The sequence below is a fragment of the Joostella atrarenae genome (assembly GCF_021764745.1).
GTDB classification, from domain to species: Bacteria; Bacteroidota; Bacteroidia; order Flavobacteriales; family Flavobacteriaceae; genus Galbibacter; species Galbibacter atrarenae.
Window position 1 is genome coordinate 1 of record NZ_JAETXX010000016.1, and the last position, 42,529, is coordinate 42,529.

Sequence of the window (42,529 nt, forward strand, 5' to 3'; positions counted from 1 at the left end):
TAAGTTAGAAAATAAGAAGTTATTGACGTTTAATAATGTACTTAATGATACATATAAGAGACATTATATAGAATTTCCAGAAAGTGAGCTACCGTTTTTAAAAGGACTAGAGAAACTTTTAGAGGATTATTTAAATTCTATTGATTTAAAAAATCCTAAAAAGATTCTTTTACAAGAACTAGTAGATCGAATTAAAGAAATAATAACCCGTTTTAAAGGGCAAATTGCACAAAGAACTCACCCCATATAGTTAAACTATTCCTCCATATTGAATTTAATGACACATAAAAAGGGGGTAGAAAGTGTATAGTATAATAGTGTCGTTTTTAGCTAAAAATAATTTTTACAACCCTGAATTAATGACCAAATATATGGATTTTTTTACCAGGAAATCTCTTCCAGACGGGATTTATGATTCTATTTATTATGTTGAAAAAGACGTAATCATTACTATAGTTAGAATTAATAATCTTAAATATTAAATTACACTTCCAAAGGTTGGTAGTTGAACTATTTATATCACCACCAAACTTGCTCATCATTCTCAATTGTAAATATCCTTTCTTCTCTTCCTTCTGTATAATTTTTTAACCAAAATAACGCTCCTTCAGGAACCTCATTGTAATCTATTGTGTAGTTATTAACATCCTTTACGCCTAAGGAAACCCATTGTTTGTCCCAATAAAACAATTCATATATACATCCTGGCCAAACATCATTTTTATCAGTTCTAGGACAAAACACAATAGAATTAATGACCTTCTTCGTACCGAAATTAAGACCAACCCATTGTCCATCTATATTATAACCAGAATATACAAAGCTTAAAACATCCTTATCGAAAGCATTTTTCATAGATGGCGTTTTTAAATTCTTTTGATCAGTCATTATTATCCCATTTAATTCCTTATCATCAGCATCCAAAAATTCGATTTCAGAAACATTCCCTGGACTCCCGTCAGGAAATAAATAACGTACATACTGATATTTAGAAGGATTATTAATGATCACTTTATGATTAATTAATCTTAAAGTATCATCTATTTCCCATAAATCGACTGCATTTTCAAAACCTTTATCATTCGATGCTTGAAAGATTCCACCTATAGTCTTTCCCAAAAAATCTTCCTTTGGATGATATTTTCTGAAAAGTTGTACGGAATGCTTCTTATTTTGAAATTTAATATATTCCTGAGTGCCATCGTCATGTAAAATAAAAGGGTTCGATATTGGTATAAATTCATCAAGATGATTCTTAATCATTCCAATATAAACAACTCCTGTTCCACTAATATCCTTAAAGGTTAATGAATTATCTTCCATAACCGTCCAGTCGATAGGCTCCCAACCATTTTTATAATCAGGGTTAAAAATGCATAAATACGCAACTTCATTCAAATTTGGTTCGATAGTTATCAAACGAAGAGGAATATCATATGCTTTTGTCACTTCACTTGTTATATCCTCCCAACCATATAGTTTTAATGTCTGAATAGCAGGGTCATTAAGTTCTTCCTTTTCAATTGCACGTTTTCTATAAATTTTAGTTGCACTACTACCTGGGGCACTCTCACCAACAGGAGTTTCTGTTAGAGCATCTAACAATTTCCAACTTCCATCGGGTGCTAAAATTGCATTTGTTTGATGACTCTTTCCAACATGGCCATACTTATTATATAGAACCTCTGTAACAGGAATTCCAATTGACCTCATAGCCTCTACAATGAGATTAGACATACTTTCACAATTACCATGTAAGCTACATTCGTACATAAACGGACCAGTTAACAATAAAGGGGAATGATCAAATACCTCAGACCACATAAAACTTCTACTTTTTAAGAAAAAATTGAGTTTATTACATACTTCAACCGGATCCGTTTCTTCTTTTAACTTTTTACGAAAATCTGTTAATTCATTAAAAAAGAATTCCCTCCATGGCACAAGCATTTGTTTCCCGCTTTTATAAGGAAGTATATATTCACAAAAAGTTGAAAAATCATATGTTCTTGACCATGGCAAATTCCACGCTTTAAATGCCAAGTCAATGTTTTTAATTAAAAATAAAGCAGAGATGCTCTCTATATCTCTTTGAAAAATAATATGCATATTATTTATCTTCCCATATTTATTCTCATAATCGCTAATAGCTGATGTAACCAACTGATTTCTCCTAGCAAGACTATCTTTATTATTCGTTTCATAGTCTTTAATTACTCCTTTTATTTTTGTGGATAATTCTATAAGATTATTATCTTGACTAACAACGCTGTTCTCATATGGTAACACTTTAGTAATAAGAAAACAAGCTGCCCTATATTTCAAAGAATCTTTCTCTGATCTTGAATAATGTTCAAGAACCATTTCCAATTCACTTCTATTTTCTCCAGCTAAATCCAATGCCCATTCCAAATCCTGTTTTTCTCGACTTTTACAAGAAATTAAGGATACAACGGAAAAACAGATAAATTTTATTAATACTATTTTTAGCTTCATACTTTATCTTCGATTATTATTTTCACACAGAATTAGATCTCTTTAATTTTCTCTCACAGCTATATTTTAAAAAAATAGGTAAAAAAATAAGTATCCCAATTAATGAAAATAAAACTCCTCCTATGCTTCCTATAGCAAACGAAAACCAAAAAACTTCATTTTGACCATCCCATATAAAAGGAAGCAAACCTGAAATTGTAGTGATTATAGTTATTAAAATTGGAATGATCTTTCTATTAAATGCCTTTAAATATAACCGACTATTCCATACCCTATTTCCATTATTCCTTAAAACATTAAATTCATTGGTGATAAAAATAGCGGAATTCACAGTCAATCCACTTAATAAAATAAAACTAGCATAACCACCTTGATCAAAATTAAAATTAAATATATAGAAAATTAAAAATACACCTATAAAAGAAATAGGGATAACACTTACAATGGCTATTGATTGTTTAAGTGATTCGAAGAGACAACAACATATTAGAAAAATGACTAAGATTATTACAAGTATCAGATAATATTGTTTTGGTTCATTTTTATTCCACCCGTCCACTTCTTTAAACACTTTATATCCTATTGGTAGAGCTTGTGAAAACTGTTTTATAATTTCCTCACTAAAGGTGTCCGCTAGTTCATTTGGACCTCTAAAATTATATATTATAGCTATTTCATATTCTTGATTGTTTTTTTGAATAACCTCCTCCGATTTTTTTTTTATTATATGTGTTAAATCTCCTAATCTTAATTTTAATCCGTCTATTTCTATTGGATAATTTTTCAATTTCCAAATATCTACTTGATTATATCTAGTTGAAATCAATCTTACTTTTTGTAGCTCATTGTTAAGAAATTTAGGTGAGAGAATAATGTTTCCCAATTCTTCTTCTAATGCATTATAAATTTTTAACTGAGATAATCCATATAAACTAATTTTCTCCCTATTAAAAGTTAAAAAATATTCTATCTCAGTACTGCCATACCTTTGACCACTGTTAATCTCAATATCTTTAACTCTATCATTTGAATTTGCTAATAGTACTTTTTTTAATCTTTCAGAATATTTATACAGTTCATCATAATTATACCCGCGCATATAAATAATATTTGACCTATAATTTCCTTTTCCTGAATTCGAAAATCCCATCCCTACACCAGTTATTGCCCATTCTACCCCCCCTAATTTTAGTACCAAGGACTCAAGCTTATCCTTCAAAAAATATGGGAAATTACTTTCTTCATACTCCTTTTCAAAAAAAATGTTTAATTCTCCATCATTATAACTTCTTATGTGAGTCTCGAATAAGTCAATCTGCTTAAATTGCGATAAATATTTTTCTACTTCCTCAATTAGCATATTCAATTGAAAAATATTCCCTCCATCTGGAATAGCTGCATGAATTTTAATTCTGGTTCTCTCTGGTTTATGATAATTAGAGTTCTCAAAAACATTTTCGGAAAATAATTTAAAGCTGCCTCCTATAACCTCCTCAAAATAGGGTCGCGCATTTATAAACCACGAACTACCTATACTTTGATTATAAAAAACCGACAACCATCCTTTTTCATCCACTTTTTCTGGCGCTAAATGAAGTGGAATTCCAAAAACAAGTATTGCAAGAAAAATAAGTGCTTTATTTATCCATTTTCGATTTAAGAGCAGTAGTATAGAATGGTAAAAATTGTAACAAGACACAATATTCTTTCTGAATTTTCGTGTATAAGTTTTCTTTTCTTCATCAAGGTTTACCCTTTTCGCAAGCGCTGGAATTAAATAAAGAGAAATAAAGATAGAAACTCCTAAATTTATTATTATTACCAGAGCAAAATCCCATAATATTTCCTTTTGGTTTTTATCTAATAAAACAATAAGTATTACTGAACTAATTGTGGTAAGTGTAGCTGCCAAAATTGCTAGAAAAATCTTCTTATTGCCCTTCCTCTTAATATGATCTAACATTATAATAGAATTATCTATTATAATTCCAAATGAAATAGTAACACCAGCTAATGAATATAGCTGTACATCCACATCTAAAGCAAAATATAAAATAATTGCTACTAGTAAATTCATTACTATACTCAACATTAATATGATAAGATATTTAAAATTTCTATATATTAATATTGATAAAGCAATTAGAATTAATAATGAAAAAATTGTTCTATTTTTAATAGTGTCCAATTCATCCTTTAAAAATTTTGTTCTATCTTGATCTAAAGTAATTTCAAACCTCTCTGTGGGATAACTTTCTAACCTTCCCATTATTGATTTAATTTCAGAGGCTAATTTTATAATATTTGCTTCATCATCGGGGTAAATCAACACATTTACTGTATTCTCTCCATTAATTCGATATATTGTTTGTGGTGGTAACTCTTTTAAATTAATAGAGGCTATTTCTCCTAATAAAATGATCCGATTTTCTAATTTAAGAACAGGAATTTCCTCCCAAACAAAAGGATATGAAAACTTATCTTTCAATCTAATATTAACACTATATGGCTCTAGATTATCTTTTATAAAAAAGACTCCTCTTCCTAACTCAATCTCCTCCATATAAGACTTTATAGCAGTAGTAATTTTATGAACTGAAAGGTTCAATTTATTTATTTTACTTTCATCATATTTAATTACCCATTCATATTGTGTAGTACCATGAGTCTCTATTCGACTTAGTCCATTTAATTTATTAAGCTTTGGAATGATATTACTTTTTACATATTTTTTTATAGCAATAGAATTTTCTTTTGAATTTATACTGTATACTAGAATAGGCTCTTGATTATTCCCCTCATTGCTTTTGACTGATATCTCTGGATAACTCACTCCAAGGGGTAATTTGTCATAACTCTGCCTTATAATAGTAGAAGCTTCAAATCTTGAGGCATCAATATTGATATCATCTTTGAATTCTATACTTATAACACCATTCCCCTTTTCAGACCTTGAACGAATATTTTTGATCCCTTTTATGTTATTTAATAACCCTTCTAATTTGGCAGTAACTTCTTTCTCTATAATTTCAGGGGAAACATTTGACCAGTGATAAGTTATTTGAATAGCATTATAGTTGACTTTAGGCTCTAAACTATAATTAAGCTTAGGTAACAAGAATAAACCTATTAATGATAGACTTACAAAAGTGATTATAATCCTAAAGGGTGAAAATCCATTCATACTCTTAATTTAGAGAACCTTTTTAAAGGTTCTTTTCCAATCAAAACCATCGCCGTTTTTTGAATATAAAACATATTCAACTTTACCTATTACATCCCTTTCAGGAATAAAGCCAATAAATCTTGAATCAAATGATTCTTTTCTATTATCTCCCATAACGAAATAATAATTTGACTTAAATGTATAATGGGTCTCCTTTTTATTATTAATAAAAAAAGCATTCTCTTCTTTTCTGCATTTATTAAACTCATCATTATTAATAATTCCTTTATATAACTCGAAAGTATAATCGTTTAATTCTATTGTCAACCCCTCATTAGGGATCACAAATGGCCCCATATTATCCATAGTCCAATTTCTTAATGGGGGTGTAGCAAATAGCTCCCTTTTAGAATTATCCCCATCAAAGTTTATTTCAATGCACTTTACTTCCTTAAAAGCAGAAATTAATTTAACTTCATCACCAGAGAGGTTTCCATACAAGGAATTTTTATGTAATTCATCCTTAATTAATAAGTCTATATCTAGACCTATCTTATCAAGATGTTTATGAAATTGATATCGATCAGTAACTTCAATACTATACTTTTCTTTAATTGTCGATGTAAAAAAAGATTCCTGCCCATTTATATAAACTCTTGAGTCGTTTATCAAAAGTGTATCACCTGGATTTGAAACACATCTTTTTACAACAAAGAAGTCTTGTGATAGCTCATAAATGAATAAATCACCTTTTTTTATTCGTGAACTTCCGGATAGCCTATATACACTATCCGAACTTGGTAAATCAGAAACTTTATCTCTATTTACTATGTTAAAAAAATGAAACCAAGAAATTTGATTTAAACCTTTTGGTACTTTTGGCCCATATATCAATTTATTTACGAGAATTACATCTCCTGGAATTAAAGTATCTTCCATTGAACTACTTGGGATTTTATAAAGGTTTATAACAAATAATTTCAAACAGACTGAAACACTAAAGATTAAAATCAAAATAAAAAAAGACTTTACTACTTTTCTTATAAAGCCGACTTTTATATAATTTAAAAGATAAACCCCTAAAATCACCAATCCAATAATAATGAGTATTAAATAAAAAAACCACTCTATATTTTTTATAGAACAATACAACCCAAAAACACCGATAAGGCCAACTATAAAATATTTAAGAATTTTTCTTTTTTTAAATTTTAAATTATCCCCCATATCTATTTTTCCATTAAATCAGGTTGGTTTACTAAGTTACTCTCATTAATAAAATCATATAAGGTCATTTTTTGAACATTATAGTAGGAAGTCCAATAACTTGCTATCTGTTGAATGTATTGTTCTGTAGCTCCTTGCCAAGCTTCACGAGCACTATTCAGTCTTAAATAATCAACTTTTCCAGAAAGAAACCTTTTTTCTGTAATTTCATAAGATTCGTGGGAGATTTCCTTTGCCCTTAAAGCTACTAGAACTTGTTCCTCCTGCATATTAAAATTATTTAAAGCTAATTTTAATTCTCTCTTTATATCTATTTCATCTTGCTGAATTTGAATCTCTTCAACCTCCAATTGATTTTTAGCCATTTTTATTCTACCTTTTCTTTCTCCCCAATCGAGAAGTGGCATTTTCAGTTGGATAGCTACAATTTGTTCATCTAAAAAATTACTATAGGCATCTTCTATGTTATCCGCTTGTTGATTTAAACCATAACTTAAATTTAATGCAAGATCAAATCGATTTTCTTTTATTACCTGATCTAAATCTCTAGCAGCATTTATTTCTCTTATGGCTATATTTAATAATTCAGGATTATTTTCTTTCGCATAATGCTCTGCCTTCGATTTTTCAATTCTTAATTTTTTAATCATAACTGGTAGCTCAGGCTTAAACTTAGAAATATCAACTTCCCCTAAAAATAAATTGAAGTCTGAAACTATTTCATTTAACTCTTGTAAAGCTTTATTTAAACCAGTTTTAGAGGTTATTGCCTGTAATTCTAAATTTAAAAGTTCATCTTTTTCTATTGATCCTAAATCATATCTTTTTTTTCCAATTTCATAAAGTCGTTCAGAATTCATTTTGTTTTCTTTAATCATCTCTACCTTAGTGTATGCCATGACCCATTCAAAGAAATATGATAATGTTTTAAGTTTAATTTCTTGTTGCTGGTATATATACTCTTTTTTAGCTTTTTGATATTCTAAATCTGATGTTTTATGTTGCCATTTTAAATCGTTGAATGCCATCAAAGGTTGATAAATTCCTATCCTAATAGGAGTAACATTATAGTCAATTACTTTTACATCACTATAATTAACAAGCCTATTCATAGTCGAGCTCAAATAAACTTTAGCCCCTGTAGCCATTATATTTTGGGTAATGGAAACTTCTGAAAAAGTATTAAGATTTTCTTGTAATCTAAATACATCTATATTATTATCCTGATCATACCTTTTGATGAAAGATCTATTATATGTAAATGGTTGGAGCTCTAAACTTACATGTGGAAATAATTGGGCTTCAAAAGATCTGTATTCCCAATAATTTGCATTATAAATTTGTTTTGCTTTCAATGCATCAAGTGTACTATGTGAAGCGATTTTTAATACCTCTTTTAATGTCAAAAACTCATCTCTTTCTTGTCCAAATCCATAACAAAAAAAGAAAAAAACAATCAGAAGAATTGGATAGTTAATTTTACACATAATCTTTTTCTTTTGTCTTAGCTAGGTAATAATAACTTAGAGGGACAAAATACAAACTCACTAAAGTTCCTATTATCATACCACCAATGAGTGATATAGCTAATGGAGCTTGTAATTCATTTCCCATTCCACCTAAAAACAATACAGGAGATATTGTTAAAATCGTTGTTAAACTAGTCATTAAAATGGGTTTCAACCTTCTTTTCCCAGCTATTAATACTGCTCTAATCAATTTACATCCTCCTTTTCTAAGATGGATAATAGTATCTATTTTAAGAATTGAATCATTAATAATGATACCACTAGTAACTATAATACCAATCATTGACATCAGATTCAAACTAATATTGAATATGAATAAAAACAGAAATATTCCAGCTATAGTAACCGGTATTTCCATCAATATAATTAGGGGTAATGTAAGTGATTCAAACTGACTCGCTAGAATAAAATATAGAAGTAGTATCGTTATAAAGAATATAAATGCTAATTGATATTGAAGTGCTCTATTTTTAAAAAAGTCCCCAGTAAAGGTTACTTGATATTCAGGAAACATACTAACCACTTCTTTTATTTGTGCCATTACTTTCTGTTCGTCCTTCCCTTCATTTATATTAACTGGATAATACAGCCCCTCCTTTCCCGCAGTTAATACACTCAAATTTTTGGTTACAACAGGTGAAACAAACAATTCTAAATTATAATAATTCTCCTGCTCATCTGATATTTTTGTGTTTTTGATTACAGAAGATATTCTATTTTTATTACTTCCCATTATAATAGGTATTACATTTTGTCCCGTTACGAGAGAAGCTACATTTTTTTCATTAAAAGAAACTTTTAATGAATTTATAATACTTTCATATGAAATACCATACATCATCATTTTTTTACGATCCAATAATAATACGATTTGACTCTCCCAAGAAACTGGTTGAACAGAAACAGTTTTTAGTTTATTTTCCAACTCTTCCTTGAGCTTTTGTAACATTTTAAAATCTGTTCCCATTACATCTCCGAAACTTGAAATATGAGCACTTAATGGATAAGTTTCATTTTCAAAAAGAAGATTAAAAATGTTTTCTACATTTTTAATCTTGAAAATAGCTCTAGGAAACTGTTGTTTAATCTTTTCTTGAATTTTTAATTTGAGTTCATCTAAATGTTGATTAGAATTTGCTTCTAAATACACATTTGCCTCAGAAACTACCGAATTAGAACCTCTTTGTAATAAAAATTGCTCTCTTCCTATTTGTGCATTATAATTTTTTAAATTTGATTTTACATCTTTCATTAACCCCACTATCCTTCTTCTATTTTCGTCCACTGTTATAGGTTCATTCCAGTCTATGCTTAAAGCTATTTCTGAAGATGTCAGTTTAGGAATTCGCTCTTTAGATATTACAAAAAAAGACAAAGTCCCAATTAACAATAAACCTATAAAAATTAAAAAGACATGATGTGGTTTTCTCAGTGAGATAAGAAAGAATCTCTCATAAATTAAAGAATAATTAAATTTCCTTTTCTTGACTTTTGGTTTGAAGGTCTGACTGTAATTTATATAGAATTGTCTATATAAAACTGGTATTACAATGATGGATACAAAAAAGGATACAAATAAGCAGACTGATATAGCTATAGCTTGTTCATAAAAAATTTCTCCAGCTAACCCATGTATAAAAATTAAAGGAATGAATATCGTACATGTTGTAAGAACAGAACTTAACAATGGTCTAATTACTTCTTCCGTACCTTCAATACAAGCAGTTGTAATATCACTTCCCCTTTCCCTATATTGGTGTATGTTGTCTATAACAATAATAGAATTATCTACCATTAAACCACTACCAATAATTAGACCCGACAAGGATATGATATTTATCGAAATCCCTATCCCATTAAATAAAAGTACACTAATCGCAATTGATACTGGAATACTCAAACCAATTAAAAACGGAGATTTAAAGTTATTCATAAACAAAAACATGATACAAAAAGACAGAAAAACACCTAGTAAAAGACTTTGAAATAGACTATTAATAGCATAATCCAGTAATTTAGCTTGATCACGAATAATTGATATATCAATTGTGGGATAATCTTTCTTCAGGTATTCAATTAGATATGACAATTCTTGTTTGAATTCATTCATTTGTGAATCTCCTTGTTTAATGACTGCCATAGTAATGGCTTCTTTGTCATTAAATAAACTTAACCCATTTCTATTTTCTGGTTTATATGATATTTCTGCTAACTCACTTAATTGAAATAAGCGATTATCTTTTTTTATGTAAATAGTCTGAATATCTTTAATGTTTTGTAAGCCTGTTTCTAAATGCAAATTATATTGATATTGCTGATCCTTCACTTGAATAGTACCTAAATTATTCATTTGACTTCGAATTGCAGTTTCAATTTCCTCAATCCCAATACCTAAGGATAATAACCTATTACGATAAGGCTTGATTGCAATTACAGGAGAAACCAATCCATTTAGATCCACCATTGCCACTTCTGGAATTTGCTCAATTCTTCTCTTTATTACTTGATCTACAAATAGATTAAAATCTAAAAACTCTTGAGTGATATTTCCATTATCATCAATCGCTATATCATTCTTCAATGTAAAAGTTAGATAATAAACAGGAACCTCAGACGTACTAGATTTTAGGACTTTAGGCCTTTCGGTATTTCTTGGCAAATCTTTCATTGCAATGTCTACTTTCTCATTTACCAAAATGAAAGAATAGTCCAAATTAGTTCCATAATCAAAAAATAGTTTTATTACTGATTTCCCAGAGAACGTTTGACTTTTAATATCCTTTAAGTGATTAACTTGCATGAGTGCCCTTCGCAAGGGTTTGCTCACAACTTCCTCCATTTCTTTATTGGACAGATTCTCAACCTCTACTTGTACAGTTATTTCAGGTACTTCAATTGAAGGCATCAGAGAAATTGGAATATAATGGATAGTAACTATTCCTAGAATTGTCAAGGCTAGGGTAGTTATTAGAACAGCAATAGGTCGATAAATAAGAAATTTTAACACTTACTATTAATTATTTATAACTTCAATTCATCTATTATAATATCACTATTGTGAGCCAGATTAATATTCCCTGAAACAATAATAGTATCTCCCTTCTTAATAGATGCATTACTTTTTTCTGGATCAGCAATTATCGCATAAGAATCACTATTTTCATGGAGTATTTTCACATAGGTCCAATATGCTTTTTTGTTTATATATTTAAAAATCATTTTTTCATTCTGTCTTAGAATAACCGCCTCTTTAGGAACTATAAACTGATTTTTAATCTCTCTTTTTATATTCACTTCCACATTCATTCCTTCCATCAATTCTTTTTCATTTTTTATAATAGCTTTTACTTGAATTAAACCATTTTCTTGAACTATAGGATTAATTTCACTGAGCTTTCCCTTATTCTTTTCATTCGATTCAAAAGCTGTAATTTCAACAATATTTCCGATTTTTACCTGATTGACCTCTTCTTCAGTTAAATAAAAAACTACCTCAAAAACGCTGTCATCAATTATAGTCAAAAAAGGAACCTCCTCATTAACCTGATCATATTTTTTGAATTCGATATTTGCAATCTTTCCTTTGAAAGGAGCCTTTAATTTTGTAGAATTAAGTTCAAAGCTAGCGCTTTCCAAGTGGTTTTTTGCTTCCGAAAATCCAGAACGAATAGAAGCCATTTCATAAATATTTTTAGGCACTTGGTCTAATTGATTTAAGTCGTATCCCCTACTAACCATCATGTCTTGGAATTCAAGTTCAGCCTTTTTATATGCTATTTCAGCATCGGAAAATTGTCTTTCATAAGTAAAAGGAGAGATTTGGGCTAGTATCTGCCCTTTGGAAACTAAATCTCCATTCTTAACAAAGATATCTTTAATAGTACCGGACACCCTAAACATTAAAAAGCTTTTTTGAATGGCAACTAAATTGCCATTAGAAAGTAACTCCTCATTAAAACTTGATTTTTTAATTATTATAGCATCAACATGTGTAATACCAGTAGAAACCACACTATCTGACTGAATTACTTTTTCCGTAGGTTCACTAGCTAGCTTTTTCTGCTTACATCCATAAATAACTACTAAAAAAAGTAAAACTGTAAAAGCAATATTAAATATATTCTTTATCATAATATTCAATTTAAGGAGCTCCAAAAAATCTGTTCACATTTTTATAAGTGAATAATTCTTCTCCAGTTTCCGGCGTCAGGTTCCTCAACCACAATAGAGCATTATAAGGCATCTTGTTATAACTTTGATTCTATTACCTAGAAGTGCATTTCTCCAATGATATTCATCTGTCATTCCAGTAAAATAATTCATCTAGACCTCCTAGTTTTATAAAATTGGCATCACTTCTTGGTAAATATTTAATTTGAGTTACTTTTCAGTTTAATTTAAAATCCATACTTATCCATTTATGAGGTCATATTTGAAATATAATCTTAAAAGTATGTAAGAATTTACCATAGGAGGCTAAATGAGAATTAATTTCAATGTTTATAATTTTACCTTTAATTTTTGTCCATTTGAAAACCAACTAAATATATACTACATATCATTAGTGGGCACTTAAAGCCCATTGATTTTCAGTTGTTTATTTTTTAGTTCATTGACATCTTTGTAATCGTGTTTTGTAAGTATCTCTCTTACAGGTGTTTTATCGAGTAGCGATATGCTCAGAATCTGTAAAATTTCGTAGATTCTCCGCTCCACTTTCAAGGTGTTCGCTATGATGGCAACCAAACAGTAAGCGATGATCGCACAGTAAATCTGGATTTTAACGGCATTTAGGGTCGTTCCCCAAAAGGACTTGATTTTTAAATGTTTCTTCATCCACTTGAAAAACAGTTCAACCTCCCACCGTTTTTTGTACAACAGGGCGATTTCGGAGGCGTCCAGCTCGGTATTGTTGGTCAAGAAAACAAGCTCTTTCTGTGTTTCTTCATCGTAATACTTTACCCGGCGCAGTTTGTCCGGAAAAGCCTTGCGGGAATAATACCCTTCTAATCTGCCTATCTGGTCATATTTCACGCCCGCGGTTTTATCGGTTGGGTTGGAGTACATCCGTTTGAACCGCATGTTATCCTTGGCCCGGGTAACAAAAAAGGCTTCTTTATCGTGGAGCTTGTACAAGCGCTCAAAGTCTATGTAGGCCTTGTCGAACACATAAAAATCCCCCATTTGAAAAGGGATGATGTCCATAACGTTCACGTCATGTAAACTGGCATTGGATATGTGAAGGAAACTCGGGATGGAAGTTTTTACATCATACAGCGTGTGGATTTTTATCCCGCCCTTGGCCTTCCTGAACTCTGCCCACCAAAACACGTTAAGGCAGAGGTCTATGGTGGTGGAGTCCAAGGCATATACATTGCCTTCGACATCAATCTCAAAATCGTTTCGGTAATAGCTCTTTCTGGCCTGTTCAATCAGGACGGCAGCAAATTCCTCAAAGATTTTGCTGCTGCGCTTTTCGTTGGCCTTGCCCAGGTTGCGCCTTGAAATTGATTTTCCGAAGCCCAGGTGGTAATATTTCGAGCGGTGGGCTTCCAAGCTCAGCATCAGGTCCCGCATACTCTCCCTGGAGGTCAGCTGGCCAAATACCATACAGAGCATTTGGTTCCAGCAGGTAAAGCTTCGCACATATTTGTTCCCATCGTGCTTTTTGAAAATGCGGTCAAACACGCGACGGGGCAAGAATTCGGTCAACTGAGCGAAAATGTATTTGCCTTGATTCATTGGGAGTGGATTTTGTAAAAGCAAAAATCCTAAACCCAATTCAAATCGTCACCGTGTTAAAAAACGCCGTAACATTGATATACAAAGAATTTCAAAGAACTTAATTTATATTTTAGTGCCCACTAATGACTACATATAACTTTTCATCATTTTCAATCAAAACATGAAAATCAGCATATAACATTTTATCTTTCCTTTTTACTCACGAAAAATTTAAATTCCTGACTTCCTAACAATCCTTCAGAAGACACTCCCTCTATATTTCCTATAAAATAGGTATTAATATCAGAGGTATAGAATTCCAACGTTGCTTTTCCATTACTATCTGTAATCACTTCAGGTGCCCATAGCAAGGTATTGCGATAATCAGCTATTGAGTCATTCTCCTCCTTATCATATTTAGGTTGATAGAACTCTTTATGTGTTTGATATCCATTCACAATTACTAAATTAAATTTTTCTAATAGTTCTTTTTCTGTATAACTTGGATAGTGATACTCCACATATTGTGTCCCTTGTATAGTATAAGCAGTTTTTGAGTCGTTCCATTTAAAACCAATATATTTCATATATGTTTCTCCTTCCACAGGCTTTCGATTTTCTTCATGATTTACATGAACCTCACAATTTAATGTATTACTATTACACACATAATCATTATTGATATTGAGTTTCACCAAACTATCGAGTTGACCAACATATTTATTACGAAACACATTTGCTTTTTTCCCACTTACACTCACTGCCTCAAGTGCTATTCCACCACTTAACTCAAATTCAGAAATCGGTTGCCTTTCTTCTTCCTTTTCTATAGCTAATGGGTAATTAATAATATGAAAGCCTTCTAGCTTTTTAAGCTCATCAAATCCATCTATGGTTTGAATAATAATTTTTTCTCCTTTTGATTCAAAATGTCTGATAAAAAATTGAGAGCCTAAAGATAGATGGCTAGCTCCTGCATAAAAATCTTGATAGCGATCCAAGGCAATAAAAAACTTTTCTTCGCCTTTGTTTGGGTTAAAAGCCATAACCATTTGCTGATCTGGTGATTCTTTTTTCTTTTTAACTGTATGTATTTTTCCTTTTATTCCATCTGTAAGAAAAACACGCTCTTTTTCTGCTTTCAGATTCTCTTCGTTCCAAACATAATTTCTCCATCCCTGAGTCAGCATTAAAAGATCCAAATCTCTTTTTCGATGTTTATTCTTAGAGTCAAAATAATATTGTGGATTGTATACTACTCCCTTTAATTGCGTTGAAAGATTATAATGTGTCTTTATGTTTTTAACAGCTGCTTGGTTATTATAAATTTGATCATAAACACTTACTCCCAAATGTGCTTTTACTGGATTTCCTTCCATATCTAGAGACTTTATGGTTAGTATTGCCTTTTCTCTTGTTTGGTAGATTTTTTTAGTAAGTTCTGCTTGTATGTTTAGTTTTTTCCGTTGATTTACATATACCAAGCGTTCTGTTACAGGTTTCAATTCTTGATTAAACAAGGTTATTTCACATATTCCCTGTGGATATTCTGATATTGGTAATGCAATCTTTAAGGAATCTTCAAGATTCCCCATAGCCATAGCTTGAACAGTTCCCCTAACCTGCGCTCTTATATAAATTTTCTGAACATTCCTTTGATTCGAAGAAACTTTTAAGAATAGAGAGTCCTCCGTCTGATTCCACACACTTAATCCAATCCCTTCATTTTTGATTGTTGGTAATTTAAAACGATTGGGCTGAGTAGTCAAATTCTCCAATTCAATATGATATGATTTGGATATATCGGGAGTAAACTGAAAGCTCCCCATACCTGCATGTGTACTTTTTAGTTTGAGTAAAACAGAATCATTTTCATAAAGCTTTCCTGAAATAGCCTGAGGCAAGCCATCGGACTTAACAGCTTTAAAAGCAACATTTGCTTTCATACCATCAATCAAACTTCCACCTTCTGGAAAGGTTTGAAAATCTAGCTTCTTATCAGATTCTACAAGTGTACCAGTTGTATCTTTTTTTATAGTACTATTGACACTATTAATTATTTTTATTTTTCTGACCGCATTAAATTCTTTGGTTGATTTAAAGAAAGAACTTTTGGAATACGCTTTTAAAAAATAATTCCCATTGGTAAGGGAGTCTGGAATAAATATATGACCCTTTGAAAAACCATTTGAAATTTGAAACTTTCCTTGCCATACATGTGCTGTATCATTTTCTTTAGATAATTGTACATATAAAGTACTATCTATAACTGATGGCATTAATAAATGGGCATCTAAATTGTAAGCTTTAAACCACAGGTCTTCCTGAGGTTCATAAATATCCTTATTAGTCTGTAAATATATTTCAGTTCGTTGGTGCTCATTGGACAATTCTTGATAATTATCCGCTAAATTATCTAACACAGTTGGAGATTGGGCTACAATCGTATGGTATAGCATACATAAAATGAAAACTAGAACCTTTTTATTACTAAAATAAAAATTAACCCTATTAAAATTCCTGAAGTAAAATGAGGTTTTAGTTTTCATAGAATAATTCTTTATTATTGAATTTGAGCTTTTAATTTATCAAAGGCTAAAGAATTTTCTGGAGATTGGAATTCATGATCTATATACTGATTATCTTCCATTTTTATTATGCATGGGTATATAGTATTATTTGTGGTTACCTCAAAAGAATTATCCTTGTCCAGATAAATATTATGATAATCGTCGAGATTAACTCCTATTTTCTTTTGTAAAATCTTTAATGATTCTATTTTAGTAAGTATAAATTTTATATGATCATTATTTATATTCTCTTTCATAAAGATTTCCCCTTCTTGGATACAACCTTTACAACCTAGCCCTGGTAAGACAACTACCCAATCCGTAGAAGGTTTAAGTTCGATTTCAGTTAAGGCAGTTGAAAACTGATTTTTTTCTATTTCCTTTTCACCCTCCTCACAAGAGCAAACTAGTATTATAAATATTATTATCGCAATAGGTATTCGAAGATGTTTCATAGATATATTTTAAAGTTTTTCGGGAATAAAAATTTTGAGGTTTAAGTATAATTCTTCAATGTCAGACTTTTCAAGGAATTCTATATTCAAACCTTCCTCTGTAACAAAAGAATTGTACCAGTTCCATTCTTTCCATTCCCCAATGATTGTTTCCCCTAAGTAGTTAAACTCCTTATCCATAACAATAACAGCTAATTCCTTTTCTTTAAACTGTGTGCTTTTTTTGGCATTTGGAATTGATTTTAATAAAAATCTATAATACACCTCTCTATATTTATCATAAAGTATAGCTGTATATTCATCGGTTTTTATAATATGTGATAATAGCTCTGTTCTATTAACGTTCTCTGGCTCTTTATCAATCGATTCTATAGTACCCACTTCATTACTTCCAGCATATACTTTAGTATAGTCTGAAGAATTTATCCCAGAAATATAAAGTCGGTGAGAAATAGGGAAACTATATATAAAACGTTTATTAGCTACGTCTAGCAAAGGATATACATCTGTAAATATTTCACCTTCCCAGTTGTAATTATTACCATACAACTCTCGTGGATAATGATGCGTAAAATGGACTTTATTAGTTTTAAAATTAACATGGGATGTAAATCTAAATATGTCTACCATATCCTCAGGAACTGTTCTCATTATTTGACCAGTTAACATTAACTCATCATTTGTTGCCATTAATGGTATCACTGTTCTGGGTATGTATTGCGGATATTGAGAAAACCATGTTTTAGAATCTTCAACACCTCTTAATGAGATAGAATTGGAAACCCTTCCTTCCATATTGGAAATTTTCACATCTGCCGTACCCATATCATATATGTATATCGAATCTTTATTTTTTATATAATACCCCATCGGATTTTTAATTGCATCCGGACCATTTTTATCAAATGTTATTTTGTTTGTAAATTGCGAAGAATCATAATTATAATAATATATACTATTATTATAATTATTTAAAAAAGTAATTTCCCTAGTACCGGTAGAATCTTTTACTATTTGTATGTATTGTGGTTGCGGAGCTGTATCGCTGTCTAAAGAAAAGGATTTAGATCCCACTTCTACCAATTTGATTGAAGCATTGAGCTCCCCTTCTTTTTCATTTTTAATTTTGGCAATACTCTCTGAACACGAATAAAAGGTGAAAACTATAATAATTCCTAATAGTACTCTCATATTTGATATTTTGATTATTACTAATATAAATAGGTCAGAGTAAAATAAGATTATAATACCTTACTCTGACCAATTAAAAAATTATCTGGTATTAGCCGAAACGACATTCGTTATTTCCTGGATCTCCAACACATATCTGACTTAATGTCAGGCACTTACCTCCGCCGTATGGAGTTGGAGAAGGACATTCTGCATTGGCAGTATTTAAACGAACAAGACTAGTTAAGTCAAGATCATTTGACGAAGCAGATACTTGAGTATTTGTAGCTAAATAAATCCCCATAGAAAGTGTTAATACCCCTACGGTTCCTAATAACTTTTTCATAATTTAATGGTTTTAAAATTAATAATGATATTTTTTGCAAAGTCCTAGAGGAGACACTACTTTTGCCGAATGTCATATGTTTTATATACTCATAAAACATATAAGTTTTAACTTCCTCTTCGTTATTGTACCGTGCTATGTCATAGTTCAAAAAATTTTAATGGTTCATAAATTTCGAATTTTATCTAATCGTTAAAGCTAGAAGAGGAAGTCTTATTTTTATTTATAAACTTCTTAATTTCAAATTTCATTTCTTCTATTGCTTTTGATTTAACCTTTATTTTTTTATTAAAAAATTTATCTGCGACACTGTAAGCCTTTTCAAAATCACCACTATCTCTATACAATGTAAATAATAGATAATCAGGATAAAACCTATTCGGAACCATTGCAGCTGCATTCAAATAAGACCTTTCTGCATTTTCATATTCCCCAATTGCTTTATAACTATCTCCAAGCCCTATTTCTATAACCGTATTGTTAAGATGCTTTTTCGAATGATTAAAAATTTTTAAAGACTCTTTATACTCTTTATTCAATAATAAAGATTTCCCAAATAGCATTAAAAAATCTCCATCTCGATTGAAAATTGGCATGGATTTCCCTAATTCTTTTGTGCTCTGTTCATACATTTCATTGTTATATAACCTTATCCCTGAAGCCCAGTTTTTTAATCCATTTTTAATTCCACTTACTGGCAATACAACTCTCCAAATAGAGAAACAGAGCAAAATAAGTATGCTTAACCTTACAGGGAAGTTTAAACTTTGAGTTCTTAATGATTTATATTTATTTCGATTTAGAATGCTTTTTTTATTCCTATCTAAATTTGCCAAATTAGCTACGAAAACAATACCTATCATTTTTATTGAAAGAATATGTGATGGGTATGAAAAAAAACTGAAGACTAATAAAGATATAATTACTGAAATTGAAATTACCTGTAATTCTTTATATTTTGGATCTACTTTTATTACAAAACAAATTAAGATTACAAAAGCTCCTATGAGTAAACCTATGATACCATTTTCCGAAAGAAGTTGTAAACCTTCATTAAATGCATAGTATGTATTATCAGCAATGCTTACTTCATTAGTATCACCCTCATTATTTTTAAAGTATTCTGCCTGTTCATCCATATAGAATGTTTTGAATCGGTCATATCCAATTCCAAACACCGGATTTTTTTTAATCAATTGGGATGTTACTTTCCATATAAGAATTCTACCGTCCGAAGAGTCTTTCTTTAAATAATAAACTCCAGTAGCACCTATTATAAGGAAGAAAAATGCTAACGAAAGACCGAATATTTTTTTTCTTATATGTAATCCTTTAAACTTTTCTTTCCATTGAAATTTATATGCTAATAAGAAAATGATACCACAAAAAGCTGATATTAATCCTGCTCTAGAATGTACAGAGGGTAATACAAGTACGATCATTATGATACTTGATATAGTCAGAATATTAATTAATATCCCCCTTTTAAAATGCGCTATCAGCATTAATTTATCTCTATATAAATAAATCGCTATTAATAACACTAATATTGGAGCTAAATAACCAGCGTAAGGACCGGGGTTAAAAAAACTTCCCGTTATTTTAAAGGCTGGATTTAAAGTTGGTTTTAAAGAGAATAACTGCAAGAGTCCATAAAAAGCTTGAATGAATCCTGATATTACAAATCCCATAACTATTATTATCAAGCTTTGAACCTTTAATCCTCTATTTAAAAGATAAAAAAACATAAGACATAAAAATTCTAAAAATTTCAAAGAAAAATTATAACTGTTTTGAATCCAATATCTATTTAAAATAATATATAAGGCGAAAGTAATCAAGGCTACATCGATCTTAGAAACTTTTATCGTCCATCGAATTTTACCTTTCATTACAAATTCCAATACGCATAAACCGTAAACAAAAAGAAGTATATATATTAAGATAGGTACTTTAGAAGAAACAATGGGATTAATCCATTTTGTACTGTTAATAAGAGGAGTAATAATAACAATAATAGTTAGGGCAACAACCAAATAAAAAGTCCAGAACCCTTTCCAAATAGGATCCCCTCCTTTTTTTATAAGCAATAAATTACTTATATGAAAATCTTGCTTAATCACAACATTCATTAGGTTAGGTTTTAAAAAGTCTTTTCAATTCTCTTTAGATTTGAGGGGATGAATTGTTCCTTTTAACTTAGGCATATTAAAATCTGGGGGAAGACTTATGTCACTGAAAGTTAAAAGAATATTAAACCTAAACAAAGCTTGAATTAAAATTTAATAAAAAATTAACAGTAATATTTACATTTAAAACATCTTATGATTGAATATTTATTATTGTAACATATATGGCATATCTGTCCCTATTTCCATGATTTTTTTCATCACTTTTTTAAATAAAAATCATCCCATTGATATTCCTTCTAAAATCTAAATATTAATAACCAGCTATCTTACTAAATTATGCAGGTTTCATTTTGAAGTTAGTCTAAAAGGGTATCTTGACCAATTAAACATATCACAAAGAGCTTACCTCATTCTTAGGCAGTCTTAATTTTCCATTTTATTGTTATTAACAAATTCCTGTAAACATACAACCAAGCCAAAAAATTCATCCAATAGATTTTTTGTCTTTTCATAAGAAATAAATTACTTTTATAGAGATGTTTTCAATTATTTCATCCATAACATTAAGGATTAAAACCTTTTTAGTTTAATTAGATGGAGATAAATAAATTTACATTTTACAAGGGAAGAATATAAAAATTTACGAAGTTATTTAACTGTAATTCAAATAAATATAAATCATAAAGCACTAACAAAAGTTCAATAAAAAATCAACTACCATATGTTTTTATAAAGCGTGATTTAATTTCAGTTATTATGACTACTCATAAATTTAGCTTACTCTCTATACTATTATTTATTTTATCCTATTTATCAATTTCGTGTAGGAATCATACCCCAATTCAAAATATCCCAAACGATATAAATAGCCAATTTGTTTATTCAAAAAAAAGTAATCAATTATTTTACTCCAGTAATGATTCAAATTTATATCACATATATCAGCTTGATTTAAGTAAAACACATTTCAAAAAAAAATTGATCAAGATTCCTCTTAAAGAGGATGTCTTTGTCAGAGACATATCCTATAATGGACGATTTCTTTCTTTCGTTTCGGATTATAATGGTAATCAGAAATATGATATTTATTTGTATGATTTAAAAAATCATAAGTATATTTCAATCACTTCAACAATTGAAATAGATGATGGAAATCCTCAATTCAGCCCTACGGAAGATAAATTGGCCTATCTATCAGATGGTAAATTAATTATTTATGATATTCAAAAGCATCAAGCACTTTATAAATCCGATGAAACATTTAAATCACTTTTATGGACAAAAAATAAAATTTATCTTGAAAAAGTAAATTCAGACATTGTAGCACTTGACCCAAAATTTTATTCATTTTCTAAAATATGGGAGTCACCAAAAGAATCTTTTGTTCCTAAAATGTTCTTTTTTAAGGATGATTCATTATGTTTTATTTCGGATCATGATGGTTTTAGCCAGATATTTATTCTTAATACCATTAAGAGTAAAACCAACAATCCAATACAATTGAACTATGATTTATATGAGCCCCAATTAGATCATAATGGGAGCTTACATTTTATTGCAAACATGGATGGTTCTTTGAAGAAGTTTAAATTAAATAAAAATAATCAAATTATTCCGGATATAAATTTTGAAGATGGTGTTCTATATCAATATTATATTGATAAAAACAGAGAAATTTATTTATCCGCTTCAATTGATTCTCCAAAATCAATTTATCTTAAATTCAATTCAAAACTAAAAAAACTACCTATAAATGATCACAAAATAAAAGCTTCTAATTACCAACGTTTTATTACAAAAGATGGTATGAGCCACTTTATATTTACGCCAAAAGACACTATGAAAATAAAAGACTATGTTGTATGGCTACATGGAGGACCAAATGAGCAAGTTTCACCAAGGTATAACCCAATAATTAATAGTTTAAATGAAAAGGGATACGGTGTTATATGCATAAATTATAAGGGATCAACTGGAATTGGAAATTCATATGAGATGAGAGATAATAATGGCACAAAGACATATATTAATCAAATTAAAAATATTAAAAAAAACCTAAACTATATAAGCAAAATGTTAAATCATAAGGCTAAATTAAAATTTATTTCCGTCAGCTATGGTTCTATTCTAGCCCATGGGTATACAGCTATTTATCCGAATGAAGTAAGTAAAATAGTGGATATTTCAGGATTGACAGATACTAAAATAAATTCTTTGATAAATGATGTCCCATCAACTTTAAAGATATTATTTATTTCAGGAGATAATGATTTTGCGCTAAATCAATATAAATTAGATTTAATTGAGAAATATGATGACGCTAAAACAGAACAATTAATTATAGAAAAAGAAGGCCATTACATAAGAAGAAAAAACTCATTAATTAAACTTATTAATCGCACCATTAATTTCCTAGATTAATTAAACAAAGACCGAAGATCTAATTTACTACCACCATACTTGAATATCATCTTCATAAGTAAAGATTCTTTCGTCCTTCCCTCCTGAAAGGTTTTTAATTAAATATATAGCATTTGAAGGAACATCTTCATAGTTAAGAACATTACTTATTGCTATTTGAGCTCCTAACGACACCCATTTATTGTCCCAATAGAAAACTTCATACCTATTCCCCGGCACTATTATATTATAAGCTACTCTAGGAAGAAAACGAATTTTATCAATTCTTCTGGGAGACATAAAATCCAGCCCTACCCAAGAGTTATCCTCCTCTGGAGCATGGTAAAAAGTTAACACATTTCCATCAAATACTTTATCTTTTGTTCTATTAGGGAATTTATAGAATACTCCTTCTGTTCCTATAATCTTACCATTTAGTTGTTTCCCATCTTCAAAAAATTCCAGTTCTGAAACATTACAATATGACCCTTTTGGAGAAAGAAATCTAATATAACGATATTTCTTATCTAGTGTAAAATCAACTTCATTATAATATTCTTCATTTAAATCCTCAATTTTATACATATTAAAGGCTCCTTCAAAGTCTAGATTGTTTGATGCCTGAAAATATCCCCCATTCATTCTGTTAATAAATCCTTTAATGCGCTCGACTAACGGATACTTTCTTAAAACTTTTAGCGTGATCAAACTATCTTTATTCGGCTGTTTTATTTCAACTTCACCATGATAATCAAGAATAAAAGGATAGTTTAAAAAATTTATTCCATCTTCACTAATAGATGTGGGAATATAAACACTATTTCGTCCCACTTTTTTAAAAGTAGCTTTACTTCCCTGTTCAATATTAAATCCCCAAGCAATAGGAGTCCATTCTTTATTATTAAAGACAGATAAATATACATTCTTTTCAATATTAACGCGCTCCAAAATAGGAATTGATATATCAGCAGTTTTGATGTATTCATCTGTTACATCTGTAATGAATTCATTGTTTAGGAATTCAGGTAAATAATGTTTTCTACCAAAGATAGCAGCGTGACTATTCAAATTTTTATTAAAAGTCCTTCTATAAACCTTACCTAATTTATAATATTCTGATTTAAAACGTCCTAAAGTATCAACTTCAAGTGGTACTACAAAAGGAATTGTTTTTCCGTTCTGATCATGTATCGCATTCCAAAAATGACCGGCATGTATATTTGTATAATTCGGTGTAAAATCTTGAAAACATGGAATTGAGTATGCCCTCAACACAAAAGTTATATAATCACTTAACTCCTTACAACTTCCATAAGGGAGCTTCTTTAAATAAGAATATGGTAAATCAGGAAAACTGCTTGTTGGCTTTATCTCAAAACCACTAAATCTCCGTGTAGTTTCCTTTATTAAGTATTCGGCTGCTTGAGTAACATTATAATATTTATATACACTTCTACCATAGTCTTTTTGCACACTATCTCGCCAATTCTCTAATGCTCCATTATTGACTTTGAAAGGGAGAACATTATTAATAAAATCGTTTTCTGTAACATCCTCTTTCCAACCAATCCTATTATATGTTGCAAAAGCTCTATTAATATCATTAATGAAAAATTCTTCCTTTAATTCACTTAAATCTTCCTGTAAATGTAACTCCGCAGACGAGTTTAAAAAATTCAATTTTTTATTCAATTTTTCAGGATTATCATGATATAATGAAATTAAATCTAAATAATTTTGATAAGAAGCTCCTTGGTAGTGTAATCTGTTTATAGAGTTTTGTAAAATTAATAATCCTCCCTCACTCTTTAATTTATCTCCCTGAAATTCCTCTAAAACACGTTCTCTTATAATTATTTTTCTATTTTCCTGACATGATGAAAAAAAGTAAAATAAAATTATTAAATATATAATTTTTGACATATTATGAGTAATCATTATTAAGTGTATAAGCGACAGTTATTCTCAAATATATTAAAATGATTGTAAAGTCATACAACCTTCTTTACTAATCCCATTACTTTAACGACTGATTTCTATATATTATCCCAAAGGGTCCAAAATTAAAAACTACATAGTACAGAACAAACTCTAAAGCATGATTATTAATTAAGACCTGTACTTTTTAGTATAGATTTCTTTTTAAAGCGAATTGTCCTATATTTAGGCATGACTTTGAAACCTTTTCCTTTTTACAGACAAATGGATCAAATGGATTGTGGTCCTACATGTTTACGTATGATTGCAAAATATCATGGGAAAGAATATTCTATAGATCTTTTAAGAAGATATACAGAAGTCACAAGAGAAGGTGCATCGCTTGGTGATCTTGCAGAAGCAGCTGAAAAAATAGGATATCGCACTCTCGCCGTTCAATTAAATTATAAATCCTTAAAGGAAGAAGTTCCTTTTCCATGTATTGTATATTGGCATCGAAGACATTTTGTTATTGTATATAAAATAAAAAAAAATAAAATTTATGTCGCAGACCCAGCACATGGGCTTATAAAATATTCCATTTCAGATTTTTGTAAAGGTTGGTTAGCGTCTTTTCAAGACATACAAGAAGAGGGCTATGCCTTATTATTAGAAACTACACCAAAATTCTATGAAATGGAATTTGAAGAAAAGAAGAAATATAATTTCAACTTTTTATTTTGGTATTTTAAACCATATAAGAAATATATTATTCAATTATTGCTTGGTCTCATTATTGGTAGTCTATTACAATTAATTTTCCCTTTTTTAACCCAAGCAGTTGTTGATTACGGAATTAATTATCAAAATATTAATTTTATATATCTCATACTAATAGCACAATTAGTACTGTTCTTATCACAAACTAGTGTTGATATAATAAGAGGTTGGATTTTACTACATATGACAAGTCGCATAAATATTAGCTTAATTTCTGATTTCTTAATAAAGTTAATGCGCTTACCTATTTCATTTTTTGACTCTAAAAATGTTGGGGACATAATTCAAAGAATTTATGATCATGATCGAATTCAAGATTTTTTGTCTAGTACGACTCTCAATACATTATTCTCGGCATTTAGTTTGATTATTTTTGGTTTTGTACTTGCTTACTATAGTATGCTGATCTTTAGCATTTTTTTTATTGGATCCTTAATTTATATTATATGGACTTTATTATTTCTTAAAAAGCGAGAAAAACTTGACTATATGAGATTCAGTCAATCTTCTGATAATCAAAGTAGTATATATCAATTGATTTCTGGAATGCAGGAGATTAAACTAAATGGGTCAGAAAGGCGTAGACGCTGGGAATGGGAAGTAATTCAAATTAAACTATTCAAAGTCTCTATGAAAGGATTAGCTTTATCCCAAATCCAAAATATTGGAGGACAATTTTTTAATGAATTGAAAAATATTCTTATAACATTTATAGCTGCCAAATCAGTCATTAATGGAGATTTAACATTAGGGATGATGTTATCGATACAATATATAATTGGTCAGTTAAAACTTCCTATTAATAATTTTATAACATTTATTCAGGCAGGTCAAGATGCAAAGATAAGTGTTGAGCGACTGGCAGAAATCCATAACATAGAGGATGAATCTAACAGTGAGAATGAAAAACTTAAAGCATTACCTAAAAGTGATAGCATATTAATTAAAAAATTAAGTTTTAGATATGGAGGAAAAAGATCGCCATATGTATTAAAAGATTTAAACTTTCAAATACCAAAGGGTAAAATAACTGCAATTGTAGGTTCTAGTGGAAGTGGGAAAACAACACTAATTAAATTACTATTGAAATTTTATAATCCCACTAAAGGAGAGATTTTTATAGGGAATGTTAATTTTAAAAATATAGATATAAATTTTTGGCGAAGAAACTGTGGAAGTGTAATGCAGGATGGGTTTTTATTTGACGACACTATTATTAGAAATATTACTGAATCGGATTCTGAAAGAACAGTTGATAGAGATCGATTATTCCGTTCAGTAGATATAGCTAATATAGGAGGTTTTATAGAAAAGTTGCCATTAGGGTTTAATTCTAAAATTGGAATTAGCGGAACTAATATAAGTGGAGGTCAAAAACAGCGAATTCTAATTTCTAGAGCAGTATATAAAAATCCAAAATTTATTTTTTTCGATGAAGCAACCTCTGCTTTAGATGCAAATAATGAAAAGATAATTATGAATAAGTTAGAAGAATTTTATCATGGAAAAACAGTCGTTATAGCTGCACATAGATTAAGTACAGTGAAGAATGCACATCAAATAATTGTTTTGGATAACGGTAAGATCGCAGAAATTGGAAATCACAGAGAGTTAATCGTGAAAAAGGGATTATATTTTACTTTAGTTAAAAATCAACTTGATTTAGGAGGATGAACTAAATGAAAACTAGTAGGAAGAAAATAGAAGGACAAGACTATCTTTATAGTGAATCATCAGAAGGTTTTAAAGACATCTTGGGAAAATCTCCAAGTTGGATGATAATCTATGGAACCACCATAGTTTTTGTTATAGTACTATTATTAATAATTGGAGCAGCATTAATTAGCTATAACGATATTATTTCAGCGAAGATAGTAATAACAAGTAAAAACCCGCCTATATACTTGAAAGCAAGAAGTGCTGGTCGACTGCAAAATATTTTTGTCGAAGCTAATCAATATGTAAAAAAAGGAGAAATTCTTGCTGTTATTGAAAACACTGCTGATATAGAAGATATAAAATACCTTAAAAGTAAGATAAAAATATTTTATCCACGTCTAACAGATTTAGATTCATTGAGATCTAATTTTTCTTCAAATTTAAATTTAGGGAACATTCAGTCATCTTACAATGATTTTATTTCTAAATATCAAAAATATATTTTATATAATTCACTTCTACCTAATCAAAATGAATCAGAAATAATAAGAACACAATTAAATGAACAAATAAAACTCTTACAAAAACAACAAGCTCAGCTTAAAATAATGAAGCAAGATATTGAACTTGCAAATGATAACTATCACAGGCATCTTCAATTATTTGAAAAAGGAGTCATTTCGGAAGCAGAATATCAAAATATATATAGAGAGTTCCTTACTGATCAACAAACTTATGAAGGATTCATGACAAATATATCCAATACGAGAATTACTATTTCAAATTATCATAATCTATTAAATCAATCTAACATAGAAGACAAGAGTATTAAGAATAACTATAAGCAGGAACTCGAACAATCATATCAGACATTAAAAAATAAAATTTTGGACTGGGAATATGACTTTCTTGTCAAATCTCCAATTCCAGGTAAAGTAACAGTTTTTGATATTTGGAATAGATATCAAAGTGTGGATTTAAACACTACACTATTTACAATTGTGCCACAAAATTATGAAGAAATAATAGGAAGAGTTAAACTGCCAATCCATAATTCAGGAAAAGTTAAACTTGGTCAAAAAGTTATTATAAAGCTTGATAATTATCCTTTTGCAGAATGGGGAAGTATTGAAGGTGAAATTGCAAGTATTTCAGAAGTTCCACTACAAGGAGAAAAGGCTTTCTATACATTGTATATTGAACTGAAAGGACTTCAGACCTCCCATGGGAAAAGTATTGATTTTAGACAGGAAATGCAAGGAAAAGCTGAAATAGTTATAGAAGAACTAAGTATTTTACAACGTATATTCTATCATTTCAGAAATGTTTTATCGAGAACCTAACTTAATTTTTAAATGAATTTCAAATTCCCAACTAATTATTTAATATTTAACTTGTACTATAATTTGTTTGAATATCAATTCCTTTATTAGTACTTCAACAATGTTATTAAATTTTATTTTTTCGGTTGCAAATTTACAATTGAATTCTTTTGAGAATATTTCTATAGCGGAAGAAATTTTAAATGGTCGATTAAATATACAGATGAGAAAAAATTGATATTCGTTTAAAGATAATTCTAAAATATTACTTTGCTTTAGTAACTCTTTAGATCCAGTCTGTTGAAATAAAAAATAGTATTTACCTCTATTTTCATTTAATATTTTATTATAAAAGATGGATGAATCTTCATAGTTATCTATATTCCAATCCCATTGACTTTTAAAAATATTAACAAATGGGTTTTTTTGGAATGTTATATGTTGTAGATCCACTGATTGTTTTTTAAGGATTATATCCCTGTTAATACAATTTTTATGTTCTTGTTTAAATATTTTTTTAATCTCATCATTAGTATTATTTAATTTATTTTTTTTTCTTTCTATTTTATATATCTCAATTAACATTTCTAAAATTTCATTATCTAATTGAAACTTGCTTTTAATATAATTATAAGTGCCTTTAGATGATCCAATATTAATCATTAAGTCATCATTTATAGGTATATTAAGATGATTTAACAACCCTATTGTTCTATAATATGTTTGTATAGTTTCATTCCCCATTATTTAAGTATTTTATTATTCTTTCATGATATGTAGGAAAGTCTACTAATAAATTCAGTTCTAATTCTCGACATGCTTCAAAAGTTGATTTTGTTGTCCCATATAAATGAACATACTTTTTCTCATCATATTTACGCATAAAATTATTGAGAGCTATATTATTATCTTTCTCATATGAAATATAGTGTTTTATTGGTGTTTTATATAATCGAGCTAATACACTAAAAAAGTACTGCTCATAAATAAGAGCATAAGATGATCCAATAAGCGTTTTATTCATCTTATCTAAGTTTTTTTTAATGAACCAAAATGATCTGTCTCCAAACTCTCTAAAAAAATCTAGATTATTTCCTCCAATAATCCCAGCATTAGTCGCTTTAAATTTTTTTTGAATTTTAAAGTCTTCTACTAATTCATGAGGAAATGAAAAGTCTAATTCCTTTAAATGATTCATTGCGAAGTGGTAATGTCCTTCATATAAGTCTAAATTTTGTCCAACAAGTTCAGCATTTTCATATTCAGAGCCAAGTTTACCCCATATGTATATATCATTATCTACATGAATAAAAGGTTCTTCTTGTAGCATATATGAGTAAATCTTACCTATTGCCCATAGTTCTTTAGGGTAGTTTTTTAAATCCTCTAAATCTAACCGCACATTCGAATATGGAAGATTCAACTTATCAATTAATATTTTTTTACCTGCTATGTCAGTAATTAATTCAATTTCACCATATTGCTTTTGAAAAGTAAGACAGCTTAATGCCCAGCTCATACAAAAATATTTATGATGTTTCCAACCTCCATTAAATTTTTCAGTTAAGAAATTTACTTCTGATGAAGGTTTTGACCAAAAGCTATGTATTATTTTCATATTATTATGTATAGAGTCATCGAAAATTAGTTAAATTTTTTCTGTTTTGTTAAAATATTAACTATATTACTCAGTAATTACAATCAATATTAATCTTTTAAAGCTAATTTATTATGAAAAAACGAAAATTATCAGGCTTGTCCTTAAATAAAAAAAAGGTAAGCGAATTAAATGAAACTATTACAAACATGCTAAAAGGTGGAGGAACCGGGTATGTATCATGTGCCATACAATGCGGTGGCGGTGGTAACCACACCTTTTGTATATATAGCTGTTCATGTACATTAGGAACTGGGAGTAGCTGTCCTTAAAATTCAGTTTCAGGAAGATCTTCTAAGCATGAACTTATTTATTTCGTAAAATCATGATGATAGTTCATGCTTTAGATATTTAGTTTAATAATTCTATAGCTTTGTTTTACTTATTAGAATTCTCTCTATTTCTGATTTTAACTCTAGCATTCAAACTATTATAATATCGGTATAAGAAATCATAGCATACCATTTCATTCAGTCTATTTTTAGATTTAAATAATCTATTCATATGCATATGAATATAACTGGATAATAATCCATTCAATTCTTCATATGTATATTTTTTTGTACTTAATAATTCTCTAATTGTAGGTTGCATATTATGTTCTTTTTGTTGTATTATTGATAAGATTGGGCTATATTCCGATTTATTCTTATTTAAAATCAAAAAGTTATCTACTTTTTGTCTAGCTTCTCTATATTTTAAATCTAATTGTTTTTTAAGGGGTCTAGACATGCCAAATTCTAATCCAAAGCCAGTTTTAAGATATTTTAATAAAACTAATTTATCTTGAAGACTGTAATTAAAACAATTTAATAGGCTATCAATAGAACGTAAACCAAATAACCATCTCAAATTTTCATCTTCATATTCTTCTATTACATCTATAAGTTGAATGATAGATATGCTATCATAATAAAAAATAGATTCAGATAGTTCCATTGAATCATTACCATATCTTTCTAATTCTCTTTGATAGGTATCTAATTGAATTTTCCATATTAAATCTTTTTCTATCATTTTTTCTAATGGTTTCTTTAAAGTCGATACTATCTTATGAAAATTGTTGGAATCAGGAGAATGTAGCCGGATTCTTAGATGAAATCTAGGGTCCGCATAACGTATAAAAAACCATTTATCGATAATTCCATCTATTAACATTTTGTTAGTCAATGGTAATATAATCTGTGTTAAAATTGAGTCAGCAGTTCGACGTCCAGTATATACTTTATAAAAAACCCATTCACTACCAATGCTATAGAATCTTTTAGTTGTCATACTTTTTAATTGATTTTAATTTTGATTTATTATAAAAAGAAATATGAATTTGATGAGTATGAGAAATACTTGTACTTCCAAGAATACTTTTACTAGAGAACAAGAATTCTGATAGCAAAAAATTTGATTGGTGCTTCACAGCATCTAAGAGCATTTTAACTGACGATAGGTTAGAAAAATTAATTAATAAATCGTTTTCTCCATTATTTAATAAGACAAGTTGTGGTAATTTTATTTTGTTTCTCCAATTATCCATTTTTTTTATGGTAATGTCATCTTTTGTGGAGCTTGATATAATCTTTTGGATATCTATCTTATTAACTTTCCATTTTGCAAGGTGTAGAATTATATTATCATATTCTACTCTAGGAAGAAAAGATCGATTATGACTTAAAATTCCATAATCAAAATAAACTCCGGGTCTTCCGTTTTGATATTGAATGTCTCCTAAGAATCGATAAATAGGTAAGGGACTATCTGAATAGTTATGAGCATTAGTAATATGAGGAATGACCTCTTTATTTAATTTTGAAGCCCTCAAGACAATTTTATCATTCTTTATTGATACGTACAAATCATCAATTGTAATTTGCTTAATGGGCTCCAAGTTTGATTTAGCTAAGTAAGGAATTTCATAATCTCTAAAAGATGGTCGCATTAGAATATTCCCTACTCTAGCTTCGGGAAGATGAACTACTTCAGCTAGTACTTTATCTTCATTTATTCTTTTTTCAATATCAATAATTTTTTCAGCAAATTGATTTAATCCTTTATCATTTTGACAAAATCGAGCTAGCATGTTAGCCGCACTAGAGCCACCCATTCCTGTAAGTTTAATTTTCTCTATTTCACCTTCTTTAATAATTTCCACCATTGTGGAAAAGGAATCTGGTAAATCTTTCCAATTTGAAGGGAAGTCCTTCAAATCAAAATCTCTTAATTGAATTATAGATTCGTTGTTTTGGTCACATGAGATTAAGTATTTTTCAAGCAATTCATATATTGGACTTTGTCTTGAGGAGGATGTTTTTATAAGCTCTGATTGATCAGGTAAAATTATATCATCTATCAAAGGATTAATAACTCCATTATCACTATCCTCTCCATAACCAATCCCTGTTTCTACATCTAGCACCTTAGATAATGACATTTCTCTTCCTTCATACCTTTCTAAAAACTGTATTTTAAAATCATTAAGTCTACTATTTTCATATTCCACAGTTAATTTATTTAATACTGCCATTCCTCTTTTGATACTTGTAACAACATTTCTAGATAATAAGTTTTTTTTAGGTTGAATTCCCATATCTGTTTGAAAAAGATATTTCAGTTTAAATGTTGTGGGGTATTCTTTTAAGAAATTACTTAAATTAATATAAGTGCTTATTTTATTTCCAAAATTATTATCTAAAACATTTAACTTATTTTCTATTCTTTCTAGAAAAACTATCTCCTTCTCAGTACCCTCTAGTTTTTTTAAAACATTTTTTATCTGGTTCATAAATTCAGTCCCAGAGACAGAAGGTTCCAACTCACTAACAAGTAATTGAGCTTCTATTAATTCGTTAATAAAAAAAAGAGCCTCTTCTTTTGAAATATCATTATTGATCAAATTTTGCGAAATATCCTTAATGGTTGCTCCATTTTTAGATATATTTAGAATCATTTGAAGATATTTTGAGTTATCTACTTCCACAATGCAATGTCGTCTAAACCCATCAATAATATAATATTCAACATACCTTATTTTGTTTCCTGACTGATATATACTACTATTTGGAAAGAACAATACTTGCTTTTTAATATTTTCATTCCGAGCTAGATCCTTAGCTAGAGCAACTAGATAATTCATGTCAAGACGGGTGTTTCTCCACTTAAAAGTATCACTATTCATTTCTATGTCAGTCTTCTCATCAATTTTCCCTAAACTACAACCAGCAAAAAGTCCAAAAGGAACACACTTTGTTGACATTCTAGTAATATATTTAAGAAATGAGTTTTTTAAGCGAAGTTCTTTTTTTTTATCAAGTTTTCCTGCAGTCCATTTATTAATTTCTTTATATAAAGCTGGAGATGCTAAAAAAATTGATTCTTGGATAATTGGGTCAGAAAAAACTATCTTTAACTCTTGATCAGAAACAGTTTTGCCTGAGGTTAGCTTCATGTAAAAGTCAAGATTTAATATAGGTGTTCTTAATACGAAATTGTCAAAATAGTGGTAAGGATTCTCCATATTTTATAATTTTAATTAACTTATCATAAGACACTCATCCCAAAAAGTATTTGATTCAGATAAGTAATCTATCATTACGAGACCTATACCTGAAATACCTTCCAAAAGTGATAAGTCTGGAGTCCATGTCTGTTCAAGACTGTTCCACCGTTTATAACCAGCATAACCATCTTTATGATTAGCTTTTAATAAACCATCCTTAACCCAAAACTCAAACATTTTTTGAAAGGTAGGATCATTGCTTTCCTTAAAAATTGTTTTATAGATTTGTGCATTTCCATATGAACCATGGCATAAACCAGAATCAATAACCAAAGTATTCTCAGGACTTTTCCTTTTCGTGGTATGCATTAGGACCTTCAAAGCCCGCTTGTTGATATAATTATCATTCATTATTTTACCTGCTCTAAACAAAGATAATCCTATGCCTAAGTCCCCATAACACCATGCAACTCTACTGTCATACTTTGGAGTACTGTTAAAATCGACCCAATTAGGATATAATGATACTCCGCCGGGTATTTTTTTTTCTTTGCCAAGTAAAAACATAACACTATTATTTAATAGTGATGATGTAGCTTTTTGAAATTCATCAAATTGATATAAGCGTGATAGAAAATTTATAATCCCGGAAATTCCATGAGCAACACCCAAATTATGACCATTATTAAGCTCTTCAGTATCTATGTATGATTTCCATTTGATAGTACTTTCTTCATTAAATGGAAAAATGTCTAAGCCCTTAATGAAGGTAATAATATATTGCTGATAGCAATTCTTAAGGTGTATATTTTTAGTGTTTTTAAAACGCTTAAAGAAATAATATGCATAACCCATAGCTCCATGAAGAAAGTCATAGTTTCCTTTTTCCAAATCAAATTTCATTTGATTAACTAAATAATCATCAAAAGGTGTTAATAGCTCATCACAGTCTAATTCAATGAAATTATTAGCTTCTAAATGTTGAATTACCCATCCAAGACCAGCAATTCCATTACAATAAGTAGGATATGAATAACCCTGATTAATTTTATCAATACAATACGAAATGATTTCAGCACCAATATCCGCATGTTTTTCATCCTTTAAAAGCCTAGCATAATAAAATTGAAATAATGCTATACCTGATATTCCAGCTATTACTCCTACATTTTCAATGTCCTTGAATTTTTTAGGTATGATTGTACTGAACTCTTTTAATGCTTTTTCAAGTAAATTATTATTAATCAAAGATGAATTAATATATCTTGACATTTTTAATCTTTTATTAATTGTTGTTGAAAGTTAGTATTTTTATAATAAAAAAATAAAAATCAATATATTTAATTGAATATAATTGTTAATTACATGTGATCTATATGTTAGGCATTGAAGATCTTATTTAATTCATTACTGAAATTCCCTTCTTCTTTAAGAACAGGCAGATTGTACTATTAATAATATTTTATAATGAAGATACTAATAGCTTTACTTATATTTTTCCTTTTAAATACACAACAGAATGTAAGTGCTCAGAATGTAAGCGATAGTACAATTATTCAAAATTATTTTAATTTTGCAGAGTTAAATTCCCCTAAATTATTTATTCAAGTTGACAAAAATAAAATTTCTAAAAAAGAGAAGGTATGGTTTAAAATTTATGTTCGAGGTAAGGAAAACAGACCATATCTAAACCCAATTAATGTTTATCTTAAAGCTTTTACCGAAGACGGAAGATTTATAAAAGGGAAAGCTTATTTGTCACAAGACGGAAAAATAAGTGGAGAAATAGATATTCCTAAAAAAATTACATCTAAGATTATTTTCCTTTATGCCACGTTAGATATTACATCTTCAACTATAAAACCTAATGATGATATTGAAATTATAACTGTACTGTACAATGATAAAATTCAATACAAAAAAGTTCCAAACCATAAAAGAGAAAAATCAATTAGCTTAAAACCTGAAGGGGGGAATGTTATTGTAGGAAAAAATAATTTCTTATTTAGAGTTACTGATAAATATGGAAAAGAAATAAGAATCGATAATGCCAGCATAATAAACCAAAAAGGAGATACTATATTATCTAACATTTCTTGTGATGATTATGGGTCATGTAAATTTAACCTAGTGGTCAATTTACATGATAAATATCAACTACTAGTACAGCCAACAGAGGGGAAAAATTTACAATTATATCTTCCTAAGGTAGACACAAATAAAGAGGTTGGTATTATTGTCAATAATATTTTAAAAGATCGGGTGCTTATTTCATTAAGTACTTCTAAGATTAATAAATCTAATTTTTATGTTATTATCCATACTGAGGGAAAAATATTAAAAAAGAAACTTAACTTCTCAGATTCCACAACAAAAGAATTAAATTTTGACAGAAGTGATTTGTTTCCAGGAGTAAATACCATTTCTATTCTCAATGAAGCACACCAACTTATCGGACAGAGACTTTTTTTTAACTATTGGTTTTCTGAAAAGTATAAGAATAATATAATAATTGAGACTAGTAAAATAATTAATGACTCAATAACAATAAAGCTAGTCGACACCTCTTCTGTTAAAAGAAAAGGAACTTTTAATTTTATGGTGACGCCAAAAGAATCTAAAATAAATTTCACTTCACTTGTGAAAAAAGTAATATTCAAAGATTACATGGAGGGAGGCTTTGATGTTTTGAAATGGAATAATATCATACCAAATAGGAAAGAATTGTTTCAAATTGATAACTTACTTATTCTATATGGACATTCACACATAGATTGGAAAAAAATACTAAATACTAATGTCAAAGAAGAAAAGGATAAAATCAATATTGGTTTCAATATATCGGGGAATGCATTGAACATCAACAATGAAAATAAAGATAATTTATTTTTATTTCAACAAAGTTCAAAAACTATAAAATATGCTGATGAAATTAGAAAAAAAGACTTCATGTTTGAAAATGTTTATTTGAATGCTAATGATTCTATCCATATTTCGTTAGTAGATAAAAAAGGGAGATTAAGAAAACCTATTATTAAGAATTTTAAAGTCAGTCCACATTTTTCCATGGATGACTCCTTATCTATTAATAAAAATTTATTTTATGATGTCCAATCATCCGATTATGAACAATTAGATGATGAGGTAAATTTAATTATTGAAGAAAATACAATCCTATTGGATGAGGTTGTCCTTAACTCAAAAAAGAAAAATCAGCTGGTTGTTAATCCATCTTTATTGAATGGGATGTTCGAAGGAGTCAAGGTTAGTGATTCTATTACTAAGAAATATATTAAATTGTCAAATTTATTGAGAAAACTTGGTTTTAAGATCAAAATAAATCCCCTTGACGGTAGAATGAATATTGGTCCTAAAATTCTTATGAATTCACCACCAATAATTATTTTAGATGGGTTTGAAATTACTGAAAATTTAAAAGACTTCTATTTACACAATGTTGATGAAGTATATTACGAGCATCAGGGAGTTAATAAAAGTAATGGAGGAACAATTTATATATATCGATTTAATGGCAAAAGAGATAATCCAGAAAAAAAGATAACATCTACTGTAATGCCAATAATTGGTTTTTCTAATTTTAAAAGATTCGTAACACCCATTTATGATAAAAAAAGTAAAGCATTTACTTCTTATGGTATAATATTTTGGTCTCCAGAACTGAAGTTTAATGAAGATGGTATTGCTTTTATAAAAATACCCAATTATGAAGTTTCTAATCTTAAAATAATTATCGAAGGATTTTATCAAGATGGTAATATAATATCCAAAGAATATTATGAAAAATTTAAATAAATAAATTGTACTTATCTCTTAAGCTTAGGATTGATATTTTCTTAAGAAGGACTCTATTTAAAAATGGATATGACTAATTGTGAAAACCGAAACTATTGATATCTGTTCGCTTAATAATTCTACATAATATATTTTTATAATCCCGGAAATTCCATGAGCAACACCCAAATTACCAGTTGTAAGTACTGGCGTATCATTGATTACATCTAAAATAAATGAAACTATGGTATTTAGTTTATATTCTGGTAACAACTCCACAAAAAAATCAATTATACTGGAAAAATTAAAACATAAAACTTATGATACTATTTTTCAATAATTTTAGTGAATTTTTTAATTGATATGTGATAAGAAAATAATAAAAATCGTACCATTTAAAATCATAACTAATTAACGAATTTACCAGAAATAAAGCTTCTTAAATGTTAAAGTTTGTTAAAAGTGTTAAAATGAGACTTTTATGGATACCCACTAAAATACAGAGTCTCCAGTTCCCTATAAACACTAGGAAAATATAATTTTAGTCGTTCTCCCCGACTCCACAAACAACCCTCATACACTCAGTGTTTATGAGGGTTTTCTTTTTTAGTTGACAATTCAGTTGACAATTTATCATAGTTTTTCTACTTGCAAATAAAAAAAGGTGTTCATAATTTTATTGTTAAATATATTTAATTATGAATATCATAAAAAAAATCTACAATATTATTTCATGGCCAGGCAGAACATTTGAAAAACTCAATAGTTACTCACAAACCAAATATCAAAAAGGGCTTTCGAAAAGAATAGCTCGTTCGTATGATTTAGCTAAAGAAAAAGTATCTGAACAGCACAAAGATTCAGAGCTTAATGATGAAATTTGTATTGAAAACAAAATACTCATAAGAGATCACAGAAAATTCAACTATTTCGATAAGTTTTTTCAAATTGAAAGTTCTGACCTTGATCCTCAAAGTAAAAGACGTCAGAGTATTCATTTTTTGATGCAAGACCTCATGCAGTTTCCCAATCAGAAACGAGAACAACACATTGCAGATGATTTGATGGGTAATTTAACCCAATTTCTTTTTGACATTAAAATTCATTCACTAATAGAAAAAAAGGAAATCGAAGAATCAGAATTTCACGAAAAAGCGCTTTCTAATCCAAAAAGTAAAGGAGGTGGGAGACCTCCTAAAAACGGGGTAGCCCCTGCTAATCTCTTAATTATAAAATATGCTGTGATCCATAAAGAGTATCCTGGAACTAAGCCCGGTGAAAATGATTGGGAAGAATTCTATCAAAAACTAGCTAATGAAGGCGGATTAACCATTGGATCAATCAGAAATAAATTCTCCCAACTGTATAACCAATATGAGATATACTTGAAAGATAACCCAAAATATCGCTCTACTCTTATTGAAAGACAAATGCTTAAAGAATACCCTAAAGCAGAAAATTTTATTAAACAATATGTATGATATACATAATTAGCTATAACTTTAATTATTATTAATTATTACCTTAAAGAAAGGATTGTTCATTTGTCCTGTTAAACATTAAAAACTGCAATTATGAACAATCCATTTGAAATTATTCAAACAGAGCTTTTTGAGATAAAAAGTGAATTACAAAAATTACATAAAAAGTCTAAAACAGACTATTCAAATAAATTCTACACTTATAAAGAAGCTGCCGATCTCGTAGGATGCTCAGATCAAACTATTCGTAATCACGTAAAAAAGGGTGAATTAAAAGCCACTAAGTTTGGCCCTAAACTAATAAGAATTAATCACAATCAACTTTTTGATTCCAACAACGAAGTAAAATCTTTTAAATATAAAAGGTAATGGAGGTAAATAAAAAACAAGCCTCTTATACCCTAGGAAGCATAAAAGGCTCAAATAACGATTATCAAAGCAAAAATAGAAAAAATGATTATACAATTGATATCATTGATTTAGAAAATGATTATTTAAAGTTTGCGAAACGCAATAAAAACCCATTTCCTATAGATATCTTTCCAAAAGAGATTCAAGAAATCATATTTGAGGCGTTTAATAAATATCAGTTCACTATAGATTACTTAGGGGCTGGTGTTTTGTCAGCAGCCTCAGCTGCAATTGGAGTTACTCATAAAGTATTAGTAAAGAAAGGTTGGGAAGAAAAGGCTAATTTATATACCGTGATTGTTGGTAGACCTGGTGATTCTAAAAGTCACGCATTAAATTTTTGCTTTAAACCAATTCACATTAAGGAAGATCATTTTTTCATGGAATATGAAAATAACCTAAATGAATACGAAAAAAACTGCTTAGAATCCCCTGATAATAAAATTAAACTAAAAAAACCAATCCTTAAAAAGATATTGATTAGTGATTTTACTCCTGAAGCATTAATGTTGACACATGCTAACAATAAGAGAGGATTATATATTTATGTCGATGAATTACATGGATGGATCAAAAATTTTAACCGTTACAATAGTTCTGGTGAAGCAGAAACATATTTAAGTCTATGGAGCGGAGCTAAAATTTCTACAGATAGAGCTTCAGGCAAAAGTTTAAGAATCAGCGATCCTTATATAGGGGTCATAGGAGGTACTCAAATAGATGTACTCAAAGAATTTGCCAAAGAAGGAAGAGGCTCAAATGGATTTATGGATCGTTTACTATTTGTTTATCCTGAGGAACAAAAAACTTTAAAATGGAATATTAATAAAGTAGATGAAGTTTATATTCAAAACTACTTTTCGATTATTTCAAATTTGATAGATCTGGATATTAACGAAGACAACAACCCTGTATTAATACCAATAAAGGAAAATGCTAAAAAGTACCTATTCAATTGGCAAAATGATAGGCCTGACAATTATTTATTTGATTTTGAAAGAAGTGCTGATATCAAGCTTCAACAATATGTAATTCGTTTTGCTCTAATATTACAATTACTAAAATTTTCAGTTGGCACAAAATCAAAAGAAATGATTGACATAGATTCCATCAAAGGAGCAATCAAGTTATTTGATTATTTCTATCACAATGCAATGAAAGTTAGAAATGAAACTATTAGAGTAAACTATATAGAAACATTGACCGAACTTCAGAAAACGATTTTTAATGATTTACCGTACCAATTTAAAACAAATGAAGGTTTAAAAATAGCCTGTAAGATAATTAATGGAAGACCTAGGATTAGTGATAGACAATTTAAAACATTTTTAAATGACAAAAAATTATTCAAAAGGATATCTCATGGTAACTATAAGAAGTTACTATAGGCTTCATTTTCCTCATTTTCTTCACTTTAAACATTAACCAATTGATTTTAAGACTCATAGTGAGTCTAATTTGTGCAAAATTTGTGAACAAAGTGAAATTATTTTAAATGATAGTAATGAAGTTTAACATAAATATTACTTATAGTGCAATATAATGAAATCCATTTTGCACAAAAATACCTCGTCAGACTTTATTACTACTGAATAGTGAAGAAAATGAGGAAAATGAAGTGTACCATGTATAAATATACTCTCCATAAATTTTCAACAAAACATATTTGTCCGATATGTAACAGAAAAACTTTTGTGCTTTACATCAACAATGAATCTATGGAATATTTGTCTAATGAAGTAGGAAGATGTGATAGAGAAATAAAGTGCGGAAATCATTACACCCCTAAAATGTATTTTAAAGATAATAATCTTCAAAATACATATACTCCCATAATAAACAAACATAGAGCCGAAAAAAAAATGACTCAAATAAGCTATCATCCAACTAGTGAAGTTAAATTAACGCTAAAGAATTATAGCAATAATAACTTAACGGGATTTCTCTATTCTAAGTTTCATGAGAATAGTGTTTCAAAAATGATTAATGACTACAGAATAGGGACTTCAAATGATAAGTTTTTCGGTACTGTTTTTTGGCAAATTGACACAAAAGGAAAAGTAAGAGGAGGAAAAATAATTTCTTATGATAAAAAAGGGCATAGAACGAAATATATAAATTGGATTCATGCAATTCAATTAAAAAATAATATCATTTCTAAATTTCATTTAAAGCAATGTTTGTTTGGTTTACACTTACTAAAAGATTGCAATAAGACTATTGCCATAGTGGAATCTGAAAAAACGGCCTGTATTATGAGTATGCTATTTCAGAAATATATTTGGATGGCTTCTGGAAGTATTAACGGTCTTAATAAAGATAAGTTAGAGGATTTAAAAGGATGCAAAATTATCTTATATCCAGATTTGGGAATACAAGGTAAAAATGGCTCACCGTATACCCAATGGAAAGAAAGATCTGAGAAATTAAAAAATCAAGGTTTTAATATTGAAGTTTCAGACTTATTAGAAAAAAAAGCTACCATTAAAGATCGAGAAAGGGGACTAGACATTGCAGATTATTTTATTGATTTTTCTCAAAACAAGCCTAAAAGGATTATATCAAAACAGAATGATCAAATTTTAAAAATGTATATGAAGAATAAAAAATTAAAAACACTAATAGATGTATTTGACTTACGTGATGTTAATGGAAACACAATAACATTTTGATATATACTTGCTCAGGAGCAAGGTGTGTTTCTGTAATACAAAAACCCTTAAAATAACATTTTAAAGACCTTGCTTTTACTTATCAGTAAAAGAGTTTAGAACCTCCAAAGTCGCTTCATAAAAACAGATTAGT

29 protein-coding genes are annotated in these 42,529 nt (G+C 29.1%); 10 read left to right on the top strand and 19 right to left on the bottom strand.

Features of this window, described 5'->3' with window-relative positions:
• A partial coding sequence (locus JM658_RS16035; protein WP_236960666.1) for a hypothetical protein occupies window positions 1-250 on the top strand: 250 nt, incomplete at its 5' end.
• A 269-nt stretch (window positions 251-519) separates the two neighbouring features.
• Here JM658_RS16035 and JM658_RS16040 read toward each other — a convergent pair.
• From JM658_RS16040 to JM658_RS16095, 12 genes are all read right to left on the bottom strand, one after another.
• Entirely contained in the window at window positions 520-2,496 is a 1,977-nt protein-coding gene (locus tag JM658_RS16040) for a transglutaminase-like domain-containing protein (RefSeq protein ID WP_236960667.1), read from the bottom strand.
• A 22-nt stretch (window positions 2,497-2,518) separates the two neighbouring features.
• Complete coding sequence (locus JM658_RS16045) at window positions 2,519-5,680, bottom strand: efflux RND transporter permease subunit (RefSeq protein WP_236960669.1); 3,162 nt, start codon at window positions 5,678-5,680, stop codon at window positions 2,519-2,521.
• Between the two features lie 9 nt (window positions 5,681-5,689).
• Complete coding sequence (gene lepB / locus JM658_RS16050) at window positions 5,690-6,889, bottom strand: signal peptidase I (protein ID WP_236960671.1); 1,200 nt, start codon at window positions 6,887-6,889, stop codon at window positions 5,690-5,692.
• A 2-nt stretch (window positions 6,890-6,891) separates the two neighbouring features.
• Entirely contained in the window at window positions 6,892-8,376 is a 1,485-nt protein-coding gene (locus JM658_RS16055) for a TolC family protein (protein ID WP_236960673.1), read from the bottom strand.
• On the bottom strand, window positions 8,369-11,425 hold the full coding sequence (locus JM658_RS16060) for an efflux RND transporter permease subunit (protein WP_236960675.1): 3,057 nt from the start codon (window positions 11,423-11,425) through the stop codon (window positions 8,369-8,371). The genes JM658_RS16055 and JM658_RS16060 overlap by 8 nt, the downstream gene beginning before the upstream one ends.
• A gap of 14 nt (window positions 11,426-11,439) precedes the next feature.
• Entirely contained in the window at window positions 11,440-12,549 is a 1,110-nt protein-coding gene (locus tag JM658_RS16065) for an efflux RND transporter periplasmic adaptor subunit (RefSeq protein WP_236960677.1), read from the bottom strand.
• A gap of 441 nt (window positions 12,550-12,990) precedes the next feature.
• Window positions 12,991-14,160: an IS4 family transposase gene (locus JM658_RS16070; RefSeq protein WP_236960679.1), complete on the bottom strand. Its 1,170-nt coding sequence runs from the start codon at window positions 14,158-14,160 to the stop codon at window positions 12,991-12,993.
• Window positions 14,161-14,345: 185 nt separating this feature from the next.
• Entirely contained in the window at window positions 14,346-16,601 is a 2,256-nt protein-coding gene (locus JM658_RS16075; protein WP_236960681.1) for a hypothetical protein, read from the bottom strand.
• Between the two features lie 104 nt (window positions 16,602-16,705).
• On the bottom strand, window positions 16,706-17,167 hold the full coding sequence (locus tag JM658_RS16080; protein ID WP_236960683.1) for a hypothetical protein: 462 nt from the start codon (window positions 17,165-17,167) through the stop codon (window positions 16,706-16,708).
• Window positions 17,168-17,176: 9 nt separating this feature from the next.
• Window positions 17,177-18,358: a DUF4221 family protein gene (locus JM658_RS16085; protein ID WP_236960685.1), complete on the bottom strand. Its 1,182-nt coding sequence runs from the start codon at window positions 18,356-18,358 to the stop codon at window positions 17,177-17,179.
• A 91-nt stretch (window positions 18,359-18,449) separates the two neighbouring features.
• Entirely contained in the window at window positions 18,450-18,683 is a 234-nt protein-coding gene (locus JM658_RS16090; RefSeq protein WP_236960687.1) for a hypothetical protein, read from the bottom strand.
• A gap of 185 nt (window positions 18,684-18,868) precedes the next feature.
• Window positions 18,869-20,815: an O-antigen ligase family protein gene (locus JM658_RS16095; protein WP_236960689.1), complete on the bottom strand. Its 1,947-nt coding sequence runs from the start codon at window positions 20,813-20,815 to the stop codon at window positions 18,869-18,871.
• A 756-nt stretch (window positions 20,816-21,571) separates the two neighbouring features.
• Between JM658_RS16095 and JM658_RS16100 the strand changes: the two genes are divergently transcribed.
• On the top strand, window positions 21,572-23,236 hold the full coding sequence (locus JM658_RS16100; RefSeq protein ID WP_236960691.1) for a S9 family peptidase: 1,665 nt from the start codon (window positions 21,572-21,574) through the stop codon (window positions 23,234-23,236).
• Window positions 23,237-23,263: 27 nt separating this feature from the next.
• Here JM658_RS16100 and JM658_RS16105 read toward each other — a convergent pair whose 3' ends face one another.
• Window positions 23,264-25,138, bottom strand: coding sequence for a discoidin domain-containing protein (locus tag JM658_RS16105; protein ID WP_236960693.1), 1,875 nt, complete (start codon window positions 25,136-25,138; stop codon window positions 23,264-23,266).
• Between the two features lie 246 nt (window positions 25,139-25,384).
• Here JM658_RS16105 and JM658_RS16110 point away from each other — a divergent pair, with 246 nt between their 5' ends.
• The gene (locus JM658_RS16110; RefSeq protein ID WP_236960694.1) at window positions 25,385-27,586 is read left to right on the top strand and encodes a peptidase domain-containing ABC transporter; all 2,202 of its coding nucleotides are present in this window, start codon (window positions 25,385-25,387) and stop codon (window positions 27,584-27,586) included.
• A 5-nt stretch (window positions 27,587-27,591) separates the two neighbouring features.
• Window positions 27,592-28,914: an HlyD family secretion protein gene (locus JM658_RS16115; RefSeq protein ID WP_236960696.1), complete on the top strand. Its 1,323-nt coding sequence runs from the start codon at window positions 27,592-27,594 to the stop codon at window positions 28,912-28,914.
• Between the two features lie 39 nt (window positions 28,915-28,953).
• Here the strand turns inward: JM658_RS16115 and JM658_RS16120 are convergent, their stop codons facing one another.
• Together JM658_RS16120 and JM658_RS16125 are read right to left on the bottom strand one after the other, a co-directional pair.
• A complete protein-coding gene (locus JM658_RS16120) occupies window positions 28,954-29,637 on the bottom strand; it encodes a hypothetical protein (protein WP_236960698.1) in 684 nt (227 codons plus the stop codon).
• The gene (locus JM658_RS16125) at window positions 29,627-30,511 is read right to left on the bottom strand and encodes a DUF6734 family protein (protein WP_236960700.1); all 885 of its coding nucleotides are present in this window, start codon (window positions 30,509-30,511) and stop codon (window positions 29,627-29,629) included. The genes JM658_RS16120 and JM658_RS16125 overlap by 11 nt, the downstream gene beginning before the upstream one ends.
• A gap of 113 nt (window positions 30,512-30,624) precedes the next feature.
• Between JM658_RS16125 and JM658_RS16130 the strand changes: the two genes are divergently transcribed.
• The gene (locus tag JM658_RS16130; RefSeq protein WP_236960702.1) at window positions 30,625-30,822 is read left to right on the top strand and encodes a class I lanthipeptide; all 198 of its coding nucleotides are present in this window, start codon (window positions 30,625-30,627) and stop codon (window positions 30,820-30,822) included.
• 106 nt (window positions 30,823-30,928) lie between these two features.
• Here JM658_RS16130 and JM658_RS16135 read toward each other — a convergent pair whose 3' ends face one another.
• From JM658_RS16135 to JM658_RS16145, 3 genes are read right to left on the bottom strand one after another with little or no spacing between them, the layout of a single operon-like run.
• Window positions 30,929-31,825 carry a thiopeptide-type bacteriocin biosynthesis protein gene (locus tag JM658_RS16135; RefSeq protein ID WP_236960704.1) on the bottom strand — a complete coding sequence of 299 codons (897 nt, stop codon included), beginning with the start codon at window positions 31,823-31,825 and terminating at the stop codon, window positions 30,929-30,931.
• Window positions 31,815-34,058, bottom strand: a complete 2,244-nt coding sequence (locus JM658_RS16140) for a lantibiotic dehydratase family protein (RefSeq protein WP_236960706.1) — start codon at window positions 34,056-34,058, stop codon at window positions 31,815-31,817. The genes JM658_RS16135 and JM658_RS16140 overlap by 11 nt, the downstream gene beginning before the upstream one ends.
• Before the next feature lie 15 nt (window positions 34,059-34,073).
• The gene (locus tag JM658_RS16145) at window positions 34,074-35,312 is read right to left on the bottom strand and encodes a lanthionine synthetase C family protein (protein WP_236960708.1); all 1,239 of its coding nucleotides are present in this window, start codon (window positions 35,310-35,312) and stop codon (window positions 34,074-34,076) included.
• 195 nt (window positions 35,313-35,507) lie between these two features.
• On the opposite strand from JM658_RS16145, the gene JM658_RS16150 reads away from it, so the two are divergent.
• Complete coding sequence (locus JM658_RS16150) at window positions 35,508-37,853, top strand: hypothetical protein (protein WP_236960710.1); 2,346 nt, start codon at window positions 35,508-35,510, stop codon at window positions 37,851-37,853.
• A 57-nt stretch (window positions 37,854-37,910) separates the two neighbouring features.
• Here the strand turns inward: JM658_RS16150 and JM658_RS16155 are convergent, their stop codons facing one another.
• On the bottom strand, window positions 37,911-38,111 hold the full coding sequence (locus JM658_RS16155) for a hypothetical protein (RefSeq protein WP_236960712.1): 201 nt from the start codon (window positions 38,109-38,111) through the stop codon (window positions 37,911-37,913).
• Window positions 38,112-38,530: 419 nt separating this feature from the next.
• Between JM658_RS16155 and JM658_RS16160 the strand changes: the two genes are divergently transcribed.
• The 4 genes from JM658_RS16160 (at window position 38,531) to JM658_RS16175 (ending at window position 42,396) form a co-directional block, all read left to right on the top strand.
• Window positions 38,531-39,313, top strand: coding sequence for a hypothetical protein (locus JM658_RS16160; protein WP_236960714.1), 783 nt, complete (start codon window positions 38,531-38,533; stop codon window positions 39,311-39,313).
• A 93-nt stretch (window positions 39,314-39,406) separates the two neighbouring features.
• Window positions 39,407-39,682 carry a helix-turn-helix domain-containing protein gene (locus JM658_RS16165; RefSeq protein WP_236960715.1) on the top strand — a complete coding sequence of 92 codons (276 nt, stop codon included), beginning with the start codon at window positions 39,407-39,409 and terminating at the stop codon, window positions 39,680-39,682.
• Window positions 39,682-41,112 (top strand): DUF3987 domain-containing protein, encoded by a 1,431-nt coding sequence (locus JM658_RS16170; protein WP_236960717.1) that lies wholly within the window; start codon window positions 39,682-39,684, stop codon window positions 41,110-41,112. The genes JM658_RS16165 and JM658_RS16170 overlap by 1 nt, the downstream gene beginning before the upstream one ends.
• A gap of 237 nt (window positions 41,113-41,349) precedes the next feature.
• Window positions 41,350-42,396, top strand: a complete 1,047-nt coding sequence (locus tag JM658_RS16175) for a DUF6371 domain-containing protein (RefSeq protein WP_236960719.1) — start codon at window positions 41,350-41,352, stop codon at window positions 42,394-42,396.
• Window positions 42,397-42,529 lie beyond the last annotated feature (133 nt).

Bases quoted from the DNA above. Each gene is read 5' to 3' on its own strand.
- JM658_RS16040 (WP_236960667.1), bottom strand. From the start codon at position 2,496: ATGAAGCTAAAAATAGTATTAATAAAATTTATCTGTTTTTCCGTTGTA.
- JM658_RS16045 (WP_236960669.1), bottom strand. From the start codon at position 5,680: ATGAATGGATTTTCACCCTTTAGGATTATAATCACTTTTGTAAGTCTA.
- lepB (WP_236960671.1), bottom strand. From the start codon at position 6,889: ATGGGGGATAATTTAAAATTTAAAAAAAGAAAAATTCTTAAATATTTT.
- JM658_RS16055 (WP_236960673.1), bottom strand. From the start codon at position 8,376: ATGTGTAAAATTAACTATCCAATTCTTCTGATTGTTTTTTTCTTTTTT.
- JM658_RS16065 (WP_236960677.1), bottom strand. From the start codon at position 12,549: ATGATAAAGAATATATTTAATATTGCTTTTACAGTTTTACTTTTTTTA.
- JM658_RS16070 (WP_236960679.1), bottom strand. From the start codon at position 14,160: ATGAATCAAGGCAAATACATTTTCGCTCAGTTGACCGAATTCTTGCCC.
- JM658_RS16075 (WP_236960681.1), bottom strand. From the start codon at position 16,601: ATGCTATACCATACGATTGTAGCCCAATCTCCAACTGTGTTAGATAAT.
- JM658_RS16080 (WP_236960683.1), bottom strand. From the start codon at position 17,167: ATGAAACATCTTCGAATACCTATTGCGATAATAATATTTATAATACTA.
- JM658_RS16085 (WP_236960685.1), bottom strand. From the start codon at position 18,358: ATGAGAGTACTATTAGGAATTATTATAGTTTTCACCTTTTATTCGTGT.
- JM658_RS16090 (WP_236960687.1), bottom strand. From the start codon at position 18,683: ATGAAAAAGTTATTAGGAACCGTAGGGGTATTAACACTTTCTATGGGG.
- JM658_RS16095 (WP_236960689.1), bottom strand. From the start codon at position 20,815: ATGAATGTTGTGATTAAGCAAGATTTTCATATAAGTAATTTATTGCTT.
- JM658_RS16100 (WP_236960691.1), top strand. From the start codon at position 21,572: ATGACTACTCATAAATTTAGCTTACTCTCTATACTATTATTTATTTTA.
- JM658_RS16105 (WP_236960693.1), bottom strand. From the start codon at position 25,138: ATGTCAAAAATTATATATTTAATAATTTTATTTTACTTTTTTTCATCA.
- JM658_RS16110 (WP_236960694.1), top strand. From the start codon at position 25,385: ATGACTTTGAAACCTTTTCCTTTTTACAGACAAATGGATCAAATGGAT.
- JM658_RS16115 (WP_236960696.1), top strand. From the start codon at position 27,592: ATGAAAACTAGTAGGAAGAAAATAGAAGGACAAGACTATCTTTATAGT.
- JM658_RS16120 (WP_236960698.1), bottom strand. From the start codon at position 29,637: ATGGGGAATGAAACTATACAAACATATTATAGAACAATAGGGTTGTTA.
- JM658_RS16125 (WP_236960700.1), bottom strand. From the start codon at position 30,511: ATGAAAATAATACATAGCTTTTGGTCAAAACCTTCATCAGAAGTAAAT.
- JM658_RS16130 (WP_236960702.1), top strand. From the start codon at position 30,625: ATGAAAAAACGAAAATTATCAGGCTTGTCCTTAAATAAAAAAAAGGTA.
- JM658_RS16135 (WP_236960704.1), bottom strand. From the start codon at position 31,825: ATGACAACTAAAAGATTCTATAGCATTGGTAGTGAATGGGTTTTTTAT.
- JM658_RS16140 (WP_236960706.1), bottom strand. From the start codon at position 34,058: ATGGAGAATCCTTACCACTATTTTGACAATTTCGTATTAAGAACACCT.
- JM658_RS16145 (WP_236960708.1), bottom strand. From the start codon at position 35,312: ATGTCAAGATATATTAATTCATCTTTGATTAATAATAATTTACTTGAA.
- JM658_RS16150 (WP_236960710.1), top strand. From the start codon at position 35,508: ATGAAGATACTAATAGCTTTACTTATATTTTTCCTTTTAAATACACAA.
- JM658_RS16160 (WP_236960714.1), top strand. From the start codon at position 38,531: ATGAATATCATAAAAAAAATCTACAATATTATTTCATGGCCAGGCAGA.
- JM658_RS16165 (WP_236960715.1), top strand. From the start codon at position 39,407: ATGAACAATCCATTTGAAATTATTCAAACAGAGCTTTTTGAGATAAAA.
- JM658_RS16170 (WP_236960717.1), top strand. From the start codon at position 39,682: ATGGAGGTAAATAAAAAACAAGCCTCTTATACCCTAGGAAGCATAAAA.
- JM658_RS16175 (WP_236960719.1), top strand. From the start codon at position 41,350: ATGTATAAATATACTCTCCATAAATTTTCAACAAAACATATTTGTCCG.